The sequence below is a fragment of the Pelagibius sp. Alg239-R121 genome (genome assembly GCF_947331435.1).
Classification (GTDB): Bacteria; Pseudomonadota; Alphaproteobacteria; order Kiloniellales; family Kiloniellaceae; genus Denitrobaculum.
The window spans coordinates 57,672-115,342 of record NZ_CAMZOF010000002.1 but is presented as its reverse complement, the minus strand read 5'-3'; the positions used below and the strand labels follow the sequence as shown (position 1 = coordinate 115,342).

Sequence of the window (57,671 nt, the reverse complement as noted above, 5' to 3'; positions counted from 1 at the left end):
AGTGTCTGCATCGCCTTTTCATCTTCGAAGATGATCTGCTGCGGTCGATTCGTGCCGCGCGCGGTGAAAGCCCCGACAATGTTATGAACCCATGGCACCGTATCGGCTTCCGTTATCCAGCCATCTGCGGTCCGCTCACTACGCCCGACACGGATCCAATCCTCCTGACGTTCATAGATGTAAACTGGTTGTAGCGGCCAGAGATTGTTGACCTTTTTGCCATTGGGTGCATCGAAAAGACTCAGACCAGGCCGTGTCAGCACGCGTTGATATATACTTGTCGTCTCTTCGACGAGCAGCGGCTTCTCTATCTTGACGACGACCGGCAATCCCGTGGGAACAATCTCCACGTCTGCTTGCGCGAGCTGTACATCTGCCTGCAGGATTTTTGACGGCGATGCCAAGCCAACGGCGACACCTGTGAGCAGAAGAGCAAAACTTCTGAACGCCGTTATCATTTTAACCACCCTCACAGTATTTCTTATGGGTCATTTGAGCATTGAGGCCGCGTTGGCCGTCCAAGCTCTCGCAGAGGCGTTTGATCAATGGCACAGCATCGTCAAGTCCTGCGTCCCGTGCCGCACCATAAAGACGCATTGCCGTATTTGGATTACGAGGCTCCATAGGCGAAGTGCCGATCTCTTCAGGATCCAGCCATTTACCCAGTTGGAGCTGTGCGGGGCCATGCCCGTTGGCAACAAGGCGCTCAACCAGAGGCAAGGCGTCTCGAGCCTTGCCGACCCCGATACAGGTTCCGACCATTTCCCAGCGTACGCTCTGCTCGGCTTCTGCAACAGTTTGAACATCGCATTTAACCTCGGCCACAGGCGGTTCCACCTCGTCTTCGCCCAGGAGGAATACTCCGGCTCCGGCCAGGACGGCGGCAACAGCAACGGCAACCAAAACCAGCAATAGGGGCTTTGCCGACTTCTTCTGTTCGGTCTCTTTTTCCCGAGGGGCTGAAACATCTGCAACCGGCGTCGAAACTTCATGATCAGCGGCGCTTCCGGGTGATTTATCCGGCGTTACAGCTGGCGGCAGGTCTTGCGCCACTGAAGCAGCGGTTTCCTCACTCGGGTCGGGGCGGCTGGATTCAGGGATAGGTTGCTCCTGATCAGACCTTGCTGCCTCTGGTTTTTCCGAAGCCGCAGATCTTTGGGGAGGCTCACCTGCATTATCGTATGAGCTTTGGGCACCAGCCCCGGTATTAATTCTCCCTCTCAGCGCTGTCGGCTTTTCGTGCAGTTCAGCGCCCGCGGTCATTATCCCGCGCCTAACCTTGGCTTGGCGAAGCGGCATGATATCGTCGGGCCATCCAAGAGACGCCGAGAGCTTCAGGTCGAGCGCATCGATCGTCAGCTGTTGGAATGGCTCCATCGCATTCACGACATCAGGGCCCAGCGCAACCGCCAAATCATCGCCCTGCGGCACAAGTGCAAAGGGACCGAGCACTTCTTCGTTGGCTACCCAGCCATGGTTGCCAAGGAACATACGGTCTTCAAGGCGCAGAAACCGCAACCGTGTCTCTACCACGGCGCCGGAACCGGGATGCGGAACAACCAGAAGCGCGTGGCCTCCGAGAGGATTGTTCGGGTCGCGAAGGATCCGAATGCTCATTTACAATGCTCCTCAGCCAAGGCTTTCGAGACCTTCGATCATCACTCCTAAGCGGGAATTCTGTTCGATATTGATCATCGCACCATCCTCGCTACGTGCATTGTCCTCAAACAGGCGGTAGAGGGTAAAGGTCCAGTCCTGAAAATAAATGCGGTTTCTCCGGGGCGAAACGTCGGGCAGATCCATAGCGTCGTACCTTGTCGGCTCAGGCTCGAAAACCAGTCGGCTTTCGCCGGTTTTCGTGTTCTTCATCACCGGGCGCTCCTCCGCACTCATGAGGTCCACCCCGAGAGTTGAGACCATCTGATTGATCCGAAGCGCGGAAAGCGCGGCCACGGTCGATGCTCCACACTGTCTTTCGTTCCAGGGTTTCAATTCGGCTGTCATTGCTTCGGCAAGCCGGAGTCTCCGGGCCGCACCCATGAGTTCATTTGCAAGTTCAGCCGCAGAGCTTGGCGAGAGATTGATCTGCACGTCGATGTTTGGCCGCTCCGACAGAGCGCGAATGTGTTCCTGCCAGGCCTCCACCGCAGTTTCCGCCTGAAACTGGGCCTGCGTCATCGTGCGGACTTCGTTGCCGCTCGCCGGTGCTTCCGGGGCATCATCCATGCCGACATCAAAATCGTCGGGCATCCAGTCGAAATCGTCTTCAGGCTCGACGTCACCTGAAACAATCTGCACATTTTCGGGAATTCGCTCAATCCGCCATGTCAGACTGTTTGCAGGTATGCCGAATTCCTCAATGACGCGGCCGAAACGCCGATTGTCGAAAGCCGTACGGAGTTCACGAAGTACCGCTGTCGCCACGGCTCGCCGGGCAGCCAGCCGCTTGGCGATATCGGAATCGCTATAGAGTGGCTTTAGTCGCCGCGCGATCTTATCGCCTAACTCCCGTAAGCGCGCGTCGATCTGCCGCTCTTTTACTTCGCGCGTTGCAACCGGCGTCAGGGAGTCGACAAGATATCTCACGCCACCGTCTTTCAACGTCATGGCCGCTTCCCAGGCAGTGTCCGGATTCGTAAAATGACGCTTGACCAAATCCGAGGACAGGCAACCGGCTTTCAGTTCGGCGATACGCGCAACCTTGTGGTCGTGTACCTCAACCTCGACGCCATCAACGTACTTAATGACGTGTTCGGCTGGAAAATTCGGATTCCGCAGCCAAAAGGTGTTCTCAAATGGTTTGCTTGGCGTCCAATTGAGAGGCCAGCTTTCCTTTAGGCCGCCGAAGGGAGCGATCAATGATGCTTCCAAACGGTTTTCAAAACGCTGGTGCGGGTCGAGCGAACCGGCAGGGTCCGCTAGATGGCGGTCGAACATGGTCAGTACCAAAAACAGCAGCGTGTCGACTTTGGCCCGCTCATCGGCCGTCGCCCCCTGCGTTCTGGCAATCCACTCCTCGACTCCGAGCGAAAGATCCGCTGCTACATTCACGTTACTCGGCGGAACGCAAAGCAGCATCGCCGTCAAATCCTGCTGAGCCACGTAGCGGTCGAACAGAAAGCCGACTTTTCCCCGAAGAAACAACTCCTTGCGGGGCGCCTCGCTACGATCGATGTAACCCGTCAGAGGTCCTTTTGCAGTGCGCCGTTCCCGCACGCCCGGAAAATCGAGCAGGTCCGCTTCTTCGAAGATATCCCAAGGCTGGTCCTTCATCGGCAACACCAGCTCAGCCGTCAGCGCGGCAACTACCTGGCGTGGCAGTGACTGCTCAATACCGCTTTCGGTGCGCAATCTAATGTCGCTGACATCGCCGATACCGTCCAAGCCGAAGAGCGTCGCCACGTCAATGATGCTGGTATTACGCGGCGTTAGGCTCTCGATACCCGCATAGGCTTTTTCAGCATACCCAAGCCTATTCAAGGCCTCTGCAAGTTGTTCATAGAGTTCTGAAAACACCTCGTAGTCACCCCAGAGAAGAGCAAGCAACGGGCGTCTCGCCGCAACATTGAGACGAGGCAGTAACTCCGCTGCATCTTCCCAAAAAGCTGCCAACTCCTGCGCATAGCCGAGTCCGCGAAAGTTGTTCTCAAAGTAGCTCTGAATGTCCCAGACGTCAGCTTCACTTAACCCAGAGCCGGTATCTTGCCCAGCAGCCGCACGCGCAACCTCCAGGCGCCGGGCAATTTCGTCCGCGGCGGGGGGTGGTTCGGAATTATCGCCATCCCGAAAGAACGTGTTTGCAATGATTCGTATTACGTCCGCTTCGCTCAGAATTTTAAGGGTCACCGGATACCCAGGCGGACAAGTCTCGGGGCGCATGGTAAAGCGGGTTACAAGCCCGGTCGCTTCCTTATCTCCCTCTGGATTGATTTCTTCGATGAAGTCCATGCCTTCGCCGACCGCGGCGATCAGACGCCCTTCCGAAGGTTTCGCAAGCACCGATACAAGATAGGATTTTCCTGCCTGGCTGGGCCCGTAGACCCCGATACTCATTGGTCGCTGGGCAGCCTCGGCCAATTGGCGGGCGCGCCGTTCATCTCTACGGAGTTCTTTGGCAAGTAACTTTCGTTCAGTTCCAACGACCTCCGCATTTTCAGGATCCGTAATCCAAGCCAAAGCCGCACGCGCCGTGTCAGCGGCCAGTAAGCATCGCGTCTTCAGGTCTTGTTCCGACATCTTGTCCCCCGTCAATCCTCTCATGTGCTTTACGCGATCGCCATACCATTCACAGCTTAAAGAGGCCGCTATCAAGCCAGTAATCCCGTTCCTGGCCAAGTGTATGAAGCTTGAGTGAAATATCACTCCGTTTTGCAGCATCGCCGGCGCCGTCTTCGACTTCAGCCACCACCAGCCCTTCTTTCAGAGCCTCTGCTCTCAAGGCCTCCGCACTGCTCTCTGTATCGAGATCGAATTCGCGCCGCTCAAGCACGACCTTAAAGGGTTTTGGCCGGCGTGAGGCGTGATCGTTTGCGAAGTCCACCCTATAGATTACGCTCGTCGTCCAACGCTCGTGCGGCAGCTGCCGAAATCCAATGAAAGTTGGAGAATAAAGCAGAATTTCCGCCGAAGTTTCCTGGCGTGCAGCGTCATCAACATCCTCAAAAAGCATCTTATCGGCCCGGATTGCGCCATTATTGTCGAGTTGTCCAATAAACCTGGCTGTCGAACTCATGGTTATGTTGTCGGTATAGACCATGAAGTTCACGATCCGACTCTGCGCAAGAAGGCACAGCATTGCGCCAACCGCAGCGGTCGATTTCGGATCGGTAATGCGATTGCTCACCGGATCACGATACGGATACCACGTACCCACTTCGTACTCGTGCATCGAAACCAGGCGCGAAGGCGGAACAACCATTGTCTCACGAACCATCTCGCGCACGGCAGACAGCCGCGAGGGCCTGCCCGATAAAAGGAGAACATCGCAACCTAGATGCCCGACGATCTCACAGAGATCGCCAATGGGTTTCTGTAATACATTGCGGACGACCCCATCGAGCTCGGAACGCCGCAGCGTGATCTGAACGTTGGCGAGTTCCCAATCTGCAGCTCCCCTGCTCCGGGCAGCCTGCTCAAGGTAACCAAAGAACTCTGAGGTATCGTTTTCACCTAAACCGGTCAGAACTTCATCGGCAGAAAAGCTTGTACTGCCGTCGTCAGACAAAAGATCTGCCCGGTTGAGGCATTCGATACCAAGAGGTGCCAAAACCCGAAGTGCATATTGGCGGCGCTGCTGAGCGACGCGAATGTCCGTGTCACCTGTATTGCCCGCAAACAACTCTTTCAACAGGTTATCCGGATAGGCAACACCAGCCCGTTCGAGATCTTGGGCGATTTGAGGCAGGACTATCCTGCTGACGATTTCACGCAGAAGATCGTCGCCCGCAGTCCGGAATCCCTCGCGAAAATCTTGCCTGGGCAGGATTGCATGATCCCCATTCGCGTAATAGGTCATCACCATGAGATCTGTCGTGCCGCCGCCGATATCGATACAGCCAACCCGAATGGACTGAGCCTCGGCTGCCTCGTCGGGTCTGGCCGGCACCGGCAGCGCGACGGCTTGGGTTTTCTGCTGCCGCCGGCGCCCCAACAGTTCGAAAAAGGCAGCTATCTGCCCTCCGTAGTGCTGGGTGATTTCCGTGTAGAGATACACAAGCTGAGTACAGCTTGCTTCGTCCCAGTCAATTTTTATCTCGGGAACCGTCGTATTGAGTGAAAGCGAGGGGCTCCATTTCAGCACCTTGAACAGGAGCTTTAACGCCCCCTCGGCCCGCGATCGCATGATCGCCTGTTCCTGCATCGGCGTGGCCGTCGGCAAAGTGAGTATGATCGTGCGCAGCCGCCGCGGAATGGCGCTCTGCTTGCGCGTTTCCCGCTGTGCTGGGTCGTTGATCTGCACGAGGGCCTGCAGAAAAATTTCCGCCAGCATCAATCCGAAAGTCGAAGAGCGCGAGAAACGTGGGCGTGAAGCGCCAATGAGTGAGCTTTCTCCCTTATAGCGGAGTTTCTTTTTGACCTCGACCGCAATCTGGTCGAGAACGTCGCCAGCCTCGTTCATCTCGTTCTGCACGGCTCTCGCGACCAGCGGTAACGGTTCGGCAGTCGTTGGCGTAAAGAAATGAAACCGCCAGTCCTGATTACGCGGCTCGTCATCCCACAAGTATCGCTTGGGACTGGAGAGGCCCGAGATCGTTTCAGTGCCCTGTTCATAGTGTGTAAGGCGCATGGCTTCGGGCCCGACCCTGACCAGGCTGGGCCAGAAAAACGACCGGGATCGCGCAGAACGTCCGCGACCGAATCTGGCGTCACAGAACTCAACCCGGCTTTCGAAGGGTCGATTGTATCGGTATAGCGGATTGGAAAGATCTCTGAGCGCAAGTGTATAGCTGTCGTTGAGGTCTATCGCGCTGCCGTCTTGAGATGTCTCAATCAGGATCCCGCAGGTGTGGCTGTTGCCGATATCGAGGACGAGATCGACATCGATCGGTGAATAGCGGTGACGCTCTGTGATCGGATCCCGAGACATCGTATCGATCAAACGAATCTTGGGAAACTGGACCGCCGTATCGATGAGTTTCAGAAAAGCCAGATATCGCGCCCAGTGTTCAAATAGTCTCGGCGGTGGTCCGTCTTCGTCAGGTTCGAGAGCACGTCTTGGGCGCTTCTGCACCGCCTGAAACTGCCCAAGCAGCCATTCGTCAACCCAGGCCTGAAGGTCATGCGGATTGCCGTTAGCGTCCTCTACGACGCGGCTGATAAACCAGGAGGAGTGCTCAGCATCACTAACAAAGCGGAACTGCCGTTCTCCGTCTTCGGTGCTCGGCGCTTGGTAAAAAAGCGGGTCCTGTGTTGCTTCGCAGGTCGTGTCGAGCGCCAGAATCACGCGATGAGTATGTCCCGACTTTTGTTCCGGTTCAGGTAGTTCCTTGACTAAAACGCGTGCCCAGCAGGATGGACCGGCATCAAACTGTTCTCGCCCATCCGGACCTGCGCTTGGACGAATGCGCAAGACCGGCACCGGCGTCCATTTTTCCACAAAGGGCTCAAGGGCTTTTGCGCGATCGACTGAATATTCATCGTCGTCCGGCTGATCCGCCCCAAGCGTAAGCTCATCTCGTGCATCGTCGCCCGTCTTCACGATTAAGGTGCGTTCGTCACCCTCCGCCGAACGGCTGGTCGTGCGCTCAACGAAGTTCATGGTCTTGAATCCAGAAGCCATGAGCTCAAAACCGAAATCGAGGAATTGCACGCCGCTGAACGGTACGAGCGTCGTCTCGTCCTTCCAATTGTGCAGGGTACGCAACGATGGCACGTCCTTCATGTCCGGCCCGTCCTTTCGTAAGGTATTCCGCAAAGACTTATCATTTCGGTATCCTTCGGAATATAACTGTTTGTCCCTGGCGAGGGTTCTTGAAATCAACCGAGGAACAAGATGCCTTACTCTCTTGGCCAACATTACACAGGGTGCGTCGACGCTGCACTTGCCCTCTTGGCGTGCAGGGAAAATTCGAGTTGTCGAGCACGCTCAAACGACCGTCGTCTTCGACCGAGGCTGAAACTGTGCCCTTGCATGTCATTCCATTGGTAAAGCCAAGTTCCTGATCCCCGCCGCCTTCGCCATCAAAGCAGATATTCCAGTTGCTCACTTTTAACGGGCGGTCTTTCCGGCCACCGTCGTAAAGCGTGTAATCGGACTCGAGAGCCCAGCAACCGGCTAGTTTCGAGGTGTCGCGATCGCGAATTGCCTCCTCTATTGTCGGTTCGGCTGGCGCGGGTGGTCCGGAGGGCTCCGGCCGTTCCGCTGTCACGATGCACTGTCGCTCGGCATCGGCAACCGAGCGTTCCAAAGCGGCGATCTCTGCCTCGAGATCTGCCGGCTCATCCGTCTCGGGCTCTATTGGCAGCTCTGCACGCGCACAAAAATTCATGAACCCAAAACCCGCGATACCACACGCAGGGAGAGCCAGGACGAGCAGCCATGCGAGCATCACTGCCAACAACAGCCAGCCAAGCCACCACAACCAAGAGAATGCAGGTGGAGCTGTCGTTGCCACAGGGGCCATTTGCAGAACTGTGACCGGCGGCGTTGTATCCTCGACATCGCTCGTAGAAACGCTGGATGGGGCTGCTGCAATCGATCCGTGTGCAATAAATCGGCTCAGAACGCCGTGGGGCGGCTCGTAAACATCCAGATGATGTGCCCACTGCACGATTACGGGCTGGTCTCCGACTCGGAAAATACACTCGTCGTTGGGCACTTCCACTGCATTGCGTAAAGCAATTGCCAGCGATTGCGCCGCAGGATCACGATCGTCGGCGTACCTTTGCGCCAAGGCGAGGATGTCTTCGATCAGCTTGCCCAGTGCGCTCGTCAATTCAGCTGCTTCAGGCTCTGACAGGGACCGTAAAGCAACCACGTCACCCGGGGCCGAGGTCATCCAGGCAATGCCGCCAGCCTCGTCGGCGGGTTCAGCGAACAGTCTTACATGCCGTTCGGTAAGGTCACGCTCGACAACGCCGGTAATATACTCGAACGAACGCTGTCCGTAATCGCCCAACGGCCGAACATCGTCTATCCTTGTTGTTGCGACACGTCTGTCCACCATTGCCGGTTACTCTTTTGCCGGCGCCGCCGGCGCCTCCTCGTTCGGCTCTTTAGCTGGTTCCGAGTCTTCCGACTGCGCTTCATCACGCGGCACTGGCGGCAGTGTGGAGATTTGCGGCTGGCAGGCTTCTGTTGTTTGATCTGCCCCAGCGCCCGCTTTCGACAAGAAATCCAGCAGTTCTGCCGTATGAAGCGAGAAGTTCAGGAAGCGCTGGGTTGTTTTATCTCTGATTCCGAAGGTGTTTACACCAACCACTCGCCCGCATTGATCAACCAGAGGGCCGCCCGAATTTCCGCTCGAAATATCGGCCGAATGAACAACTGCCAAGGTCCCGTTCGACCCCACGCTTTGCTGCGCGTTTACCGTGCCTTGGGTCATGATCATATCTGGCATGTCCGGTGCGTTCGGATCATACATTTTGCTGCGGGACTGATCGATGGCGAAATAGGCGCCCGGAAATCCGGCGGCAATTACATGCTGAAGCTTGATCGAAGATGTTGAGCCCCAAAGCGGGAAGAACGGTGCATCCGCGCCAGATACCCGCAATAGCGCAAAATCCCGACCAAATTTTACCGTCTGTCCACTTGAAGTCACCAGCTCTGCGCGAAATCCGCGGCCAAGCTGCGCGCTCTTTACATAGATTGATTTTGGACTCCCCAGCTTTGCCTGATCCGATGCTGGGCCAAAAACGACATGATCGTTCGTCACGAACAGATCAGGACCAATGAAGAAACCGGTTCCCGAGCCTGCCGAATTCGCAAAGCTGACAAGCACCATCGCGGTGCGGTCTTCGATATAGCTCAGAAGGTTGGTACTGTCGCCACCGGCCGAGGGCACCGCCACCCGCTCAGGGCGTGGCGGCACGAGGGAATCCGATCCAGCGGCGGACTCCTCCTGCCCATCCGACTCACCGGTCCCGGACGCACCGGCGCGCGCTTTGCCATCCAGCGGCGGGAGAGGCCAATCCGGGAACTCGATGTTTCCGTCGGCCCGGCACACTGCCCCTTCAAGCGCTCGCTTCAACTGGTCCCTGCGCGTCCGAAGCGCATCATTGTTTTCTCGCGCGATTTCTGCGATCTCGGCGTCACTGATAGCTGCCGTGGGCGGATAAAGCAGGACACCGGGAAACGAGAGTAGAAGAAGTGCAACGCCCGTCACCAGCAACAAAACAGCTAAAGGAATCCAGCGCCACCAGGTGCCGCCGCCTCGAGACTGTTCCACCACTGCAACAGTGTGGACCTCCGGAGACTCAGATTCAGCCTCTGTGGCCTGAGCCGCAGCCGCAGCCGCTGCAGGCGCTGCCGCGCTCGCTGTCGCCGCCGATACCGCCGTCGTCGCAGCGAGTGTTTGGTCTTGGGTGTCGTCTGTTTGGGTATCATCTGCCGGCTCTTCAGCCAACTGACCGCCGCCGAACGGACCGGTCATTTCGGCAGCCGAAATCGGAGGCGCAATATCAAGGGGAAGATACCGCCCGATTGTCTCGGCGAAATGTGTTCGCCGGGCGGTCGGCTCGCGCCCGACTTCGCTCGGCATCATGGCCCAATTTACGATCAGCGGCCGATCACCGAGAACCCAAATGTCGGATCTGTCCCGAATATGCAGGGCCGCTCCGATCAACGGTCCCATCTGGGGGTCCTTGAGCGCCTCGGCGACATCCTGCAGCTTTCGCCGTAACAGTGTCTCGACTGGCGCCCGCTCATCCTCATCAAGGCTGTTGAGAGGGCGCGCATCGTCCGGTAAATGCCCATACCACGAGATCACCGCCGGCGCCTCACCATTCCCGCGACGATAAATGGGCTCTGCGAATATGTCTGCGACATCAGGCCCACTCAGGCGGGTCAGTGCAAGGTGCAGAGCCTCATAGTGTTCAACTGCGGGACCGCCAGCAACTTCGATCAGGTCGAGGTCATTTACGTCGGTCTTGGTGACGAAGTATGTACTGCGCGTCACTGATTTACTCCTCGCATCCGGCGCTGAGCGCGCAGAGAGCCCTTATCATCGCCTTCGCCGGGGTGCGCGATCGGCCGGGTGCAACAGCAGCGATTTTTGGTCTCGCTCCCGGTTGATGTTGGATCCTCAGTTTCGGCATAAGCCTTCCCCTTCATAACCCGCCGCTTCGCGAACCGAGCGTGACAGCTCTGCCAGGTCCATGCCTTCGCCGCGCTGCCGATAGAATCCCCCCGTCGCCTCCGCCATACACTGAATCTCGCCGACTGCCGAGAGATCTACGACGTTAATCACCAGCCCGGGTTTCGAACTCTTTGCCTGACGGGCCGCAGCGCAAGGATCGCCACCGCAACTATCCTGTCCATCGGACAGAACCACAATGTTCACGAAGTCATCTGCGCTGTCTCCTCCGCTTAATGAGGCCGCAGCCTTGGTGACCGCGGTGGCAAGTGGCGTTGCGTCCTGGGCTTGGAGGCCGCGAACAGTGCTTACCAAACGTCCCCGATCGCCCGAACCGAACCGCCCATGGGATCGAACGGAACAGGCGTCAAACGATACGAGACCCATTTCAATGTCATCCGGCGCTTTTTGAACGGCGTCGACTGTCACCTTTTTCGCAACCGAAATCCGGGGTTCTCCCGGATAGTTTTCCGCTGCTTTGTTTGCCTTATCCATTTCCGCGGAGAGTCCGGGCAGCTTGAGCATGGAAGCGAAATCTCCACGGCCAACCGCGGCGTTCGCTTCCTGAAAACGGTCGAAGGCTCTCGTAATCCGCTTATCCATTGCTTTTGGAAGGTCGATCGAAAGCGCCATACTGCTGGAGGTATCGAATACGAACACGATTTCGCTGCTTCGTGCCGCCTTCTGGGATGGTGTGCATTGTTCCGGCTTCTCCTCGACAACCTCAGGCTCTTCCTCGACAACCTCAGGTTCTTCCTCGACCGGAGGCTCCGGAGGTGGAGCTTCAGCGACTTTCTCGCATCGCAAACGTGCAACATCTCGCTCGAGAGCAGCAATCTCCGATTCTAACGCTTCACGTTCTCGATTTAATTCTGACGGAAGATGTTCGGCTGCCACACTTCCGGGGCAGGCATTGAAGACCAGTTTCCAGTTTTGCCAGCTTACGCCACATGCCGGAAGCAGAGTATGAAAAACCCCTGCGCTTACGAACAAAAGAAGTAAAACACCTGCAATGACTATGAGGATTTGGCCGGTCGATCCGGATCGCAAGGGCTTGCTCAAATCAGCCCCTCGACTAAACACAACTGCGTGGCTTCGTCTGTTCGCCGCAACATACTCCGGCGATCATCCATGGGAAATCCGGCCTCGGTTATGGAGTGTTGGGCAGGTCTGAATTGCGGAAGCCGTTTTGTGCTGCTCCATGAGTCCATTTTCGGTCTACTGAACGTAATCGCCATTTTGGTGAAATCAGATGCCCTTGAGTGTTATCGATATCGCGGACGAGTTGTAAGTATATAGAAAGCCCCGTCTTGATCCAGTCGATTTAGAGTACAGTGGTTTTTATTCGCGCGAACAGATGAAGAAATGAAAAAAAGCAAATAGCGGAGATACTTTGCCCGCAGAAACAACAGAATTAAACCATACTACGAGCTCTGACTGTGATGCCATCGAATTGCCGTTAGGCGACAGAAATTTTTTCACACGCTACTAAGTTTTGTTATATTTCAGTGCATTATATCCGCATTTTGATGACAGGCTGACCATCTGATTTTTTGAAGCCAAAATATTCAGTCGGAATAGCAATCAACCAATGGCAAGCACCCTAGCCAGTATCATCACGCCAACACCGCCCGGCGCCGCCATGATGACCTTATTGATCGACTAGAAAACAATCCGGTTGTCGATGAGCAAGTTTCAATCATGGCGAGTATTTTGAAAATGGCGGCACAACATCAGCTGTAATCCGGATCCTTTTGTGTGCGGCCCCAAACGATCAGGCTTTGGCAGCCGCTGCTGTTTGCATTCTATCAGTCACTTGCAAAGAACGAATGGCCGAACTTCATGCCTAACAGCATGCCCTTGTTTAGGCGGGAGATGGTCTAGAGACTGATCGTCTTTCTCTGATTCGGTACAAAACGATCGGACTCTAGCCATCATAGAAGATTTTCTCAGGCCAGCGGACTCCCTTGCGCAGGCTGCCGCTGTTTTCTGGCAAAGCCGGCCAGTCCGATTAAGCCAACTGAGAACAGCGATAACGTTCCAGGGGATGGAACAACAGTCGCTCGGGGTCGTCCTGGCGTTGCCGAACCGAACGTAATGTCGTCGAAACCAACTTGGTTCAGCGTTCCGCCAAAGTCGACTGAACGGGCGATACCGTCAAACGCTACACCAATTGGATCCCAGTTACAGAAATCGCCGGTGGGATCACCGGTACAGCCATTGTCCTTCCAATTCAGCGATAGATTTAACGTTGCGAGCAGGTTTCCAGTTCCGTCGATATCGTCGTAGACATTCACGAAGCCTGTATCGAACTGCGTCGTATAAAAGAACGAAAAGCCCGTTGTGAAACCTGCGTCGAAAGTCAGTGTGGCCGTGTTGCCTTGCAGAAAGAACAAAACCGTATCTGGAGACGGTTCATTCGCGAAGTTTCCATTCAATGGAATACCTTTGGTATCGCCATCTTTAATCGCCAGCGAAGCGGAGGAGAAAGAAACGCCGAAGTTTTCGCCTGAGTTGCCCTGACTGTCGACGCCGCCGTTGTAATAATCGCCAACACTGGCCAGATCACCGACTCCCTCAAAATCGAGCACAATTACATTTGCTGATGCTGGCAAGCTAGAAACGCTCAGCAGAGATCCAATAATTAATGGAAAAATTACGCCTTGTTTATAGTTCATTTCAAATACACTCCTGTCTGCACTTGCATTCTTTGGGCGAGGTTTTTGTAATAACGAATGCGCGAGATGGGCGATTTCGAATTACTATCTGATTGCCGCCTCATCGAATGACTGAGCGCGCGTTGCTTTACGATATTCTGATCTGTGTTCGGTCGTTGCCTTGCCGGCGTACCGACTCTCCGGAACACCCTACATAGCCTCTATGCGCCACGCAGTTACGGCACTGTGAGTGAGCTGTAAGCGATCCTTACAGTGTCCTCACATTGTGAAGGATTCACTCGTCAATCCCCGGTATCGTGCCGGCGATGATTATCGACGAACCGCGGGAGCTCTTGATTTTGGTGTGGGAGCGGGGAGGAACCAATGCGACAGGGGATTATGACACTCTTCATCATAATTGAGCCGGCATAGCGAGCCTCTCGGAATACAAGGAGGAGCGATCGCTTCCGATCCTAATCGACTTTTACGACGGTGCGGATAACCGCCCAGTCTTCGGGACTTTGCTGTAACAACTCATCTCGAAACAGCGCTAAATCTCCCTCAGCGACAATGCTGGATGCATCCAGCGAACCCCCGCTGATATTGCGCCGGTAGATTGGTAGATGACTCAAATCAGCCCTGCTCATAACGCAGTAGAGTTTGCTGGTTCCTATAGTTTCCAGTGCAACCGCATATTCACGACGCTCGACGACCTCCTGCCGCGGGATCTGTACGTTTTCGTGAAACCGGGAATCACCATCGATGAGGTTGTCCGTTGATAGAAGCGTTATGACTCCGTCTTCATCCTGCTCCATCAGCACAACAAAAACAGGGTCGCCGTCAAAGTCGTCCGGCACGGCTACGGAAAATATCAAATCCCGGTTCGATCGAACGCGCTTAAATGTAACGCGTGTCCGCGCGACACGCAGTTCAGGTTGCGACAAACCTGGAGTTGATCGAGGTGTTTCGGGAACTTCCGAGATAGTGAGGCTCTCTCCCTTACGCCGGAAAAAATCGAGAAACTCGATGCCATGCGCAAAGAGGTCTATTTTTCGGGCGAGCTCGAGATAGGATTCAAACACACTGCAGGTTGAGGCTTCCCAGCATCGGATCGGCATCTGGAAGCAGTGAGCCAACAGAGCAAAGTCTGCCTTAGGGATGTGTTTATCCTCGCTGGCATGCATGATGCGTTGAAGATAGTTGTTTGTTCTGCCGTGAAGCTGGAAGGGGCCAGGATTGGGCTGCTCCAGCCTTTGCCACTTTGAGCGTCGGCCATCTTCACGGTACTGCAGGTTATGAACGAAGGCTATTTCGGCCTGCGCTGCAAGAATAGCCGGATTGCTGATTTGCAGCACCGACTTAATGCCTGGGTAAAACAAACCGGACACACGGGCGGCTTCCAGGCGTGCTTCAAGACTTACGAGCGGCTCCTTGTGTGCTTCCCAGCGCTCGCCCGACTCGACATAGCTGTGGACGAGATCCGTCTCAATCGCCAACTTGTCTTTCAAATCATCAGGAACGGGAAAGCTCTTCTCGATTTTCACCACTAATTTCCAACCAATAAAAAAGGCTTCGTAAGCCTCTGCTTGCCGGCAAGAGCCTAACCAAAAAAGACGCGAGTGATTTCTGTTGCATGCGATGCTATTTCGTCGCGGGACAACGGTTGGGTACCGCAAGGCCTTGAGCTGAAGTCACTCGCCGGGATTATCGGCGAGTTGGATTGCTCAATGCAAGCGCTCGCTCTGAGGAGCGCGGAAGGACCGGCGGCTCAAGTGGCCGAAAGGCCGCAAATTCAATCGGTCGTCGAGATCGACTTCCGTGTCTGTCGTGAAAGAAGCCCCATGGAGACAACTAACGCTGTCTGGTTGTGGCCGCCGCTCGGGCTCGTGGGATTTAAAGCACCCCTTAGCCAGATATCGATATAGCAGTTATCCACACATAATAATTTCGATTTTGGTCAGCGAGAGTGTGATCCCGTTCAAAGTTTATGCTGCCGCAACGCTGTCGTGGTCAGATTAACGCCCATGGCTACGACAGACTAACATGCTATTCTCAAGCTAGGCTCCGGTCTGAGACTCAGGTGAAATTCGAATTGACACCTGGCGCTCTTCACGAGGTTCTTCTGCCGACATTAGAAAAATGGGATAGCTTACATATGTGGGATAACGCGACGCTGCGCTGCAGATGCACAATCGCTCAGGCTATTGGCGCGAGCATTACGGCGGAGATTGAATTTCCTGATCGTGACTTAGGCGGCCTTCCCATTATCGAAGACGCTCTGAATATTCTTGGCCGGATTCGGAGTAATATGGATCATCCGGCTGCGCATCAGGCGATGGACTGGCTTACGACACGCTTTGCGGCTGTGCAGGACGGCGGTGGCGCATTTTCCAAAAGCGACTTGGCATATACGGATGAGGTGCCACCGGGCTTAGAAGTTATTCATTCGGTATTTGCGTTGCAGCTGCTCTCCGATGCGCCTTCGGGCCCAGTGACGCACGCACTGCAGCAAGCCCTTATCGATCAAACAGAAAAATGTCTGTTGAAGGCTTCGCAAGAAGACAAGGATCACATCCATCGAATTTTGGAAGAGATTGAAGCCGGGCAGTTCGGCCGGTTTGACGAAGTCACTCGTGTTCCAGTCTTGGTGGCGCTCAGCGTTTCGTACATTTCCAAGGCGTCGCCAGCAGACAGCGCGCCGATCAGTTGTGCGATGGAACATCTTGAAGAGGCGAAGACGCTCGCAAAGCTGGGTCAAAGCGCCGCGATCAGCGCTTTGACCCACTTGATACAGGGGAGAGCATTTCTCCGGCGACACGACGGCGACCGGTCGAGCGATCTCGAAAGCGCACTCCACTCTTTTAACTGCGGGCTCGACCTGCCCGACAGCGGCATCAACCCGGTCCGCCGTGCAAGCGCGGCGATGGAACTGGGAACAGTCTACAGCGAAAGAGTTTTGGAAAACCGTGATCGCAATCTCCAAAAGGCTATTGAGTGTTACGAATCTGCTTTGGATGTGTTTGACGAAACGGAAACCCAAACGCAGTGGGCTCACGCGCATATAAATCTTGGAAATGTTTATCAGTGGCTGACGCAGGGAGACCTTACGGAAAACCAGCGGCTGGCTGCGAAAAACTACCACACCGCCTTACGAGTCTTGGATCAGGAAACATCACCGCTTGCCTGGATGGTCGCGACGATGAATCTCGCCTCCCTGATGCTTTGGCAAACTGACGGAGGTCGCTCCAATAATATTGAAACGGCCATCGAACTCTACAATTCGCTTTCCGAGACACTTTCGGGCGATGGCAGCGAATACGATCTGGCCTTTATCGAATTCAATCTTGGTGTCGCCCACGTTGAACGTCTCCAAGAGAACCGTGTGGCCAACCTCGAGGCCGCCACGCGATACATGGAAGCCGCCTTGAATAAGGTGACTCAGGAGGTTTCTCCTCATCAGCACGCTGTTTGGAAGCTGAATCTTGCAGCGACATATCAACACCTTTTCACCTATGACCGGCGCCGGGACCAAGACTTGACGAAGGCGATCGAATTGGGAAAGGAGTGCTTGCTCATCGACGAGCTGAAGACCGACACGCGAAACTTTGCCCGCTTGAACAATAATCTTGGTGTCGCTTACAAGGATTTAGCTACTTACAAGTTCCCCAAACATTGGGATGCCGCTGAAAAGCATCTCGTCGTTGCGAATGAGCTGATGAGCCATTTCGATGCCTCGATCGAGTTCCAGCAACCGCTTGTAGAACTTGCCGATCTTCATCTTAGAAAACACCAATGGGAGGAGGCCGTCAGCTTCTCTACCGCGGCTATTGAGAACATTGAAGCGACATCGTTGAGCGAAGCAACGACCGACGGCGGTCGGCATCACGTATTTGGTCGCATTGCCGAGGTGGCATCGATTGCTGCCTATAGCCAATTGCGCTTAGGACAAGTTGATGCAGCATTGGCGACCTTAGAACACAGCCGTGCCCGCCTCATGGCAGAATCGTTGCGCATCGATCCTCCAGGCACGGTGGCTGAACGTGCTGGTATTGCCGCCCATGCCGGAGCCGAGACCACCGCATCATTCGACCATGAGTGGATGCCAACAAGTCTGCCTGCAAATACAACTTTTGTTGTGATCTTTTCGACAATGGTTGGCGGCGCCGCTGTTTTACTTCACGGTTCCGAAGGAAAAAGATGCAGTACATCGATCTGCTGGCTTGACGAACTTCGGCAAAACCAAGTGGAGGAGCTTCTCAACGGATCAAGCGGCCGCGGCTCGATCCAAGGCTGGATTCCGAGCTATCGCCAAGCCTTCGGTGAAGACTCAAGCGTCGAACTGCAGCTTGTCCGGAGGTGGGCAACGGCTGGTGAAGCAACAACAGATCGCGCCTATCAAGTATGGAATGACACTGTTGGGTCTCAGTCCAAGGAGCTTTGGAGAATTGTTGCCGGTCCGATAGATGAGGCTCTGATTTCACTGGGGCTGGTTGAAGGCGCAAACATTGTTCTTCTCCCGCCGGGTACACTTTCGCTTATGCCGCTACACGCAGCGAGAGGTCGTGTAGGAGAGAAAGAGCAATTGTGTTTCGGCGATTTGTGGTCGGTCAGCTACGCACCCAGCCTGAAAAGTCTATTTACATCAGCGAGGCGTATTTCGGAGCGTGCCGAGTCGGCACAAACCCTCCTGGCGATAGCAGAACCGCAACGAGAATCTAAAGACGTCTCGCCGCTGCCGGGTTCGCAAAGCGAGTTGGGAGTTTTGCGCCGTTATTTCGATGACCGTCAAACCCGTATCCTGTCAGGGTCAGAAGCAACACGAACTGCTGTTTTATCTGCATTGAGCGCAGCGAAGTACATACATGCATCCTGTCACGGCACCTACGATTGGGAGGAACCAAATCAATCGGGGTTGGCTTTGGTCGGTGGTGAACGGCTTACTCTTTCTGATCTTATCGGCGGAACCGAACTTAAAAACAATCGCCTCTTTTTTGCTTCTGCCTGCGAAACCGGCTTCAAGGACCTCGAAAGGGCTCCGGACGAGTTTCTGGGCGTGTCTGCCGGACTGATGCAGGCCGGTGCCCCGAACGTGGTTGGGACCCTGTGGCCTGTATTTGATGATGCCGCGTTCCTGCTGTCCCGCCAATTCTACAAAGCTCTTTTCGAAGAGGATGGCCCGGCCTTTGACAGCCCTGCCAGGGCTCTTCGTGAAGCACAGGCCTGGTTGCGGAACGTGACGTTTGGCTTCCTGGCGGAGGAGTTTGGAACCGTCGAAATCGCTGGAAAGACCATGATTGCCTTACCCTATTCCAGCAAAGCTGCTGTTTTCTCAAGTCGCCTAAATGCCAGCGATAAAGGCAAGATACCGGAAACCGAAGCCAGCTCTTCGTCCTACGAGGTGGAGGAGGACACTGGCGTCGCGAATGCATTGCTGGTCCCGATGGGGGATGAACACGACAAACCCTACGAAAACCCTCACGAATGGGCGGCGTTTTTCGTGTACGGGCCATGATTTTGCGCCACTGCGACTCAACGGGTTAGTGCCGGAAGCGCATTATCTGGGCTCAAACTGCGGCGGGGCGGTGAGCGAAAACCGAACCGGGTTAAACGTGGAACCCGCCTACGATATATGCAATTCATCTCGTATCGGATCAATGCGGTGTTAGGCCTTAATCGAGGGAATTCAAGATGACTCAGCAACTCGGCGATAGTGCGTTTTTGCGCGAAGATTTCTTAGGCCGCAGCGTGGAAATGACATATGGCGGAGCCTTGTCGTTTCTTCGGCGCAAATACACGCACGATATTGCCGGTGCTGACGTCGTTGTCTCGGGTATACCTTTTGACTGTGCGACCACTTTCCGGCCAGGCGCGCGTTTAGGACCGCAGGCCGTGCGCGCTGCGTCGGTCCAATTGGCGGAATTGTTGTCCTTTCCGTTTGGATTCGATCCCTTCGACAAACTTGCAGTGGCCGACTACGGTGATTGCTTTCTCGATTCCGGCTATCCCGAGCAGATCGTGGAGAAGGTTGAAGCTCACGCAGATACTATTCTCGAAAACGGCGCTATGATGCTGACGCTCGGTGGGGACCACTTTGTGACCTATCCGCTGCTGCGCGCACATGCCAAAAAGCATGGTCCTCTATCGTTGATCCACTTTGATGCACACGTCGATACCTGGGATGACGATGGGGAGCGGCTTGATCATGGTTCGATGTTTCTTAGAGCAGTCCGCGAAGGAATCGTGGATCCCACGCGCTCTGTTCAGATTGGCATCCGTACTTTCAACGACAAAACCTTCGGTTTTACGATTTTGGATGCCCCCTGGGTCCACCAGCAAGGTGTTGAAGCGACAGTTGCGGAGATCAAGCGCGTTGTAGGAGCACATAAAGCCTACCTTACGTTTGACATCGACTGCCTGGATCCGAGCTTTGCACCTGGGACAGGAACGCCTGTTGCCGGCGGTCTCTCCAGTGCCCAAGCCCTCTCCATATTGCGGTCCCTCGGCGATCTTGAGTTGATTGCCATGGACGTCGTGGAGGTCGCGCCGGCTTATGACCACGCAGAGATTACGGCAATCGCGGCCGCGACCTTGGCGCACGATTTTCTGTGCTTGATGGCGATTAAGAAGGGGGCGGTGCCTCGGCTACCTGAAGGGGGCGTAGAAGAGCGTTTTTAGGAGGCGAATATCCCTACTCATAATGATCTTGGCCGCCACCTCAAGGGGAGCAGTTACGGGAGGGGGCGATATGACACCCTAAGGGACAATCCCCTTCTTTTTGACCACCTGTATTTTACGGTGATCCGTAATTGCGTCCATCCGAATGGCGAGATATGAGCCAGAAGCTCAGGCGGTGTAACGGGGGCCGTCACCTTGTCCCTTTAAGACTGCTTCGCCCGGGCGAAGAATATTCCTGTAGATAATGATGCCGATAAGCAGTTTGAGCCCAGCCATGGGGTAGTGTCGACCCTCAGTCGTCCGGTCGCGGAATTCATCGTGGCGGCCGGTTCTAAATGCACATTTCACAGCTACATGGGCCTCTCCATTTTTTTTTAAGAGCGGATCCTTGCGGGCCGCAGCATGTTGGCGTCGAGGAGTCAATCAATCAGAAAGACTGTTTGATCGATACGGCCGACACGCCCGGGTCTCGACCTCGGATCAGTCTTGCGAACGACTCATCGTGGAACCCACCGCTTTTGCCGACCGCAGCGCCTACCAAGTCATCGATGTAATCGAAGAAATGGTCTCTGGGACAGAGGCAAACTGGACCGTGCGAAACCCTATCATCGATTTGGGTCAGGCACGCCAGATCGACGCTGTTCTAATTACCGGACCTTCCCGATGGGGCTGCTCAGCCCGGGATCTGCCGGACACACCACATAAGTTGGCGGATTGGAATTTCTCGGTTGATGCCATGAACGGCATAACTTTCGAGCTGGACATACCGCATGGACGCAAGATGGCAACCCTGTTAATGGATACTGCTCAACTTGAACGAGATATGTTGAGTGAACGGGTTAAATCCGGTTTGGCCGCTGCGAGGGCGCGTGGCAAAGCGCTGGGGCGGATGAAAAGCACTCGACCGAAATCAGACAAGCTGTTGCCGAAGATCATTGAGGCCCTAGCTGTGGGAGAAGCTATCGCTGGATCGCACGTGACCTTGGCATCAGCAAAAACACCGTTGCGGATATTGTCAAAAGACGTCGTGAAGAGGATGTGCGGCATCATCGTTGATAAAGCGCAAATAGGGTACAATGAGTTTCATTAAAACAGCTCCAAGACGAGTAGGGCTTGCCTGCCAAAAAGAGAGTCTAGTTTGAGTCAGAAAGATGATACGGCGTTGGCGCGTGCCGTTGCGGTTTGCAGAGCAACGCTTAAGAAAGATCCGATGAATCTGCAGGCATCGTTTGATCTTGGCTTAGCCCTGACGCAGTCGAACCAGATGGTCGAGGGGTTGACGCGCCTGGATCAGGTAGTGAAACGCGTGCCAAATAACCCCCAGCTAAGGCTCGCCTATGCGCAGGCTTTGTTGTTAGGCAAGAAAGTCGATGATGCCTGTATGCATCTCGATGAGACTCTAAGGCTCGCGCCAAACGAACCTCCGGTTCTGTTTAAACTTGCGTCTCTCTATAGATCGGTGGGTAGATTGGACGCTGCGATTGATTGCTTTTCACGCCTAGTGGTCTTGAAGCCCCATGAGCCCTCTGGTTACAGCAATCTCGCAAACGCCATGACGCGAGTAGGACGCTTTAAAGAGGCTTTTCTGCACTACCAGCATGCCATCGCCTTAAATCCACAATCGGCGACGTATCAATTCAATTATGGCAAAGCCCTGGAAGAAGTCGCCGACTACAGTGGTGCTGAAATGGCATATCGCGCAGCCATTGAGCTTCAGTCAGAATTCGTGGAGGCGCATTGGGCTCTGGCTCAACTCTTGTGGCTGCAAGGAGATTTGGAGGCTGCGTGGGAATACTATGATATGCGGTTGTTTCGCCGTGGGTTTGAGCGCCGAACTGAAGTTTTCGCAAAACCAACCTGGGATGGGAGCGATCTAACAGGTAAAACGCTATTGTTTTATGGCGAACAGGGCCATGGCGATGCCATTCAGTTCGTGCGTTATGCTGACATGATCGCCGAACGTGGTGCTCGTGTCATTGTTGAATGCCGGCCAGGGCTTGTCACCTTGTTTCGCAGCCTTGAGACCGTTGATCAGGTCGTGGAGCGAGGCCAACCGTTACCTGCTTTCGACTGCCAACTTTCTATGATGAGCGCGCCTGTCGTGTTCAATACCTCGCGAAAATCTATTCCCGGGAAAACGCCATATCTCTATTCGCGCCCCAAAGATCGTGTAGATCTTCCTGGTGATTCATCCACTTTCAGAGTGGGCCTGGTCTGGGCTGGAAACCCTGACAATCAACCTGCCGACGCGCGTCGGTCTTTTCCGCTTTCCACTTATGACACATTGCTGACTTTGCCAGGCATCGAGTTCTATAGTCTTCAGGTTGGTAAGCCTGCGCAGCAACTGGCGGAAAATGAGTTTGGATCGCGCATTTTTGATCTCGGACCAAAACTGACCGATTTCGCGACCACTGCGGCGGTCGTCGAGCAGCTGGACTTGGTCATTACCACTTGCACGTCGATGCCACATCTCGTTGGGGCACTGGGCAGAGAAGCCTGGTTAGTATTGGGTGCAATACCAGATTTTCGCTGGTTTCTTGAGGGTGAGGACAGTGAATGGTATCCCACAATTCGATTGTTCAGGCAAAAAGAGCGCGGCGACTGGCGACCAGTGATGAACGAAGTCAAATCGGCGTTGGAAGCGCGACTCAAGAATTAGCGTTTGGTGTTTGATCAAGTTCAGGTGTTCGCTCGTTCAGCACCTGGAGTGAGGGTTTCGAGAGACTCTCATTTCAAATCCAGTAGAAAGCCAAGGTGAAATGATGCCTACACAGCAGGCGAAGACAGATCCGAGAATGAATGAGGCGTTTGCAAAATATCGTGCCGGTAAGCGATCTGGTGCAAAAGGCGTGTGTGAAGGGATACTTGCGCAAGATTCCAATCATGGCCCAGCCCGTCACCTGCTGGGGGTTGTATCACTGGAACTTGGCAAGCTTGATGAAGGAGTCGCTCATCTAGAAATCCTGGTTTCACTCTATCCCGATTATCCAGGAGCACAGGCGCTGCTTGCTAAAGCGTTGGCCAACACGGGTCGAACTGAGGACGCCATCGAAGCCCTGAAGGCTGCCATTGCATCGGAACCGGACCAGCACGGTTATCGCATTGCGCTTGCCGGATTTCTGGCTCAGATGGAGGACTTTTCGACCGCACTAGATGTGTTACAACCCGTCCTAGCGCTGAATCCGAACGATCCTTCATTGCTGAACAACATCGGTGGTCTTCTCGCTCGAAATGGTGAGCTCGAAGAGGCTGTCTCTTACTTTGAGCGGGCCGTGCAGGCAAGCGATGTGCACGCAGTTAGTCATTACAATCTTGCAAAGGCCTTGAAAGATGTTGGCAAGCAAGACAAGGCTTTGAAACACTATAAGAGAACTGTTGAGCTGGATCCGGGCTTTGCTACGGCCTGGCGAAATCTTGGTAACCTCTATCTGGATATTGGAGAGGTGGCGCTCGGAGCGAAAGCATATGACCGGGGAACAGCCCTTAAATGGGCACCTGATGCGAAAAGAGCGCCGGACGAAAGCCATCAGAAAACAAGCCGCAGTAAACTGCAGCACGATATCGAGCAACTCGAGTACCTCCTCGCCCACAACAGGCTGAGCTCCGAGTACCAACAGCTGCTTGATGGCTACCGTGCTGTGCTTGAGGGATTGCCAGCGACAGGAGAAAAGAGCGAAGTCGTCGATGTCCCGGAAGAGCATCGCAAATACCTGACGCCATACTTCAATCGCTTGTTTCACCGGCCTTCTGTGCCGGCTCTTAGTGGTCCGGCTGTCAATCCGAACTTTGACGTGGCGGCGGTCGAAGCCGACTATGTCAAAAACGCTCCGGGTATGACCTTTGCCGATGGGTTCCTTACCGAAGAAGCCTTGCGGGAGCTAAGGCGCTTCTGTCTCGAGTCGACAGTTTGGTACAAGCATAGCTTCGCCAAGGGCTATGTCGGCGCCTTCATGGAGGATGGATTTGTCTGCCCGTTGCTCTTACAGATCGCCGATGAGCTCAGAAAAGCCTTCCCGGCGATTTTTGGCGATCACACACTTCGGAAGCTCTGGGCTTTCAAATATGATAGCCGTTTGAGCGGGATTCCTATCCATGCGGATTTTGCCGCGGTTAATGTCAACTTCTGGATTACGCCTGAGGCTGCGAACAAAGATCCCGAGACTGGCGGCTTGGTTGTCTGGGATAAGGAAGCACCATTGAATTGGGATTTTAAAACGTACAATGCAGATGAACAGGCTATGCGCTCGTTTATTGCTGAAAGCGGCGCAAAACCCTACACGATCCCGCATCGTGAAAACCGGATGGTGATGTTTAATTCGGACCTGATCCACGAAACAGGGGAACTGAACTTTGAAGAAGGTTACGAAAACCGCCGGATCAATATCACGATGCTCTATGGTAAGCGCGAAAACTCCACCTAGCACCTTTAGCATCAAGAAAAGCAGCACGGTGCATTGTGAACTGATGTCGTTGTATTCCTTAGAGTGTCATTTCGCCCCCTTCCGCAATTGATCCGTCGCGCGACGGAATGGGTTTCTCAAAACCGCCCCTTGCACTGGTCAGGTGGATCCGATCGGCAGGCTGGATCCGTTTGCTGGCCGATATTTATGACGCCGGCGTGCGTTTATTCGACAAAGCTGTTCATGCCAAACTTAGGTCGAGCTCACCGCTCAGGGATTCTGATCGAGCGAACAGCACGCTCTTAATTCGATCTCTTGTGAGTTGGTGGTGGATCACTGCCAAGCCATCCGCTTGCTCGATATCCTGGGATTCGATCGCCAGAAAAATCTGCCTGTGTTGCCGCGCCGTTTCTTCCAGATGTTTTTTTAAAACGTCTGTCCCTTCGTTCTCCGACGCTTCACTGGGATCGGCAAAGCAGGCCCGCGCCAGGCGAATGGTGCTCAGTAAGGTATTATCGTAGAAATCCGAAAAGTAACGGTTTTTCCCTGCAGCTGAGATGCATTTGTGAAAAGCGTGGTTGGCTTCGGACCGCAGGACACCATTCCCCTCTACGATCGAACGTTCGAACTGCTGCATCTGCGCTTTGATGGAATCCAGGTCCTGGCGTGTGCGGTGTTCGGCAGCGAGACGGTGGACCATGCGGCTGGATATCAGAAGTGCGTCATAGAGTTTCGGCACGTCGTCGAAGTCAAGCGGCGCAACCTTGGCTTTACGGCCATCTCGGACAACCAATCCATCCGCGATCAACTGGATGATCGCTTCTCTGATTGGCGTGCGCGACACACCCATTGTGGTTGCCAGCTCGGCCTCATCCAGCACTTCGCTTGGACGCAGTTCAAGGCGGAGGATCGACTCACGTATGGCACGTGTAACCCTGAAGCCGTCTCTTTCGTTTGAAATTATAGTCATGCCCCACCACTCCTGAAGTCCGAAAGATACAGCCAGTGCAGTGTGTTAGTAAACGGCAAATTCCTGACTTGTCATTTAAGTATATTTTTTGGATACTGAAATGACAAAATAAAATCTATGGCGCAGAACAGAGACCTGCCGCCAGGAGCATCGGAGACTTGATGGCGAATTGGGTAATAGGCGTAGATGTCGGCGGAACGTTTACGGACTTCACGGCGCGTAACACCGAAAGCGGTGAATCCTGCATCCACAAACGGCCGTCGACGCCCGACGATCCCTCCCGCGCGGTTCTCGAAGGTTTGCGAGAGCTCAAGGAAAAGGCAGGTATTCCTGACGATGACATCGAGCGCTTTGCCCATGGAACGACCGTCGCAACCAATGCCTTACTGCAGCGCAAAGGCGCCACTGTCGGAGTTGTGACGACTAAGGGCTTTCGTGATCTGCTGGAAATCGGCCGTCAGGTCCGCCCCCTTATTTACGACCTTCAGATTGACGCACCTGCACCGCTTGCCGAACGCGAAAACCGCCTTGAGGTCAGCGAACGCATCGGCTCCGAGGGGCAAGTCGTCACTGAGTTGACCGATGAAACCCTGAACACATTAATAGGGGAGTTGAAGGCGCTTGAAGCCGTCGACAGCGTCGCGGTTTGCTTTCTTTTCTCATTTCTGAATGGCGCACATGAGAAGAAGGCCGCCACCGCAATCCGTGCGGCTTTGCCGGGTCTTTACGTATCGACTTCTGCCGAAGTGCAGCCTGAGTTCCGCGAGTACGAAAGGTTTTCCACGACGCTGATAAACGCCTTTCTGCAACCTGAAGTCGGCCGCTACATGGACCGGTTGAAGGGCGCTATGTCGAACGCGGCGCCGAAAGCAAAATTCGGTATCTTTCAGTCTAGTGGCGGTTTGATGTCGGTGGAGCGTGCCTCGCGGTATCCCGTGCGCACGGCCTTATCGGGACCTGCAGCGGGTGCGGTTGGCGCCGCGGCGGCGGCCGGGGCTTCGGAAATCGAGAACGTCATAACACTCGATATGGGTGGAACCAGCACTGATGTCTGTCTGATTCAAGGCGGCAAGACGACCATTGCCAGCATGCGCGATATCGCCGGTTTTCGTATTCGTCTTCCCATGGTCGATATCCACACTGTTGGCGCGGGTGGCGGGTCGATCGCGCATATCGGCACCGACGGCTTGATGAAGGTTGGTCCGGAAAGCGCCGGTGCCGTTCCCGGCCCGGCATGCTATGGCAAAGGCGGTACCAAGCCGACGGTCTCCGATGCAAATGTGCTGCTGGGTCGCCTGCCCAGGTCACTCGCCGGCGGCGAGTTGGTCGTCGATCGCTCGAAGGCGGAAGCTGCGGTTACCGGTCTCGCGCAGACGCTGGGTATTTCCCTGACCAAGGCGGCGCTCGGAATTACCGGCATCGTCACGTCGAACATGACACGGGCCATAAGGGCTGTTTCGGTCGAGAAGGGCCATGATCCACGCGATTTCACTCTGATGCCCTTCGGCGGTGCAGGCGGGCTCCATGCTGCGGATGTCGCACGATCTTTGGGGATAAAGAGAGTTCTTGTGCCCTACGCACCCGGCATTCTCTGCGCCGAAGGCTTGATTCAATCAGACCTGCAGGAAAACTACGTGGCAACATGCCGAACGCCACTAGGTGAATCTCTCGCGCAGGTTAGAAAGGCGGCAGCCTCTCTGTCGCAGCAGGCCGAAAAATGGCTCGCGCTGGAAGCTGCAGATGCTGCAGACGGCCGCCAAATCCTATCCTTCGATATGCGATACATCGGACAGAATTACGAACTACCCGTTGAAGTTTCCGAAAGCACCGGCACGCCGGAAGTTCCGGATATCGCGAAGTTACGCGAAGATTTCTTTGCAGTGCACGAACGTACCTACGGCCACGTCGATCGCGAAGCACCTGTTGAAATCGTAAACCTGCGCCTGCGGGTTGTCGCATCTTTGGGCCGGAAGGCGGCAGGTAACACTCAACCGGCGGGGTCCGGCGAAGCGCAGTCCACTCAGGAGGTCTGGTTCTCGGAGGGCAGCCCGATCGATACGCCCATCTACGCCCGCGAGAACCTGCCACAAGGCACGATCCTTCAAGGACCTGCAATTATCACTCAGCTCGACGCGACAACGGTGGTCCCGCCCTGGGCAGATATCAAGATCGACTCTGCGCTGAACATGATTATGGAGGTCAAGAATGTCTAACGCGACTGAACTCGATCCCATTGCGCTTGAAATTAGTTGGAACGGCCTGAAATCGATTGCCGACGAATGCTTCCTGGCGATAATGCGCAGCGCCTTCTCGACCAACATCAAGGAACGCCACGATCATTCTACAGCGATTGCCGACGCGCGCGGACGCCTGATCGTTCAAGCTGAAAACGCGTTGCCGATTCACCTCGCTTCGATGTCGGGACTGATGCGTTTCATTCTGGATCAGTACGGCGACACCATTGCGCCGGGCGATATTTTCATTGGCAACGACCCGCATGTCGCTGGCGGTACGCACCTGCCAGATATCAATCTGGCAATGCCTGTGTTCCACGGTGAAACACTCGTCGGCTTTGTTGCCAATATCGTACACCATGCCGATGTCGGCGGCGCTGCCGTCGGTTCCATGTCCGGCGGGCTCGATGACATCTATAAGGAGGGGCTCAGGATCCCCATCGTGCGGCTCTATGCTCGAGGGGTGGTTCAAGACGATATCATGCGTCTTCTCTTGTTGAACATGCGCCTGCCTGAGGAGCGAAAAGGCGATCTAAACGCACAAATCGCAGCAGTCAAATTGGGTGCCGCTCGTCTTAACGAGGTGCTTGATCAGCAGGGTACAGAATATGTCGCCAAGCTGTTCGATGAAATCGTGACGCGGACCACAAAACGCATGCAGGCCGCCATCGCGCGTTTGCCGGACGGCCGTTACGCCTTTTCAGATGTCATGGACGATGACGGTGCAGGGACTTTCGATATTCGAATAAACCTTGTTATCACGAAGACGGGTGAGCGAATCCTGTTCGACTTTGATGGAACCGATGATCAGGTCCCTGGCAATTTCAATCTCAAGCTCAATGCCACGCAGTCCGCGGTATGCTTTTCGCTGAAGGCACTGCTGGACCCCGATGTGCCGAACAATCAGGGCATCTTCGACGCCATTGAAATCAGGGCGCCGGAAGGATGTTTTGTCAATTGCTCCGCCCCGGCACCCGTGGCACTTCGAGCAAACACCTGCCAGCGTGTGGTTGATATCGTGATAGGTGCGCTGGCAGATACATTGCCCGATCAAGTGGTTGCGGCAGCAAACGGCGCCAATACCAGTGCCGTTTTTGCAGGGAACGACCCGCGAAACGGTCAGCAATACGTTTATCTGGAAACGCTGGGCGGTGGCATGGGAGCCCGCGCCACCAAAGACGGGAAAGACGGCGTACAGGTACACATCACCAATACATCAAACTTGCCAATCGAAGCCATCGAACTCGAATATCCGCTTCGGGTCGAGGAATACGCCTTGGTCGAAGACTCCGGTGGTGCAGGCCGGTTCAGAGGCGGGATGGGGATCCGCCGCTCAATCCGCCCCATCGGTCACACCTGCGAGTTCAACGGTGTCGGTGAGCGTTTCAGAAACCGGCCTTGGGGTCTCTTCGGCGGCAAAGAAGGTGCGCCGGGCAGGTTTCAGCTGCGGCGGGACGACGGTCAAATTGAGAGCTTACTGTCGAAGACGGCGGAGGTTCGCCTGTCGCCCGACACGACCGCAGTGATCGAGACACCAGGCGCCGGTGGATATGGTTTGCCGTCGGAACGTTCCTCTTCAGACATCGCATGCGATCAGAAATCGGGAAAGTTCTCCCCGGCGTTTTTGAAGAAGAATTACCTCTAGTCGACACAATTAATCGACCCGCGGACAGACAAGGGTCATAACGAAAGGGAGTGTGAAATGAACTGGAAGTCAGTTATCTATGCTACGGGGTTCGCTGCGAGCGTTCTTGCCGCACCAGCCATGGCACAGACCGTCAAATGGGATATGGCAAACGAATACGCCGATACCTCCATCCACGGTCAGGCTCAGGCTATCTTTACGGAGACTGCCAAGGAAGCTTCTGGCGGATCGATTGAGATCACCAATCACTTCGGCGGCGCCATCGGATATAAATCCAAAGAGCATTTCGATGCGGTCGGCGATGGCGCTTTGCCGATTGCCAATACCAGCATGGGCCAGGTCGCAGGTATCGAGCCCATCTTCCTGCTTTCCTCGCTGCCGTTTCTCGTCGGCTCCGCCGATGATGCCAAGTTGTTGTGGGATGTCGCCCGGCCGCACTACGAAGCGGTGTTCGCTCGTAATAATCAGGTCTTGCTGTATGCCTCGCCCTGGCCCCCCGCCGGTATCTGGGCGAAAAAACCTGTGACATCCAAGGAAGAGCTCTCGGGCGTTAAGGTTCGGGCCTGGGATGCAAGCGGTACGAGCACGCTTAAGTCTGCAGGTGCCGCGGCGATTCAAATGAGTTGGGCCGACGTCGTGCCGCAGCTCGCGGCAGGCGGTATCGATGCGGTGCTGACCTCGGCTGAGGGAGGAACCAACTCAAAGTTCTGGGAACATCTGAGCCACTTTACGGCTATCAATTATTCGATGTCCCTGAACATGACTCACGTCAATAAAGATTCCTATGATGCCTTGACTGACGACCAGCGTGCAGCGCTGCATGCGGCGGCGGATCGCGCGAGTGAAGCTGCATGGGGGGCATTGGCGGATCGAGTTGCAGGGAACTATTCGGATATGGAAGCCAACAAGATCACCGTAATCCGGGAGGCTCCCAAAGCGTTCCTGGCCGGACTGTCCGAGGCCGGAAAACCGGTCTATGCTGATTGGCTGGAAAAAGTCGGGCCGGTTGGCCAGCAGATTCTGGATGAATACCGCGCTAAACGCGGTTTCTGAAATAGATAGGGAACGGGCGCGGTGATCCGCGCCCGGTTCGCTGGAATTTCGATCGGTAGATGCAGATATGCTTGTCAGAACGTTAAACGCGATCGCGAGCGGCAGCGCGACCGCGGCGATGTGGGTGTCCGCCGGGCTTCTCGTCTATATCGTTATCCACGTAAACATCGAAATCGTGCTGCGCAGTTTTTTCGACACCTCAAGCTTTTCCATGGATGAGTTTGTCGGTTATGCCATCGGTGCGATGACATTTCTTTCCTTGGCGCATACTTTCAAACACCGCAAGCACATCAGAGTCAGCATTCTGCAGTCATTTGTCCGCGGCAAACTGGCGGCCGCCGTTGAACTGCTCTGTATTGCGCTCACCTTCGGTATTACTCTGTTTCTCGCCCGTTTTATCTGGCGGACTCTGGCGCGGGATTTCCAGCGTGGAACCGTGAGTCCCACGCTGACCGAAACGCCGATCTGGCTTATCGATTCTGCAATTTTCCTAGGTTTGGTTTTCTTCCTGATCCAGCTTTTGAGCAGCGCCTGCAGCGTTGTCTGTGACGGAGTTCCCAAGGACCGGGTCCAGGGAAAATAGCGATGGAATCCTTATTCATCGCATTCGTCGTGTTGCTGTTGGTGATGTTTTACCTGGGCTTGGGCGTTTGGGTCTTCGCCGGGTTGCTTTTGGTCAGCACGACGGGCCTGGTATTTCTGATTGATATGCCTCTGCAGCGTATCGGAACGATCATGGCACCTTTGGTCATCCGCAGCGCCACCTCCTGGGAACTCTCTGCCATTCCTATGTTTATCTGGATGGGGGAGATCATGCTGCGGACCGACATTTCCGACCGGCTGTTCCGGGGCCTTTCTCCTCTCACTTATCATCTGCCCGGCCGGCTCCTGCACACGAACATTATCGGTTCGGCCCTGTTTGCAGCCGTCAGCGGGTCGAGTGCCGCGACGACCGCGACCGTCGGAAAAATAACCACGACGGAGTTGGAAAAGCGCAACTACTCCAAGTCGCTGACTTACGGGTCGCTGGCCGGTGCCGGAAGTCTTGGACTGCTTATTCCGCCATCGATCGTGATGATCGTTTATGGGGTCCTTGCCGAGGTATCCATCTCCCGCCTTTTTGCCGCAGGCGTCATTCCAGGCATGATGATTGCGGGACTTTATTCGGGTTACGTTGTTGTGGTCAGCCTGATCAAACCGGAAGTTGCGCCGGCTGATCGTGAGCGGCCCAGTGTAAAAGACACGCTCTTCAGCCTGCTTGATCTGATCCCGATCGGGATTTTGATTTTTATCGTTCTTGGCGCGATTTACAGCGGTATCGCGACGCCATCCGAGGCTGCAGCCGTGGGCGTGACCGCGACCATGCTGCTTTCGTTTCTGACCAGACAGTTGAGCAAAGACGTTTTCTTCGAAAGCCTCGTATCGTCGGTTCACACCAGCTGCATGATTGCCGTCATTCTGATCGCCGCAGCCTTTCTGTCGACTGCAATGGGCTTTCTGCACTTACCGCAGGACGTCGCAAACGCCATCAGCAGCCTGGAGCTTTCCCCCCTCGGCCTTATTCTGATACTCGCAGTTTTCTATGTGCTTCTTGGTATGTTTCTTGAGGGTATCTCCATCACGGTTATGAGCTTGCCGATCACACTCCCCCTGATCCTGGCAGCCGGTTTTGATCCCATCTGGTTTGGCGTGTTTCTCGTGATCATGGTGGAGTTGGCGCAGATAACGCCTCCCATCGGGTTCAACCTTTTCATTATTCAGGGTCTGACCGGTACGCCTATTATGAAGGTGGCAGCCGCATCGGCGCCGTTCTTCGTACTCATGTGCCTCGGGGCTCTGTTATTGACGTTGTTTCCGCAGATTGCTCTGTGGTTGCCGGATCTCCTGTTCAACAAATGACCTATCGGATGATTGGATGGTTCGCATGCAGCGTTTGAAGAACAAGGTCTGCATTGTCACGGGGGCCGCGGCTGGAATCGGGAGGCAGACAGCAACAGCTTTCGCCGAAGCAGGTGCCCTGGTCATTGCGGTCGACCGCGACGGTGAGGGGCTTGTTTCGCTGGCGGCGTCGGTTAACGAGTTGAAGCCAGTTGTTCTGGACATCACCAATGCCGCGGACGTGGGTGATTTTTTCGCCGGGATTGATACCGTCGATACCTTGTTCAATTGCGCAGGTATGGTTTCAGTTGGTTCACTGGAAACATGTTCCGAGGAAGACTGGGAAAGATCAGTCAGTTTGAACATGACATCGATATTCCATATGAGCCGGGCGGCGATTGGTCCGATGCTTAAAGCCGGCGCTGGCAGCATCATCAACATGGCCTCTGTGATTTCTTCGATCGGCGGTGCAAACGACAGGTTTGCGTATGGGGCGACCAAGGCTGCAGTCATCGGGATGACCAAATCCATTGCAAAGGACTATGCGTCGCGGGGAATCCGCTGCAACGCAATCTGCCCATCGGCGGTGGAAACGCCCTCAATGACTGCCCGGATCGAAGCCATGGATGACCCGGACACCGCGCGTAGCATGTTCGCAGAAAGACAGCCCGTCGGACGCATGGCGACACCAAATGAGATCGCCGATCTTGCGGTCTATCTCGCGAGCGACGAATCCCGTTTCATGACCGGAAGTGCAATCGTCATCGACGGCGGCGCAAAACTATGACCGCACCTCGAACTATTGATGCTGCAGTTGTGGGCCTTGGACGATGGGGACGGAACCTCGTAGAGGCTGCTGCGATGGACAGCGAAAACACTCTGCGGTTTTCCCGGGCCGTCACACGGTCACCCGACAAGGCCAAGGATTTTTGTAAAGCACATGGCTTGCTGCTTGGCGCCGATTTCGAAACCTTGTTGGGTGATTCCAGCATTAATGCTGTTGTCATCGCAACGCCGCACAGTCAACACGTTGCGCAAATCAAGGCTGCGGCGGCGGCGGGAAAACATGTTTTCGTCGAAAAGCCGCTGGCGTTGACTCTCGAAGAAGGCTTGGATGTGGCCACTACTTGCGCGCGGCACGGGGTTGACTTGGCCGTTGGCTTTAACCGGCGTTTTCTACCGGCCTATGTTGGGATGGAAAAGCTTTTGGCCGCCGGCGACCTTGGTGTGCCGATGCATGTGGAAGGTAATTTTTCCGGCCCCTTTGGCTATGACTACTCCGATGACATGTGGCGTGGTTCCGCAACTGAAAACCCGGCGGGCGGAATGGCGGCAATGGGCATTCACGTTCTGGACGCGATGATCAGTCTTTTCGGGCCTGTAAAGCAAGTCGCCGCGAAGAGTGCGCGCCGCGTCCTGAAGGCGTCCATTGATGACACGACGACAGTGATGTTGGAGTTTACGTCCGGTGCGACAGGTAGTCTTTCAACGCTCATGGCGACGGCAAGCAATTGGCGTCTGCAGGTCTTCGGCTCTAAGGGCTGGGCCGCAATGCCCGATCAACAATCACTTGAGTTTTCCATTTTGAAGCAAAAAGTGCGACGGAAGCAATTCGAAAGCGTAAACACGCTGGCACGAGAACTGGACTCATTTGCGCGATCGACCCAGGGGCGGGATGCTTTTCCCGTTTCTGTTCGTCAGGCTCTGTGTGGCGTAGCGGCCATGCAGGCGATCACAGAGTCCGCCGAGAAAGATGGGCAAACCGTACTGGTCGCCGATTGCGGTTCATAAAGTTTCTCGGAACCCGGTGTTGCCTTGGCCGCTTGGACCGTCCCACAAATCGCCCATGAGTTATGTGCCTGGTAGTGTCGATGCCGGACGTAATCGCGTTCGGTAGCATTTTACTTTGGGTCATAAGCATGGCTGTGGAAATAGGCCGTCAGCGCTGCTCATCTAGAGTCCGATTGTTGTAATCAAGAATGATCGCATTGTCGTTTTTGTAAACACGCTATTTCTGATTCCCTTCAGAGCCGGCTCCTTGCCGTCGATGGCATCTTGCCGGCTCCTGGGAACATCGGCAGGCCTCAGTGCTGCTCATGATCTTGCGCGAACAGCACGTCGACCATGGTGATTCCTGCCGAACTTTCAGGGACGCGTGACCGGGCCCGTTATCCGATCAGAGAGGTCTCTTGGTTTGTCACCACGCACGACCTCCGCGGCCTCGCACATAAAGTCTGACGGTTCGCTTTCCAACCGACTGTCATGAACAGCGGAAATTGCGGCTGCATGATCTTCATCGAAGTTGGCCAGGAGTGCGTCCGCCCGCGCCAGGAATGGACCCATGCGCGTTTCATCCTGGGTCAAATCACGGAAGAAACCTTTTTCGCTATTCGACAGGAAGATCTTGATCATGCGCTTGAGGTTGACCTTGGGCGTGCTGCAGGTGCCCAGGAAACTCCCTTGGCGCGCCCGCCCCGAGGCTTCATCGGCGGATCCAAATTTCAAGCGGCCAAGTCCTTCGTTCATCATCGACATAAAGATCGACGTCCAGCCATCGTCCAGCCGTTCGACAAGGTTCGGGCGCGGCACGGCAGCGGCCATTCCGCTGCCACTCGCGAGGCGTGCTCTGTTATCAGGCAATTCCATCTCTTCGCCAAACTGCTCGAATTCAAAGCGCTGCTGGAAGGCATCGGCGGCCCCTTCGTGGAAGGCCGAGCAGGAATTGGGAGCTAGATCATGGGTGTCAAAGGTCAGGATCAAATCCCAGGTCAGACAGCCTTCACCATAGAACTTGGTATAGAAGAGACGATGAGCGGCCTCATGTATCAGGGTATCCATGTTGAAATCGTCGGTGTTGCCATCCTTATGAATGTACACGACTTTGGTAATAGGATTGGTGTAGCTGGCTTCGGCGTCACCCGCGAGAAGGGAATTGTGCGGATACTTGGCGATCAATTTCCCTTCGAAGCCGTATTCCGGCCCGAAATCTTCAAGCACATCGATCAGCAATTTGTAGACTGTCCACATCTCAGCATGCCGGTAAACCTGGAAATCAGCACGCTCGTGATTGCCGGAGATACCAGCCCCCCGACCGAAGGTAAGGGTATCGATGTCAACGCGTGATGGCGGCTTTTTGTTGCCCAGGTTTGCGCTGTTCCAGGCCTCGTACCACTTGACCTTTTTGTTTGTTGGGATGGTTGAATGCTCGTGGCGCAATTCCAACTCGTTGTCTTCAAACTTCACCTGGACCTTAAAGTACCGATCCGCGCAGGATTTGCTTTTGGACAGAGAGAATTCGCCATCGCTGTTTGTGCGCACCGTCCCCCATTCGCCCCACGGCAGGGCCGAGCCGGTTTTGCCGGAAATCTTAACTTGAATGTTTCTCAACGGCTGCTTCTGGCCAAACTTTTGCTCCATTTCATCGAGTTGATGTTCGACATTGAACTTACCTGTGATTCGCCAATCACATTTTTTTGCCTGTGCCGGAATCGCGAGTGCGATCAAAACCGCGGCGGAAAAGATGGTTTTATATATATGCATAAAATGACTCCTCATTAATCGGCCACATGGCCAGTCGGGTGTCTCCACCCAACACTTCAATGAAAAAAAGTCTCTCATGGCATCCTGCGTGCCCGCGTTATGCGGTGCGTGAAATCAGCGTGAATCGGATCTGCCGGGGGTTTTTCTGCTCCCGCGGATCAGAGTCTGATCGTTTTTCGCTGAGTCTGTTTAAGGTAATCGCACTATAGAGTGGATCCGGATCGACGAGAATGATCCTGGGCGATTTACAGGCGGAGTGAACCCGCTCTGGCCGTCAGGCTTGGGGATCGGACCGACAGGCAAGTAAACGCTCAAACCTAGGGTTTCCCGCGAGCGGTTCCAGATCCTTATCGAAGGCCATCCACATTGCCAGTCGCTTGCGCACGACGATGGGCATGGAAAATGCGGCTTCCAATGCGGTAAGAGCATCTTCTGGGCGTGACAGAATCATCCACGTTCGCGCACTGTTGTAGTGAATAAGGCAATCCTCAGGCCCAATCGCCAGTGCCCAGTTCGCCCAATCGATTGCCTGTTTTGTGTGGCCGAGGTGGGCAAGCACTGCACTGCCAAATGCCAGGGCGCCGGCGTTGTCGGGATGGATTTCAACTTCGGCCTTCAACCGCATGAGACATCGTCCAAAGGCGAAACGCGCTTTGTCGCCACACCCCAGCGCCAGATATTCCTCAGCCAATAACCCAACCGCCCGAAAGTCATTTGGTCTCAATGCCGCTGAACGCTCAAACAGCCAGGCGGCCTCGTCGCGCTGGCCAAGAAGATGCTTGTTGCGCGCCTGAAAGAAATGCGCCTCGAATAGCGAATCGTCGAGCCGGATCGCGGCATCCAGGTCTATACCAGCTTCGGTGTACTGCCCGGCGGCATAGTGCGCGAGGCCCTTGCCGGCATGAGCTTCGGCGAGGAACGGATCCAGTTTTAACGCTTTGCGGCTGTGCTCCATGCAAGCCTCGAAACAGGATTCCGCGTTTGTGTTGATCAGGCTCATCGCCAGGTAGGATTCGCAAATAGCCAGTTGCGCGTAGGCGAGGGCGTAGCCTGGGTCCAGCTCGATCGCGCGTGTTAACAACATACGCGAAACCCGAAGGCTGAATGAATTCATGCCCCTGAGATAGAACGCGCGGCCTTTGTGGTAAGCCTCATAGGCTTCAAGACATCTGGTGCCGGACAGGCTGCCATCGCCACGACGCTCGGCCGAGAGTTTGACCTTCAGGATTTCTGCAACATCACGCGATAGCTCGTCTTGGAGCGCAAATACGCCTTCATCCCCGCGGTCGTAGCGTTGTGCCCAGATCTGGTGCCCGCTATGCCCATCGATGAGCCGGACCGTCACCCGAAGGCAGTTGTTCTCTCGCCGGACACTGCCTTCAAGAACGTGACTGACCGCAAAGTGCCGCGCCGCCTGCACTGCGCCAATGGCGTGCTCTTTCATCGCGAGGGTGGTGTGACGCGACGCGACAGAGATTCCGACCGCACCGGAAAGGTCGGTGACGATATCTTCCGTCAAGCCATCGATAAAGAAATCATCCACGAGGTCCGGCCCCAAATTGGCAAAGGGCAACACTGCAATCGAGATCTCTTGAGGGTTTGGCGCTTTTGCCGGCACTGGACCCGGCTCGACGATTGCCGGCAACTCTGTCTTACGCCGATTGTACGGCTTACGGATCGCGTTGTAGAGATCGACGGTCGCCTGCTGGGGTTGAATCGCAAACTCATCGTTCAGCCGTTCGCGCAAGGAATCATAGAAGCGTAGTGCCGCGCGGCGTTCGCCATGCTGCGAAAGAAGACGCATCAGGCATCTCGCTGCCGTCTCATTTTCTGTATCGACGGACAAAACCCTTTTTGCGACCTCGAGCGCGCGCTCAGTTCGACCGGCGAGCTCGGCTTGCCTCATAATGCCCATCGCCGCATCTAAATAGAGCCGGTCGAGCCTTGTCCGTTCCGCGAACAACCAGCCATCATATTCCTGCCCGACCGGCGCTTGGCCCTCCAGAAATGGACCCCGTCGCAGCCCTATGGCGGTGTCGACGGACCGAAGAGAGGAATCAGCAAGCATCCCGGTGAACTCCGCCACATCAACCCTGACCTGACCGGCATTGAACCAGATCGCATCGCGATCGGCGCAGATTACGTCCATTCCTGTGGGATCGAGCAGCCGTCGTGTCTTTAGAAGTGTTTGCTTTAAGCTGTCGCGCGCGTGTCGTTCACTACTGTTTTCCCAGAGCATTCCGGCAAGGCTGTCTCGTGAGAGGCTCAGCCCGGGTGCCGCAGCGAGAGCTGAGAGGAATGCGCCATCCTTAACACCCTTCAGCTGTATCGATGCGCCCTGCGACCATACCTGCAACGATCCAAACAGTAGGATTTCGACGGGTGCAGGATCACTGGCGGCCCAAGCATGACCTGGATTGGCGGATCTATCGCGGTGATCGGCACTTTGCTTCATAGCGAGTATCCAAATGGTCCGGTAACACCAACTATCTTGCGCAGCCTCCAAAGAGATGACGGAACAGATTTGACTTTCCGTCGTTGCTCAAAGGCCCAAGCAAAACAAACGTTGGGCTGCGTTCTTACACAATATCGAGGACGCAGTGCGGGACATTGAATTGAGATGCCCTCAAAATACGCAGCGCATGAAATTCGAAAGGAGTGGCTATAAGTCAGTATATAAGTCGCAGTATGAACTTGGGAAGCATGGGTAACGTGAGACAATGTTGTGTCAGAGGAATGCCACTATAAGACCGCTTGTCCATTGTTCAGTCGATGCCAGGGCAAAATGGCCTGAGTCCCGAAATCGAGCTCGGCGGTGTCTAAGAATGAGAAAGCGCGACTGATGCGCCGTTCGACACCCCCTGTTTTATGCCATGAGACCGCTCGGTCTTATCGGCAGAGCGATTGAGTTTACAGCGTGGATGGCTGCGCCAGCCGAAGGGGTAGGATTGCAAGAGCTTTCGTTGGCGGAAAGCCGTGGCATTTTATTTTATGCCCCGTTTAAGTTGAGAGATGTGGTTAATATTCAATTTTGATTGTTATTTCCTGTCCTGCTTCGTATCACTGGATGAGTGTTCGCAGGTTGCCGTCCAGACAGGCAACATCAGATGCGAATAGATTTAAAGCGATTGTCTTTTGGTGATCCGGTACTACGCAGGAAATTATTTTAGTCAGTGACATTGGTTATCGATCTATTCAAAGGCAAAGCCGGGCTGGCGAAGACCTATTGGCTGTGGGGTGTTTTGGGCGGTTTGGTCGTCACCATCGCCTCGACTGCAATCTCTCATTACATCGCGGCGTATTTCGAGAGTGATTTGCTGTATCAGAACGCTCTATACGGTTTGACCGTATTTGAGCTGGTTTGGGGAATATTTGTCGCGATCGCCATTATCAATGCCGCGGCCTACAAGCGAAAGCGCGGTTTCTGGGGATGGCTTGCAAGCCTGTTAGCCGTCATCGGCATCTTTCGTTCGTTCCAGCTTGCGGCAGTGACTTTCGGGTTGATTCTGCCTTCATGGCACGACATTGCGACCGGCATCCGGTTTGAGAATTTTACCCTGCCGATGGAGATCGACGAAGAGACAACGTTGGTGAGAATGTCGACGAATCTATCCGATAAGTCTTTGACTTATCATTTGGATATCGACCTCCCCACGTTGGACGATAACAGCTTCGATGCGGAATACGTCAAGTGGACGATGCTCGTCGCCTGTGTCGATCTGAAAAGCTATCTGGAAGGGCCTGTCAGGAAAGTTGTCTACGAATACAAGGCCAACGACGGCACCATACGGCGGGCGGAGTTGCTGCAGGAGGATTGCGGATTCTAAATTAGCCCAAGGCTCAGCGGGAAATTTGCTAACGGCTTGAAGAATCGTCGATTTTCTCCACCCGTGAATAGGTCATGCCCTTGGTCGTCGCAAAAAAAGAACGGTCCAGCGCTTGGATGTGGATCGCCAGGACCTCTTCACGAAAATCCTCGGCAAGCTGGGTCGTCCAGGCGAAAAAGCCTGCTGTAGGGCTTTGGGCGTCACTGTTATACATCGTTAAGTAAACCTTGGAGTACGATCGTTCATGATCGAACCGATCAAGAGCGTATTCGCGCTGTTAGTTCAAAAATAGAGACTGATGCAAGTTTTTCTCTGTTTCCGAGCAAATGATCAGGCTCTTGCGCCGACATCGACGCTCAAAAATTGAGCAATAACAATAGAATGAATCTGTGCGGTTGTCGTGCCCCATGTGGGTGAGATTTGAGAGCGATGGCTTATTTCATTCGGCTTTTGCTTTAGAAACTCAGCATCTGGTCGGTGTTTTGCACTTTCAAACTGGTTGGCGCGTCTGCCACCCTAACCTTACGACCCCATTGATCTCGCACGTGAATTCGCACAACCCGCGGATACTTTTTTAATCAATCTGACGTATGAATAGCGGTGGTTATCACTTAAGATCGGTCGGGCTGTGGCAAATTTCGGGCATGGCTTGGCTGGACGCTTTCCGATCCGGCATCAACTATTTGATATAAAAAGTTAATGACTAAGGTTTTTTCTGCCAGCGGCGACCGCATAATGATTATCGCCGGAACCCGGCCTGAGTTGATCAAGGTCGCTCCAGTCGCGTGCCAGCTCGGCCGCTACGACGAGGTCCGTGTCACCATTGTTTCGACGGCTCAGCAGGCCGATTTGCTTCCGGCATTTCTCGGGCTTCTCGATACCGAAGTCGATTATCACCTGGGCGTAATGTCCGCTGGACAATCGCTGAATGCCTTGCTTTCCAAGACAATTGCCGCGCTGGACCTGGTGATTGCGGAGGTGCAGCCCAATCTGATCGTCGTACAGGGAGATACGACCAGTGCTCTTGCGGGCGCCCTGGCTGGACGGATGCGCGCCATTCCTGTCGCCCACATCGAGGCAGGTCTGCGCACCGGCGACCCGGCAAATCCATTCCCTGAAGAGACAAATCGACGTCTGATTTCCCACGTCGCTTCGCTGCATTGCGCACCGACGCGGCGCAATCGTGCGGAACTGGTACGCGAGGGAATTGCGCCTCAGGATATCATTGTAACCGGCAATCCGGTGGTCTCATCGTTACAAAACGCGATCCAAAAGTCACAATCGTCTCCTGATCTCGACGTCTTGCTGGAAAACCTTAAAGGCCTGAAACCGGTCGTCCTGACGACCCATAGGCGTGAAAGCTTCGGCACGACACTTGATCGAAACCTGCGAACCTTGCGCGCCTTCATCATGGAGCGTCCCGATACGGCACTGGTCGTCCCCGTGCATCCCAATCCAATGGTCAAGGAGACCGTGCAGCGTATCCTTTCCGATAGTGAGAGGGTTAGCTTGATTGAACCGCTGGACTATCCTTCTTTTGTGCGGCTGCTGCAGGCCGCCTGGCTGATCGTTTCGGATTCCGGTGGAGTGCAGGAGGAAGTCGCCAGTCTGGGTAAACCTTTGCTGGTGCTGCGCAGCGTGACCGAACGTCCGGAGGCTATCGATGCCGGCGTTGCCAAACTGGCCGGTGAGGGGCCTGGACAGCTCGAGGAGTTGCTGGGCGATTGCGACGCTTTGAATAAGTGGATCGCATCTATCAAGCCCATTGCGAATCCCTTTGGCGACGCGCAAAGCTCTGCACGTATCGCTCAGGCATTCGTGGACTTTCTAACCGGTCAGGTGCAGCAGACGAGGGCCGTGCAGTGACCCTGGAGACCAAGCTGAACCGCAAACATATTCTGACGGTCGTGGTCGAGGACTATTTCCAGGTCGGGGCTTTCAGTCATCTTATCCCCAGTGGCTACTGGGGTCGTTTCGAAACCAACCTGAAGCGTAACACCGAGCGCACGCTGGAACTTCTGGCCGAGACCGGCAGCCAGGCGACTTTCTTCAGCTGCGGCTGGATCGCCGACAATCATCCCCAGATTTTGCGCCGGATCGTTGAAGAAGGTCACGAGATCGCCTGCCAGAACTATTTTCACCACCGGATCGGCGAACTATCTCAGCAGGATTTCGCAAAAGACGTCCGCCGGTCGCGGGCGGCGGTGGAAGATGCAACCGGGCAGGCTGTCGAGGGCTTTCGAATCGGGCGTGGCTGGATTGGCCCGCAAGATACCTGGGCTTTGGATGCCCTTGCAGACGCCGGTTTCTCGTACGATTCAAGCCTGCGCGCTCCCGGCGCCGCACAGGGCGTGGTTCACAAGCACCGGGGGCCTCTGGGCGCGGTGACCGAGGTGCCCGCGTCGCGCCTTTCGATCCTGGGACAGCCGCTGTTGATGAGCGGCGGCAACTACATGCGGCAGTTGCCCGACTGGCTCATTCGGCCCGGTGTTGAAAAATGGATCGAAGGCAACCAGGATCCGCTGGTGCTTTACTTTCACAGTTGGGAATTGGAACCTGACCAGCCGAAGATTTCAGCGGCAAGTTTCGTTCAGCAGCTGCGGCACTACCGCAACCTCGAGGCTATGCCCGACAAGATCCGTTATTATCTCGAGCGCTACGATTTCACTTCGATTGCCGAACACCTGGGTCTGACGCTTGAAGCGGCGTCACCGCGTCCGAGCGCCGAACGCCCGGCGGAGGCAGAGCAGTGGGTGCCGGAGATTGGGAATGGCGATGGCAATATCCCACTCACTCTGGTTATTCCCTGCTACAACGAATCCGAGACGCTGCCTTATCTAGAGAAAACACTGGCGCGCTTCGCAGCACAGGGCGACGGCCTGTTCGACCTGCACTACGTTCTGGTTGATGACGGCAGCAGCGATGATACCTGGAAACTTCTGCAGGAGTATTTTGGGGATCGCGAACGCTTCCGTCTGGTCCGGCATGAGGTAAATAAGGGCATTGCTGCTGCCCTGGTCACCGGCTTCGGTCAGGTGCGAACCGAGTTTCTTGCAGCGTTGGATGCGGACTGCACTTTCTCGCCGGACCAGCTTTTCGAGATGATGTCGATGATGGAGGAGGATGTCGATGTGGTCGCGGCGTCGCCGGCGCATGCGCAGGGTGCAATGCTTGCTGTTCCAGCCTGGCGTTCTCTGTTGTCCCGGGGTTCAGCCTTTATGTACCGCTGTGTACTGCGTCATAAGTTGACCAGCTACACCAGCTGTTTCCGCCTGTACCGGCAGCGTGCCATCGAAGACATCACAGTCTACGACCCAGGCTTTTGCGGCGTGACCGAAATCCTAGGGCGCATGGATCTGGCCAACCGCAAGATTGTCGAATATCCGGCGGTACTGGAGACGCGTTTGCTGGGGCAATCCAAAATCAAGATTTTCCGCACCATCGCAGGTCACCTGCGGCTGGCGTTCCGTTTGGCGAGCCTGCGCTGGCTCGGCCGGCCTATGCCGGAGCCGGTCACCGCTGAGCTTCAAACCTCCTATGCCGACAACAGTGATGGACGCTAGGACGCCTGCGCCCGCAGCGGCACCGCGCCACTGGGCGATTGTCGGTGGGGGGATGCTCGGTCTGACCTTGGCGTACCGGCTCAGTCAGGCCGGCGAAAAGGTCACTGTGCTGGAGGCGGCGCCGTCATTGGGAGGTCTGGCTTCGGCCTGGCAGGTTGGCGATGTAACCTGGGATCGCTATTACCATGTCACCATGCTTTCGGACGCGCGGCTGCGGGCGTTGCTGGAGGAACTGGGGCTGGAACAGGATGTGCGCTGGAGCGTCACTAAGACGAACTTCTATACCGGCAGCTCGATGCATGCGCTCAATAATTCGATCGATTATATCCGCCTGCCGGTGCTGGGCCTGATTGACAAGGCGCGACTGGCAGCGACGATCATCTACGGTTCACGCATCGAGAATGGCCGGCCGCTTGAGCAGCTGAGTGCTGAAGCCTGGCTGACCCGGCTTTCAGGAAAGACGACCTACCAGAACCTTTGGCGGCCTTTGCTGCGTTCGAAACTCGGAAACAACTACGCAAAAGCCTCGGCGGCCTATATCTGGTCGGTAATCCGGCGCTTTTATGCGGCCCGGCGCGGCGGCTTGAAAACCGAGATGTTCGGTTATGTGCCTGGTGGCTACCGTCGAATTCTGGCGACCCTCGCAGAGAAGCTCCAAGCCGGTGGTGTCACTCTTGAAACCGGCATGCCAGTCACCGCCGTAACGTCTTCGGGCAATGGATTCCAGGTGACGGCGGGCGAAGACGTCCGTCACTTCGACCGGGTCGTCAACACCTGTGCTTCACCGATCGCGACAAAGGTCTGCGCCGGTCTCAACGACAGGGAAAGGCTGCAGCACGAGGATATTCTCTATCAGGGGATCGTGTGTGCCTCGCTTCTGTTGGACCGTTCTCTTGGTGGCGCCTATCTGACCTATATCACCGACGAGACTATTCCCTTTACGACGGTCATTGAGATGTCAACCTTGATAGATCGCGTCGAGACCGGTGGCCGGCATCTGGTCTATCTGCCTAAGTATCTGCCACTGGATGATCCGTTGCTTGGCGCTTCCGACGAAGAGGTTGAAGCCGCTTTCGTCCCCGCGTTACTGCGCATGTTCCCCGGCTTGGCGCGCGAAAACATCAAGTCATTTAAGGTGACGAGAACCCGCCATGTTCTTGCGGTCTCGACTCTGAACTACAGCGAAAAGCTCCCGCCGATGGCGACATCGATCCCAGGATTGTATATCGTCAACTCAGCGCAAATCGTAAACGGTTCCCTCTCGGTGGATGAAAGCGTCAATCTTGCCAATGAGGCCTCGGCCTTTTTGATCGCGACGGAACAGGTTCCGACCGGAACTGCCGCGAAATGAACCGGATTACAAAGAAGGCCTCTATGTTGCCCCCGGCGACTCTGTCGCTCGATCTTGACAATCTCTGGTGCTACCAGCGCAGCTTTGGCTTGGAGGCCTGGCGGGATTACCCTTCGTTTTTGAACCTGGCTTTGCCTCGGATTCTCGACTTTCTGGATCGGGCAGACTTAAGAGCGACATTTTTCGTGATTGGCCGCGATGCTTCGGAACCGGCAAACAGGGACTTGCTTTCGGAGATTGTCAGGCGAGGCCACGAAGTCGGCAATCATTCCTACGATCACGAACTCTCCTTGCATTCCCAATCGCGCGACCTCATCAAAGACGAAATCCAGCGTGCCGAGCAGGCCATTGCCGAAGCGACTGGGCAGAGCCCACGTGGATTTCGCGGACCGGCATTTGGACTTTCATCAGTGCTGCTCGAAGTTCTTGCAGAGCTTGGATATGACTACGATGCTTCGACCTGTCCGAATAGTCTGGGACTGCTGGCGCGCCTTTGGCACCGCCGTAAGGCGTCGAAGGTTGGTAACGACGCAGGGGTTTTGGATAGCCTCTACGGAAGCATGAGAGAGGCACGGCAGCCTTTGAGGCCTTATTGCTGGTCCCTTTCCAATGGTGCGATCATAGAAACGCCGGTGACCACCTTGCCGTTATTGCGTCTGCCCTATCACGGTACCTACCTGAACTATGTGGCGGATGTTTCTCCCGCCTTGGCGCGCGGCTATTTCCGAAGTGCGCTGGCTCTCTGCAAACTCCGCAACGTTCCGCCGTCGTTTCTTCTGCACGCCAGCGATTTTCTCGGCGGAGACGATGCGGCCGCCCTCGATTATCTGCCGGGCATGAAGCGGCCGGGTGAGGACAAAAACGCCTTCATGACCGATATTCTGGGGAACTTTCGCCGGGCATTCGAGGTCCAGACGATCGGTGCCTTCGTCGATGACGTAAAGTCTCATCGCCAACTCCCAAAACTCGAACCGGTTTTTGGAGTATGAACGAGGCGCCGGTATTGAGTTCGGAACAGCGTGAAGCGAACACGCCAGCCTGGGTTACGACCTTAGCGAAGGGCGGTTGGCGTTCCAGCCTTCTCTTATTTCTATTGCTCACAGGCTTCTATCTGGTGACGGCGGCCGGGAACGCCGGCGAAACCGACGATGTCTATGCCTTCGCCTACCGTGCGGAAAATTTTTCGGCAGGTTACCTCTCGGATCCGCGGCTCATGCTCTATCACCTGTCCATGCGGCTATTGTTCGTCGCGACGGGCTCGCTCGGTCTGGACATCTCTGCTCTTATCCTGATGCGGGGGTTTTCGGCGGTCTGTGCTGCAGCGTCGTTGTTGTTGCTGATGCGCATTGCAGTCTTGGATCTCAAGCTGTCGGCAACAACCGCAATCCTGACTGCCGTCATCCTGGGCAGTTGCTATGGCTTCTGGCGTTACGCAGCTGAAGCCGAAGTCTATATCCCGGCCATCCTCCTGATTCTGCTGGTTTTTCACGGCTTATCCCGAAGCCTCGAAGGGGTTGGGGCGGCGTTGGCGGTCATCTCGGCCTTTGCTGGATGGGGTCTATTGGCCGGCCTCTCGGTTCTATTTTATCAACCCAGTGTTGTTCCGCTGTTCTTCGCCTTTCCCGTTCTGTTGTTGTACCGGACACGGATTCTGCATCTGAGTTTCTATTTGGCGGCGGGAGGCGCGGTCGTGGCCGGCGGCTATCTAATTGGGTTCTTGGTTTTCTGGCCGGAGCCTCTGGGCGTTGACACTTTTAAGGTCTTCCTTTCCCAGCGCGCCGACGAATTCATCGTGCCGCCCTTTTCGCTTCGAACCGTATTCGTCTCCATGATCCGCTCGGCCTTTGCGTTGGGGCATGACTTCGCCTCGGTCAATTGGATTTTCGCTTTCGATCCTATTGTCAAACTCGTGCAGCAGGCTTTTTCCAGCAACGTCATTACCGAGGAAGTTTTCCTAGCCAAGCGCGCGGGCGCCTTGGTCTATCTTCCCATCATTACACTGTCTGCTCTGACCGCGATTTCCCTCGGTGTTCTAAAAGCGATTTGGCGGCCGTCGATTGCGTTTCTAAAACGACGCCCGTTTCTTGTTGTCCTGCTTTGGGCTGCAATCAACGGTGCGATCATCGGGCGGCTTAATCCGGCGGGACTGGAAGCCTGGATCATGGTCTTCCCACCGTTGGTCATCCTGTTCGCTGTGGGCGTTATCGAACCCTGCATTAAACGTGGAAACATAAGCATCGTGATTGCCTTTGCGGCCGCGTTGTTCCTCCACAATGCTGTCGGCGGTATGGCCCTGGTGTGGGATCCCGCGAACGAATACGACCGTGCCACTGGATCCTGGGTGATCGCGGAGGCTCAGCCGCAGGATCTGGTCATCGTTTCCGGCAATGCCGGATTGGTGGAGGCGATGCGATATCTCTCGCCGGCAAAAGTCGCGTTGATTGGGGCGTTCCAAGCGCCCGGTGTTTCCCAGAGCTTGCTGGAGGGTGATACCAGGGGGTTGTTCACGCGAACGCGTGGGCGCGACTTTGACGATTTTCTTCTCCGCGACTTGATCCAAGAAACCTGGAACACAGGCGGGCGTTTAATTTTTTTCGACGGTTTCTTTAAGCTGCCGAAAGGAGTCAAGCTGGAAGACTGGCCGGAATTCAATGAGGTGAAGGCGCTGCGAGACAGGCTTCAGAAAGTCTACGATGCGCCCGATGTCGGTGCGACATATTTGTTAGCCGCACCGATCAAGTGATGGCGCCAGGAACAGTCCATTGAATGGCGGGGTGAAATCCGGGAAGACCTGGCGGCTGCTTCTCCTCGGCATCGCAGTTGGAGGTTTCGCCGCGTGGCTGGTTTTCGCAAATACAGACGTCGATGGCGTTCTGGATATCCTGCAGCACAAAACCGACTACCTCCTGGCCGGGGCTGCGCTTCTTACTTACAGCCTGTTCTTTTTTGGCAAAGCTCTGCGCTGGCGTTATCTTCTCGGGCCGATCGTCGATGTCCCGCCGATTAAATTGACGCCCTATGTTCTGATCGGTTACGCCGGCAACGTGCTGTTGCCATTTCAGGCCGGCGAGGCGGCCCGCGGGCTTCTTTTGTCCAAACATCACGGGGTCAAGGCGGCTGCAGCTCTTTCGGGTATCGCTCTCGAAAAACTCTTGGACTTTTTTGCATTGCTCCTGCTCCTGGTTTGGGCACTCTGGTCGCTCGATGTTGCGTCGCCCGTTGCCGAGAAGGTGGCGGTCTCGCTGGCCGGTCTCCTGACGCTGGGGGCGCTGGCATTGGCGGCGATCCTGATCCGGCCCGCGGCGACGGCGGCAATGATCGATTGGGTTCTGTCCTATTGCCCGCAAGCCGTTGCGTCGCGGCTGGGCACCATGATCCACGATGCCCTCGATGGGTTGGCTGCATTGCGACAGGGAACTCTCATCGCGAAGTTGCTGGCCACGAGCTTGGCGAGCTGGGGTGTCATGTTGATCACCTTGTGTTTGAGCCTCCAAGCCGTCCAGCTTGAGGTCCCGGTCGCCGTCGCCATTGTCGTGCTGATGCTCGCTGCTGTGGGCCTCGCTTTACCCACGAGCCCTGGATTTATAGGTACGCTTCAAGCGGCTTTTGTTCTTGGGATGGTCCCGTTTGGCGTCGACCAGGAGGCTGCGGTTGCCGCGTCCTTGCTTTATCAATTTCTGACGACGGTGCCCCCTCTGATCGCAGGGGGAATTTGTCTGGCGCGTCTCTGATCAGAAAATGCTCTATTGGCAGGGGTCAACGATACCCGAACTGCCTGGGCAGGTACAAAACCAGCTCCGGCAACAGGGTGATGAGCAGGAGAGCCACCAATAACGCACAGAAAAACGGTACAATCTCGCGGATCATTGCGCGTAGAGGAATGCCGGTCGTTGCGTTGATTACAAAGAGCAGGATGCCGTAGGGAGGCGTTATCAGGCCGATCATGGTGTTCACCACGACCACGACACCGAAGTGGACCAGATCAATCCCCAACTCCCGACAAGCCGGAATAAAGAGCGGCACGATCACCAGCAGAATAGTGGTGGCATCCAGGATGCACCCCAGTCCCAGCAATAAAAGGTTGATCAGCAGCAAGAACGCAATCGGCGATAACTCTATGGATTTCAGCATCACGGCGACGGTGGCCGGGATGTTTTCGCTTGCGACGATGAAGTTGAAGATCAGCGCCCCGCCGATTACCAGCCCGACCGCCGCGGAAGAGCGCGCGCTGTCGGAAAGGATTCCGTAAAGCGAGCGCATTGAGAGAGTGCGGTAGAAAACGGCTGCCAGAATGAAGGCGTAGGCCGCGGCAACGGCTGCGGCCTCGGTGGGCGTGGTGGCGCCGCCATAGATTCCGAACAGCAGGATTACCGGCATCATCAGCGCGGGAAATGCCTGAAGTGTCAGTCTGGGCATTGCGCGCAGGGGCGTCGGGGTTTCGACAGCGAAGTTCTTGCGCCTGGCGATGGCCGCGATAATGACCATGAGGGCGAGCCCCATCAGCAGGCCCGGCAGGATACCGCCCAGGAAGAGATAGCCGATGGAGGTGTCGGAGACGAGCGCATACATCACCATGGGGATCGAGGGCGGAATGATCGGTCCGATGGTTGCCGAGGCGGCAGTGATTGCCGCCGCGAAACCCCGACTGTAGCGGCCTTCCTTGGTCATCATCTGGATGATGATCTTGCCGATCCCTGCGGCATCGGCGATGGCCGAGCCCGACATGCCGGAAAAGATCAGGCTTGCCACCACATTGACGTAGCCGAGTCCGCCGCGAAAACGCCCGACCAGGGCGATACAAAACCGTAAAAGCCGGTCGCTGATCGTGCCGGCATTCATGACGTTTGCCGCCGCGATGAACAGCGGTACCGCCAGCAGGATGAAGCTGGTGTAAAGGCCCTGAAGAATTTGTTCCGAGGCGAGCCCCAGATCCTGCCCGGTCAAGCCAAGATAGACGATCGCCGCCACGATCATCGCAATGGCGATCGGCGCACCGATGGCGGAGAGCCCGAAGAGTGTGGCCAGGCACAGCAGGAATCCTGCGCTCATGCCTCACCATCCGGCTCTCTGGGTTTAGAGGCGCCATCGAACTCTTGACCGCGCACGGCCGCGTAGGCACGCAGGAGATAGCGGGCGATGACCGCGACCGCGAAGATCAGATAGACTGAGAAAACAAAATCGAAGCGGATGCCAAGCAGGGAGGTCTTTTCGATCTTCATAAAGGCAATGAAGTCTGCAGTTGCCGGCAGCGAAACAGCGAGGGCGGCCACGATCGCAAAGGCGGCGAAAAGCGCAAAGACACGCCGCACCCTTGGCCCGACGCTGGAGTAGAGGATATCGAACTTAACGTGATCCTTGTCTTCCAGCAGAAAAGCCGAGCCCCAGAAGACGGTCCAGAGCCAGGCGAGCAGACAGGCTTCGAGCGTCCAACCAAGCGGGTGGTTGATTACATAGCGGCTGAATATCTGCAGGACGAAGGAAAGAAACATGGCGGTGAGAAGACCCACCGCCACGTTATCCGCGCGTGCATGCAGCCAAAGCCGAACGGCTTTCATGCCTCGCTTAACCTGCTACTTCACAGCGTTGATGCGCTCGAGCAGTCCCTTCGGCCAATCCTTGGAGAAATCAGATTCCAGATACATTTTCTGAGCCCGATCACGGAAGGACGCTACGTCGGGGGTGTAGACCTTCAGGCCTTCTCCCTTGAAGAAGTCCACCAGTTGGGCTTCGTTGGCGAGAATGGTTTTCGAAATTTCTGCAGACGCCTTTTGTGCCGAGTCCATTACGGTCTTCTGCTGATCGGCTGAGAGGCTGTCCCAGGTCTTTTTGCTGAAGGCGAGAAAATTCATGTCCGCCAGATGACCGGTTAGAACGATCTGCTTGGTCACCTCGTAGAACTTCTTATCTTTGTCGGTCGGAAGAGGATTGTCCTGGCCGTCGATCGCGCCCGTCTGCAGCCCGGTGTAAACTTCGGTGAAGGCCATGGGGGTCGGGTTCGCGCCCAGGGCCTTGCCCAGGAACTGCCAGGCGTCGGTACCGGGCATGCGCAGTTTCACGCCGTCCAGATCGGCCGGGGTCTTGATTTCCTTTTCGATGCGCAGGTTGAGCTGGCGGGTCCCGAAATACATAACAGAGAGCAGTTTTACGCCAAGCTTGTCTTCAACGAGCTGGTACATCTCCTTGCCGATCTCGCCCTCGAACACCTTGCGTTGGTGTTCCGCGTCGCGCATCAGGTAGCCGGCGGTAAAGATCGACCATTCCGGTATCAGCTTCGCCAGTTCCTGCGCCGAAGTGATCGACATTTCCAGATTGCCGCGGGCGATTGCGACCAATTCTGTACCCTGCTTGAAGAGCGTGTCGTTGTAGTGTGGCTCGTAAGTAGCGAATTCGCTGACGCCGTCTGCGAAAGTCGTTGCCAAACCCTGGGACCGGAAATCGGTTTCGGTCGCCGGCGTGGACATGCGTAGCTGAATTTTGTCTGCCGCAAAGGCAGAAAAACCGGTGGAAGCCGAGACGAGCGTTACGGCAGCGAACGCAGCGGACAGGGCGCCGGTGCGCACAAGCGGTTTCAACAGTTTCATCTTGTTCCTCCCGAATTTATTTTTCGCGGCCTGCGTTGCTGCGGCCTGGAAATCTAACGCAAGAAATCCAACAACTGACTGAACCTGATTCTGATCGTTTTTCTATGAAACAGTTAAAAACGTGAATCAGCCTCTACATCACATTGTTTGAGAGCACATCACGTTCTCGCGTCTTGCCGTCAAGAACCGACACGCTCTGGGAAAAGCCTGCCACGATAAATCTCTGCTTGCAACGCAAAATCCGCAGAGTAACATGTTAGTTCGTTGTAAGTTATTGTGTGAGCGCTATGAACGAGAGATTTGGCCTTTCGGTTGCCTTGGCGACACCTTTCCAACCGTCAGGTGAGATCGCGGATGCGGCCTTGCTGGCACATGCCCGTACCTGCCTGGAGGGCGGCTGTGACAGCGTTACGCTGTTCGGGACGACCGGTGAGGGGGCGTCGATTGCCTGGGAAGAACGCTGCCGGCTTCTGGGAGGCTTCAACGAGGCGGGCATCACCGGTGACCGGCTTGTCTCGGGGATCAGTGCGACAGCGGTAATGGATGCCGTGGCGCAAATTAAAGCCGCACAGTCTATAGGCTGCAAGCGGGTGCTCCTGCCGCCACCCTACTATTTCAAACAACCCGAAGACGAAGGGGTCATTGCCTGGTATCGGGCAGTGTTTGAGCAGCTCGATCGAGGGTCCGTGGAGATTATTCTCTACAATATTCCTTCTTTGACGGGTGTTGCCTTGAGCGTGGATCTGATCGCGCGTCTGCGCGATGCGTTGGGCGGCAGCATTATTGCAGTAAAGGATTCAACCAGCGACTGGGATTACACGCAGACCTTGCTGGCGACCCACAACGACATTTCAATTCTGGTCGGTGAAGAGCGTCACTTGGCGGCAGCGGTGCGCAAGGGCGGAGCAGGTGCGATCTGTGGCATGGCCAATCTCGATCCTGGCTCCCTTCGCCGAATGGCTTGGGATGGTGTTGAGCAACCCTATATCAACGATCTTGTCGAATTGCTTTCAAAGCATCCGCTCATCCCTGCGATTAAAACCGCGATCGCGCAGCAAAGCGACGAAGCTGCCTGGTCGTGCGTTCGTGCGCCGCTTTTGAAGATCGAAGAAGAAGTCGCTGCACAGTTGCAGCAGGAACTGGATCTGCTGAAGAGTCGCAAGGCCGCGTGAAACCGGGACACTGCCGATGGCATCACAGCGAATAATCGAGGTTGGGCTATGGCAGTAGAAAAAATGCGTGATCAGGCTTATCAGTCCTTCACGCGGCACCTTCTTGCCAGCCATGTACGGCCAGGACAGTTCGTCTCGCAGCGCGAATTGGTCGAACTGACTGGTATGACCCTGGCCGCCATCCGGGAGCTGGTACCGCGCTTGGAGGCAGAAGGCCTGATCACCACTGTGCCGCAACGTGGCATGCAGATCGCCGCCATCGACTTCAACCTTGTACGCGACGCCTATCAGTTCCGAATCATTCTCGAGAAAGAGGCCGTCGCGCACTGCACCCGGACGGCCAGTGACGCACAGCTCGAGGAAATCAGGCTGCGGCATCAGGAGGTTTTGGACGAGGCATTGGAATTCGGTATTTCCACCGAACTCGAAGCCAAGGCGCAGACAGTGGACTGGGGATTCCATGACCTGTTGGTTGATTCTTTAAAAAACGAGATCGCAACCAAGGCCTATCGTGTGAACTCTTTGAAGATCCGCTTGATCCGTCAGGAACTGACGCGCATCGAAGGCTATGTGGTTCCGGTGATGAAAGAACACCTGAACGTGGTCGAAGCCATGCAGGCAAGAGATGAGCAAGGCGCCATGGACACGCTTGTCTATCATATCGACCGTGCACGACAGCGGGCGATGGGGCTCTCGTAACCTTCTTCTTTCCCCTGTAGTCGATACTCTGCAATCTGGCCTGGGCTCGGTGAGGAATGGCACCGGCCAGGCCGAGGGGCTGCAGGCGCCCGATATCATTTCTAGTATCTGAATTTTATTTCATGAAGCGGACAGCTTGCTGAAAGCCGTGGTCCTTTAATCACGTCTGCACGCGCAATGTGCGCGGCATAAATGGCGGACCGTCAGGTTGCCAAGGCGACCTCAGTTAGAATTCATGAAAGGGTTTTTATGCGGCTTCAACAGCTGGCCAGCGCCATTGCGCTTTTGGTTTTTGGGCCTTTCTCCGTAGCAGCGCAGGACGAAGGCGCGCGCGACAGCAACTGGACTTTCGAACTTGGTGCCGGGGCCGGGATCGGGCCTGATTACGAAGGCTCTGACGATTACGAGTTTACCGCGCTGCCGATTATCGATGTCTCCTGGAAGGACAGAATCCGCCTGACCACAAAAGGAGGCCCCGGATTGATTGGGACACCCTATCGTGACGACAGTTTCTCTGTCGACATCGGCTTGTTTTACGACGGCGGGCGCGATCAGGATGACAACGATGCGCTCAGAGGGCTCGGGGATCTGGACGTCGGCGCTGTCGCGATGGCCCGGCTGGGTTACGCGTTCGGGCCGCTCGAAGCGGGGCTCGAAATGACCCGGGACCTGACGGGCGACCGCGATGGTATGACCGCAACGGCAGAACTGGAATATGGGGTGGCGCTGTTTGATGACCAGCTCCACCTCGGCGTTACTCCCTATATCACCTGGGCGAACGGCGATTACATGGACAACACATTTGGGATCTCCGCCTCCCAATCGGCGTCCTCGCTGCGCGGTCTTACGCAATACAACGCGGGCTCCGGCCTGAAAGACGCAGGTCTCAGCGTCAATCTGGGGTACCAAATCACAGACAATATCAGTGCCTTCGGCGGTGCCGAGTACAGTCGTCTATTGGGCAACGCCGCCGACAGTCCGCTGGTCGCCGACGAAGGAAGTGCGAACCAGTTTGGGGCGTTCCTGGGCCTGAGCTATCGCTGGTGATGCGCCGCTCAGACTGTTCAGTTCGGAACACGGTTTTTGGAGCCTGTTAGGCTTCGATGAGCTGGCATTCCGGTCGTTTTTTTAGGGTGATCGGGAATTTATTTCTTCCATGGGTGTTGTCTCCCTGTCAGCACACTGACACGGCCAACCAAAATGACAGGTTGGTTTCCCCAACTCACCAGGACGGTCTCTTTGACGCGCAAGATCTGCTTTGCGCGAACGGGAGAACTGTACCTCGCAGACCAAGAGAAGGAGCCAAAAATGACCACCATTACCAACAACCCGGAGGAATTCGTTGACTTGTTCGTGGACGCCAATCTGGGCGTCTTCGGGAAGGTCTTCCCGAAAAACGACTTCGCTCTGCTCAACAACAACGACAAGGTTTCGTCGGCTGTCTCGGCGCTCCTAAGTGCCGTCACATTCCCGACCCTGAACATCGTTTTCTCGGCAGCAGGCCGCCTGCGCGAGCGTAACCGGAAAAACCTGAAGGACGACATCCGCCTCGATGAAATGGAGATGCGTGTCCGGATCGTGCCGCTTGACGAGAACGGCGAAGAGATCATCCAGGCCGATGATGAGGTCGCCCCGGTGCGTGTCCTCGGTATCGACCCTTTCAAGACCAAGGCTGTCAAAGTGATCGAGTCCGAGGATGGCAGTGTCATCTCGCCGGAGGCTGCAGGCGGTGCTGCCTTTCAGCCGGATCTGGTCGGCATCGCTTCGACCCTGGCCAAGGCCGCCGGCGGGGCTCTTGGTTTTCCCGTTGCAGGGGAAATTGTCGGAGGGGCTGCCTCTCTGTTGAGCAGTTTCGGTCCGAAACTGGGTTTGGATTTCGGCCTCTCCGGCGAAGACGAACCAAAGGTGCGCCTTCCGATTGTTGAAAAGTCCACCATTGCTTCGCGCACCGAATTTGCATGGTACCTGCGCTCGCTCGCTGCGGACAACCTGCGGCCAGAACAAAACGAGGTGCTATTGGCCGACGGCACGCACTTCGGTTCCGCATTCCTGCAACTGCGGCGCGACGTCGTGACATTGCGGGCGGAGATGGAGCTTGCGACGGACTGGCGTAAGGCAGCTCTGCCTAACCTCTTTCAGGTAGAGGCGATCGACATTCCCGTCTTTCATCCCCCGGTACCCAAGACACCGGCGCTGACCAACTTTACGTCGGTGGAATCAATTCAACTGATGGTGCCGACAAGGGACGTACAGGATTTCCTAGGCATTACCGCCCAGGAGGTCGAGACCTTGATCGACAACGAAAGCCTTCGCGCATTTGGTCAGAACCGCGCGACTGTGACACGTGCGTCATTGGTCGAGTTGATCGGCGCATAACAAAAAAATGCATTTTGTTTGTCTGAGCGTGTCCCGATGCTGTCGGGGCACGTTTCTTTTTTGCGTTCGTGCTCGTCGCGCTGCGGCGACCAGCCTCTGACGATAAGGAATGGAGGCTGGTCCACGGTTTTCCGGAGTTCAGTGAAAATCGATCAGGATCTATACGTGACGGCCGTTGATCTTCTCGGCTGCTTTGACTGAAAGGTCCTCGATGCGCCACACGCGCTTCTTTAATCTTGCGGCATCGCCCGCGGTCAAGCTTGAGCTCTCGATGGCAAGAACCAGGGCGTTGCAATCTTTTTCGATATTTTCCAGAACGTCTCCCGTGTCCGATAGTATGCGAAGCAATCGCACACGCGGATCTGACACCTCTTCTTCCTGTTCGAACTCATCGAAAAAATTGTGGTGTCTGTCTGGTCGTGAAGCAGTCTTTGTGGATTCGAATTGGGCTTCTGGCATCTTCCGTTTTTACTCGAGCGACCGCTTAACGATCCTCGTCCCTCAGGTCGGGCGTCTGCAAGGCATTGCAGGTGCCATGTGTTTTTCTGGACTCTTTATAGACGAGGGGGTGTGATTTCGGCGTAGCAAGCCGGTGGTTTTTTTGTCACTGACTTCAATTAGTTACGGATAAAGGTCAGTCTTTCGGTGTGAATTTGGTTGAGCGCTGGGACAGCATGATTGCGAGGTGGGCAAATAGGAAGGGCGCCCGGATAGACCTGACGCCCTTTTCTTGTGTAGGAACCTTTGCCCCTCTTGGCTCTGACGATCCGTTTGCGATGCTTCGGATCCGCCAGTGCCTTGGCGGCAGAGTTCGGCCTTCGCGGCCATGGTGGTTGTTTCATCTCGTTTGCTCCAACGGGTTTAAGCTACAGACCGGGATGTTCATTCAACCCGCCCTGTGTGTCTCAGGTTATGAGCCCCAGACTGTGCGCCCCAGGCCGCGGGTTTTATCATATCCGGGGCGAACTTGTGGCTTTTTCTTACAAGCCTTAACGCAGGTCGCAAAATCGTCGTGTTCTGCCATATCTTTGCCACAGCTTTTCCGTCTTTCCGCCTTAGGGTCGTATCAGGTTACGGTCTTTCAATCCTTGGGGGATAAGGCGATGACATATATACGACCTCTCGGTGGGGTTCTGATTGCCGGTCTGCTGGCGGCCGGACTGGCGGGTTGTGCGAGCGACGACGAGACCGCTGCGACGGCCTCTTCTGCGGGACCGTCATACGCTCCGGCGACCAGTATCGTCCGCTACAAGGGCACGAACGAATATTCCACGGCATATGGTGGCGAGCGGTACCCGAGTTTGCAGCATCAGGGTTTCCAGCAGGTGGAGCAGCAACCGCTTTCCACCTTCAGTGTCGACGTAGACACGGCGGCCTACTCGCATATCAGACGGATCTTGAAGAACCGGCAGATGCCGCCGCGCGACGTCGTGCGGATTGAGGAGATGGTGAACTACTTCGACTACGACTATCCCCGGCCGCAGGATCAGGATGAGCCTTTCGCGATCTCCACAACGGTGATGCCCAATCCATGGAACGCGGAGACCCAACTGCTGCACGTCGGTCTGCAGGGCTATACCGTGCCGCGCCGGCAGCGTCCGCCGGTTAATCTCGTGTTTCTAATCGATGTTTCTGGATCCATGAATGGCGAGGACCGCCTTGGCCTGGCCAAACGCTCCCTGAAGGGTCTGACCAAGGGGTTGAGGGAAGATGACCGCATCGCGATCGTGACCTTCAGCAGTGGATCGCGCACCGTGCTCGATCCGACTTCTGCCAAGGATAAACACCGTATTGAGGCCGCGATCGACAAGCTTGATGCAGGTGGCGGCACCGGTGGCGAGAAAGGGCTGGAGCATGCCTACTCCGTCGCTGACCACCAGTTTAGTTCCGATGCGGTTAACCGCGTGATCCTGATCAGTGACGGCGACTTTAATGTCGGCGCCAGCGATCCGGTGGCGATGCGTAAGCTGATTACCAAGAAACGTAAGAGTGGGGTTTATCTGACGGTCCTCACGGTCGGCGACGGCAATGTGAACGACCATATCGCCCAGGCCCTGGCCCAGGCCGGCAACGGTACAGCCGCGCATTTAGACAGCCTGACGGAGGCGCGCAAGGTGTTGGGTGACGAGGTGACCGCTAACCTCATTCCGATTGCCGAGGACGTGAAGGTTCAGATCGAGTTCAACCCCGACATCGTGGGGGCCTACCGTCTGATCGGTTATGAAACGCGGGCCTTGAACCGCCGTGACTTTCGCAA

At 55.5% G+C, this 57,671-nt stretch carries 42 protein-coding genes (2 of these 42 cut by a window edge); 24 read left to right on the top strand and 18 right to left on the bottom strand.

The window, feature by feature from the left end; translation table 11 throughout:
* The 9 genes from QMZ18_RS07755 to QMZ18_RS07715 form a co-directional block, all read right to left on the bottom strand.
* On the bottom strand, window positions 1–458 hold the 5' portion of the coding sequence (locus QMZ18_RS07755; protein WP_282605705.1) for a vWA domain-containing protein. Its footprint begins 1,537 nt before the window's first position; the window shows 458 of its 1,995 coding nt (coding positions 1–458); its start codon is at window positions 456–458; its stop codon lies beyond the left edge, outside the window.
* Window position 459: 1 nt separating this feature from the next.
* On the bottom strand, window positions 460–1,617 hold the full coding sequence (locus tag QMZ18_RS07750) for a hypothetical protein (RefSeq protein WP_282605704.1): 1,158 nt from the start codon (window positions 1,615–1,617) through the stop codon (window positions 460–462).
* A 12-nt stretch (window positions 1,618–1,629) separates the two neighbouring features.
* Window positions 1,630–4,236: a virulence factor SrfC family protein gene (locus tag QMZ18_RS07745; protein ID WP_282605703.1), complete on the bottom strand. Its 2,607-nt coding sequence runs from the start codon at window positions 4,234–4,236 to the stop codon at window positions 1,630–1,632.
* 49 nt (window positions 4,237–4,285) lie between these two features.
* Window positions 4,286–7,381, bottom strand: coding sequence for a virulence factor SrfB (locus tag QMZ18_RS07740; protein WP_282605702.1), 3,096 nt, complete (start codon window positions 7,379–7,381; stop codon window positions 4,286–4,288).
* Between the two features lie 40 nt (window positions 7,382–7,421).
* Window positions 7,422–8,666, bottom strand: coding sequence for a hypothetical protein (locus QMZ18_RS07735; protein WP_282605701.1), 1,245 nt, complete (start codon window positions 8,664–8,666; stop codon window positions 7,422–7,424).
* A 6-nt stretch (window positions 8,667–8,672) separates the two neighbouring features.
* On the bottom strand, window positions 8,673–10,616 hold the full coding sequence (locus QMZ18_RS07730) for a serine protease (protein WP_282605700.1): 1,944 nt from the start codon (window positions 10,614–10,616) through the stop codon (window positions 8,673–8,675).
* Window positions 10,617–10,742: 126 nt separating this feature from the next.
* Window positions 10,743–11,600, bottom strand: coding sequence for a hypothetical protein (locus tag QMZ18_RS07725; RefSeq protein ID WP_282605699.1), 858 nt, complete (start codon window positions 11,598–11,600; stop codon window positions 10,743–10,745).
* 1,142 nt (window positions 11,601–12,742) lie between these two features.
* Entirely contained in the window at window positions 12,743–13,471 is a 729-nt protein-coding gene (locus tag QMZ18_RS07720) for a hypothetical protein (RefSeq protein ID WP_282605698.1), read from the bottom strand.
* Between the two features lie 452 nt (window positions 13,472–13,923).
* Entirely contained in the window at window positions 13,924–15,126 is a 1,203-nt protein-coding gene (locus QMZ18_RS07715; RefSeq protein ID WP_282605697.1) for a hypothetical protein, read from the bottom strand.
* Window positions 15,127–15,530: 404 nt separating this feature from the next.
* Here QMZ18_RS07715 and QMZ18_RS07710 point away from each other — a divergent pair, with 404 nt between their 5' ends.
* From QMZ18_RS07710 to QMZ18_RS07685, 5 genes are all read left to right on the top strand, one after another.
* Window positions 15,531–18,962 (top strand): CHAT domain-containing protein, encoded by a 3,432-nt coding sequence (locus QMZ18_RS07710; RefSeq protein WP_282605696.1) that lies wholly within the window; start codon window positions 15,531–15,533, stop codon window positions 18,960–18,962.
* A 176-nt stretch (window positions 18,963–19,138) separates the two neighbouring features.
* Window positions 19,139–20,125 carry an agmatinase gene (gene speB / locus QMZ18_RS07705; RefSeq protein WP_282605695.1) on the top strand — a complete coding sequence of 329 codons (987 nt, stop codon included), beginning with the start codon at window positions 19,139–19,141 and terminating at the stop codon, window positions 20,123–20,125.
* Between the two features lie 502 nt (window positions 20,126–20,627).
* Window positions 20,628–21,215, top strand: a complete 588-nt coding sequence (locus QMZ18_RS37025; RefSeq protein WP_367575943.1) for a recombinase family protein — start codon at window positions 20,628–20,630, stop codon at window positions 21,213–21,215.
* Window positions 21,216–21,263: 48 nt separating this feature from the next.
* Window positions 21,264–22,784, top strand: coding sequence for a tetratricopeptide repeat protein (locus QMZ18_RS07690; protein ID WP_282605694.1), 1,521 nt, complete (start codon window positions 21,264–21,266; stop codon window positions 22,782–22,784).
* A 136-nt stretch (window positions 22,785–22,920) separates the two neighbouring features.
* Window positions 22,921–24,546 (top strand): tetratricopeptide repeat protein, encoded by a 1,626-nt coding sequence (locus tag QMZ18_RS07685; protein ID WP_282605693.1) that lies wholly within the window; start codon window positions 22,921–22,923, stop codon window positions 24,544–24,546.
* A 220-nt stretch (window positions 24,547–24,766) separates the two neighbouring features.
* Here the strand turns inward: QMZ18_RS07685 and QMZ18_RS07680 are convergent, their stop codons facing one another.
* Entirely contained in the window at window positions 24,767–25,495 is a 729-nt protein-coding gene (locus QMZ18_RS07680; protein WP_282605692.1) for a GntR family transcriptional regulator, read from the bottom strand.
* 161 nt (window positions 25,496–25,656) lie between these two features.
* Between QMZ18_RS07680 and QMZ18_RS07675 the strand changes: the two genes are divergently transcribed.
* From QMZ18_RS07675 to QMZ18_RS07645, 7 genes are all read left to right on the top strand, one after another.
* Complete coding sequence (locus QMZ18_RS07675) at window positions 25,657–27,708, top strand: hydantoinase/oxoprolinase family protein (protein WP_282605691.1); 2,052 nt, start codon at window positions 25,657–25,659, stop codon at window positions 27,706–27,708.
* Complete coding sequence (locus QMZ18_RS07670; RefSeq protein ID WP_282605690.1) at window positions 27,701–29,374, top strand: hydantoinase B/oxoprolinase family protein; 1,674 nt, start codon at window positions 27,701–27,703, stop codon at window positions 29,372–29,374. Before QMZ18_RS07675 ends, QMZ18_RS07670 begins: the two co-directional genes overlap by 8 nt.
* Window positions 29,375–29,431: 57 nt before the next feature.
* Window positions 29,432–30,427: a TRAP transporter substrate-binding protein gene (locus QMZ18_RS07665; protein WP_282605689.1), complete on the top strand. Its 996-nt coding sequence runs from the start codon at window positions 29,432–29,434 to the stop codon at window positions 30,425–30,427.
* 67 nt (window positions 30,428–30,494) lie between these two features.
* Window positions 30,495–31,010: a TRAP transporter small permease subunit gene (locus tag QMZ18_RS07660; RefSeq protein WP_282605688.1), complete on the top strand. Its 516-nt coding sequence runs from the start codon at window positions 30,495–30,497 to the stop codon at window positions 31,008–31,010.
* Window positions 31,011–31,012: 2 nt separating this feature from the next.
* A complete protein-coding gene (locus QMZ18_RS07655) occupies window positions 31,013–32,326 on the top strand; it encodes a TRAP transporter large permease (RefSeq protein ID WP_282605687.1) in 1,314 nt (437 codons plus the stop codon).
* A 25-nt stretch (window positions 32,327–32,351) separates the two neighbouring features.
* Window positions 32,352–33,092, top strand: a complete 741-nt coding sequence (locus tag QMZ18_RS07650; protein ID WP_282605686.1) for an SDR family oxidoreductase — start codon at window positions 32,352–32,354, stop codon at window positions 33,090–33,092.
* Entirely contained in the window at window positions 33,089–34,096 is a 1,008-nt protein-coding gene (locus QMZ18_RS07645; RefSeq protein ID WP_282605685.1) for a Gfo/Idh/MocA family protein, read from the top strand. The genes QMZ18_RS07650 and QMZ18_RS07645 overlap by 4 nt, the downstream gene beginning before the upstream one ends.
* Window positions 34,097–34,450: 354 nt before the next feature.
* On the opposite strand, the gene QMZ18_RS07640 is transcribed toward QMZ18_RS07645, so the two are convergent.
* Together QMZ18_RS07640 and QMZ18_RS07635 are read right to left on the bottom strand one after the other, a co-directional pair.
* On the bottom strand, window positions 34,451–35,845 hold the full coding sequence (locus QMZ18_RS07640; protein ID WP_282605684.1) for a hypothetical protein: 1,395 nt from the start codon (window positions 35,843–35,845) through the stop codon (window positions 34,451–34,453).
* A gap of 274 nt (window positions 35,846–36,119) precedes the next feature.
* Entirely contained in the window at window positions 36,120–38,300 is a 2,181-nt protein-coding gene (locus QMZ18_RS07635; protein WP_282605683.1) for a BTAD domain-containing putative transcriptional regulator, read from the bottom strand.
* A 718-nt stretch (window positions 38,301–39,018) separates the two neighbouring features.
* Between QMZ18_RS07635 and QMZ18_RS07630 the strand changes: the two genes are divergently transcribed.
* Window positions 39,019–39,672: a hypothetical protein gene (locus tag QMZ18_RS07630; RefSeq protein ID WP_282605682.1), complete on the top strand. Its 654-nt coding sequence runs from the start codon at window positions 39,019–39,021 to the stop codon at window positions 39,670–39,672.
* A gap of 28 nt (window positions 39,673–39,700) precedes the next feature.
* Here QMZ18_RS07630 and QMZ18_RS07625 read toward each other — a convergent pair whose 3' ends face one another.
* A complete protein-coding gene (locus QMZ18_RS07625) occupies window positions 39,701–39,886 on the bottom strand; it encodes a hypothetical protein (protein WP_282605681.1) in 186 nt (61 codons plus the stop codon).
* A gap of 485 nt (window positions 39,887–40,371) precedes the next feature.
* Here QMZ18_RS07625 and wecB point away from each other — a divergent pair, with 485 nt between their 5' ends.
* From wecB to QMZ18_RS07595, 6 genes are read left to right on the top strand one after another with little or no spacing between them, the layout of a single operon-like run.
* On the top strand, window positions 40,372–41,538 hold the full coding sequence (gene wecB, locus QMZ18_RS07620; RefSeq protein WP_282605680.1) for a non-hydrolyzing UDP-N-acetylglucosamine 2-epimerase: 1,167 nt from the start codon (window positions 40,372–40,374) through the stop codon (window positions 41,536–41,538).
* Window positions 41,535–43,235 carry a glycosyltransferase gene (locus QMZ18_RS07615; protein WP_282605679.1) on the top strand — a complete coding sequence of 567 codons (1,701 nt, stop codon included), beginning with the start codon at window positions 41,535–41,537 and terminating at the stop codon, window positions 43,233–43,235. The genes wecB and QMZ18_RS07615 overlap by 4 nt, the downstream gene beginning before the upstream one ends.
* The gene (locus QMZ18_RS07610) at window positions 43,225–44,586 is read left to right on the top strand and encodes an NAD(P)/FAD-dependent oxidoreductase (RefSeq protein ID WP_282605678.1); all 1,362 of its coding nucleotides are present in this window, start codon (window positions 43,225–43,227) and stop codon (window positions 44,584–44,586) included. The genes QMZ18_RS07615 and QMZ18_RS07610 overlap by 11 nt, the downstream gene beginning before the upstream one ends.
* Window positions 44,583–45,575 (top strand): polysaccharide deacetylase family protein, encoded by a 993-nt coding sequence (locus QMZ18_RS07605; RefSeq protein WP_282605677.1) that lies wholly within the window; start codon window positions 44,583–44,585, stop codon window positions 45,573–45,575. The genes QMZ18_RS07610 and QMZ18_RS07605 overlap by 4 nt, the downstream gene beginning before the upstream one ends.
* Window positions 45,572–47,329, top strand: a complete 1,758-nt coding sequence (locus tag QMZ18_RS07600; RefSeq protein ID WP_282605676.1) for a hypothetical protein — start codon at window positions 45,572–45,574, stop codon at window positions 47,327–47,329. Before QMZ18_RS07605 ends, QMZ18_RS07600 begins: the two co-directional genes overlap by 4 nt.
* Window positions 47,330–47,348: 19 nt before the next feature.
* A complete protein-coding gene (locus QMZ18_RS07595) occupies window positions 47,349–48,317 on the top strand; it encodes a lysylphosphatidylglycerol synthase transmembrane domain-containing protein (protein ID WP_282605675.1) in 969 nt (322 codons plus the stop codon).
* Window positions 48,318–48,342: 25 nt separating this feature from the next.
* Here QMZ18_RS07595 and QMZ18_RS07590 read toward each other — a convergent pair whose 3' ends face one another.
* Genes QMZ18_RS07590 through QMZ18_RS07580 form a run of 3 tightly spaced genes read right to left on the bottom strand, consistent with a single transcriptional unit; the run spans window position 48,343 to window position 51,167 of the window.
* Window positions 48,343–49,635 carry a TRAP transporter large permease gene (locus tag QMZ18_RS07590; RefSeq protein ID WP_282605674.1) on the bottom strand — a complete coding sequence of 431 codons (1,293 nt, stop codon included), beginning with the start codon at window positions 49,633–49,635 and terminating at the stop codon, window positions 48,343–48,345.
* Complete coding sequence (locus QMZ18_RS07585; protein WP_282605673.1) at window positions 49,632–50,141, bottom strand: TRAP transporter small permease; 510 nt, start codon at window positions 50,139–50,141, stop codon at window positions 49,632–49,634. The genes QMZ18_RS07590 and QMZ18_RS07585 overlap by 4 nt, the downstream gene beginning before the upstream one ends.
* Window positions 50,142–50,156: 15 nt before the next feature.
* A complete protein-coding gene (locus tag QMZ18_RS07580; protein ID WP_282605672.1) occupies window positions 50,157–51,167 on the bottom strand; it encodes a sialic acid TRAP transporter substrate-binding protein SiaP in 1,011 nt (336 codons plus the stop codon).
* 287 nt (window positions 51,168–51,454) lie between these two features.
* On the opposite strand from QMZ18_RS07580, the gene QMZ18_RS07575 reads away from it, so the two are divergent.
* From QMZ18_RS07575 to QMZ18_RS07560, 4 genes are all read left to right on the top strand, one after another.
* A complete protein-coding gene (locus tag QMZ18_RS07575) occupies window positions 51,455–52,339 on the top strand; it encodes a dihydrodipicolinate synthase family protein (protein ID WP_282605671.1) in 885 nt (294 codons plus the stop codon).
* A 48-nt stretch (window positions 52,340–52,387) separates the two neighbouring features.
* Entirely contained in the window at window positions 52,388–53,038 is a 651-nt protein-coding gene (locus QMZ18_RS07570) for a GntR family transcriptional regulator (RefSeq protein ID WP_282605670.1), read from the top strand.
* 249 nt (window positions 53,039–53,287) lie between these two features.
* The gene (locus tag QMZ18_RS07565; RefSeq protein WP_282605669.1) at window positions 53,288–54,085 is read left to right on the top strand and encodes a MipA/OmpV family protein; all 798 of its coding nucleotides are present in this window, start codon (window positions 53,288–53,290) and stop codon (window positions 54,083–54,085) included.
* 261 nt (window positions 54,086–54,346) lie between these two features.
* Complete coding sequence (locus QMZ18_RS07560) at window positions 54,347–55,414, top strand: hypothetical protein (protein ID WP_282605668.1); 1,068 nt, start codon at window positions 54,347–54,349, stop codon at window positions 55,412–55,414.
* Between the two features lie 159 nt (window positions 55,415–55,573).
* Here QMZ18_RS07560 and QMZ18_RS07555 read toward each other — a convergent pair whose 3' ends face one another.
* Window positions 55,574–55,783: a hypothetical protein gene (locus QMZ18_RS07555; RefSeq protein WP_282605667.1), complete on the bottom strand. Its 210-nt coding sequence runs from the start codon at window positions 55,781–55,783 to the stop codon at window positions 55,574–55,576.
* A gap of 248 nt (window positions 55,784–56,031) precedes the next feature.
* Entirely contained in the window at window positions 56,032–56,256 is a 225-nt protein-coding gene (gene arfA / locus QMZ18_RS37020) for an alternative ribosome rescue factor ArfA (protein WP_367575942.1), read from the bottom strand.
* 261 nt (window positions 56,257–56,517) lie between these two features.
* Between arfA and QMZ18_RS07550 the strand changes: the two genes are divergently transcribed.
* Window positions 56,518–57,671 carry the 5' portion of a von Willebrand factor type A domain-containing protein gene (locus tag QMZ18_RS07550; protein WP_282605666.1) on the top strand. It continues 463 nt past the right edge of the window, so 1,154 of the gene's 1,617 nt are visible here — the first part of the coding sequence; the start codon lies at window positions 56,518–56,520; its stop codon lies beyond the right edge, outside the window.

Bases quoted from the DNA above. Each gene is read 5' to 3' on its own strand.
- QMZ18_RS07670 (WP_282605690.1), top strand. From the start codon at position 27,701: ATGTCTAACGCGACTGAACTCGATCCCATTGCGCTTGAAATTAGTTGG.
- QMZ18_RS07720 (WP_282605698.1), bottom strand. From the start codon at position 13,471: ATGAACTATAAACAAGGCGTAATTTTTCCATTAATTATTGGATCTCTG.
- QMZ18_RS07575 (WP_282605671.1), top strand. From the start codon at position 51,455: ATGAACGAGAGATTTGGCCTTTCGGTTGCCTTGGCGACACCTTTCCAA.
- QMZ18_RS07735 (WP_282605701.1), bottom strand. From the start codon at position 8,666: ATGGTGGACAGACGTGTCGCAACAACAAGGATAGACGATGTTCGGCCG.
- wecB (WP_282605680.1), top strand. From the start codon at position 40,372: ATGACTAAGGTTTTTTCTGCCAGCGGCGACCGCATAATGATTATCGCC.
- QMZ18_RS07685 (WP_282605693.1), top strand. From the start codon at position 22,921: ATGAATGAGGCGTTTGCAAAATATCGTGCCGGTAAGCGATCTGGTGCA.
- QMZ18_RS07580 (WP_282605672.1), bottom strand. From the start codon at position 51,167: ATGAAACTGTTGAAACCGCTTGTGCGCACCGGCGCCCTGTCCGCTGCG.
- QMZ18_RS07645 (WP_282605685.1), top strand. From the start codon at position 33,089: ATGACCGCACCTCGAACTATTGATGCTGCAGTTGTGGGCCTTGGACGA.
- QMZ18_RS07560 (WP_282605668.1), top strand. From the start codon at position 54,347: ATGACCACCATTACCAACAACCCGGAGGAATTCGTTGACTTGTTCGTG.
- QMZ18_RS07570 (WP_282605670.1), top strand. From the start codon at position 52,388: ATGGCAGTAGAAAAAATGCGTGATCAGGCTTATCAGTCCTTCACGCGG.
- QMZ18_RS07750 (WP_282605704.1), bottom strand. From the start codon at position 1,617: ATGAGCATTCGGATCCTTCGCGACCCGAACAATCCTCTCGGAGGCCAC.
- QMZ18_RS07600 (WP_282605676.1), top strand. From the start codon at position 45,572: ATGAACGAGGCGCCGGTATTGAGTTCGGAACAGCGTGAAGCGAACACG.
- QMZ18_RS07655 (WP_282605687.1), top strand. From the start codon at position 31,013: ATGGAATCCTTATTCATCGCATTCGTCGTGTTGCTGTTGGTGATGTTT.
- QMZ18_RS07640 (WP_282605684.1), bottom strand. From the start codon at position 35,845: ATGCATATATATAAAACCATCTTTTCCGCCGCGGTTTTGATCGCACTC.
- QMZ18_RS07650 (WP_282605686.1), top strand. From the start codon at position 32,352: ATGCAGCGTTTGAAGAACAAGGTCTGCATTGTCACGGGGGCCGCGGCT.
- QMZ18_RS07610 (WP_282605678.1), top strand. From the start codon at position 43,225: ATGGACGCTAGGACGCCTGCGCCCGCAGCGGCACCGCGCCACTGGGCG.
- QMZ18_RS07740 (WP_282605702.1), bottom strand. From the start codon at position 7,381: ATGAAGGACGTGCCATCGTTGCGTACCCTGCACAATTGGAAGGACGAG.
- speB (WP_282605695.1), top strand. From the start codon at position 19,139: ATGACTCAGCAACTCGGCGATAGTGCGTTTTTGCGCGAAGATTTCTTA.
- QMZ18_RS07565 (WP_282605669.1), top strand. From the start codon at position 53,288: ATGCGGCTTCAACAGCTGGCCAGCGCCATTGCGCTTTTGGTTTTTGGG.
- QMZ18_RS07635 (WP_282605683.1), bottom strand. From the start codon at position 38,300: ATGAAGCAAAGTGCCGATCACCGCGATAGATCCGCCAATCCAGGTCAT.
- QMZ18_RS07675 (WP_282605691.1), top strand. From the start codon at position 25,657: ATGGCGAATTGGGTAATAGGCGTAGATGTCGGCGGAACGTTTACGGAC.
- QMZ18_RS07585 (WP_282605673.1), bottom strand. From the start codon at position 50,141: ATGAAAGCCGTTCGGCTTTGGCTGCATGCACGCGCGGATAACGTGGCG.
- QMZ18_RS07665 (WP_282605689.1), top strand. From the start codon at position 29,432: ATGAACTGGAAGTCAGTTATCTATGCTACGGGGTTCGCTGCGAGCGTT.
- QMZ18_RS07625 (WP_282605681.1), bottom strand. From the start codon at position 39,886: ATGTATAACAGTGACGCCCAAAGCCCTACAGCAGGCTTTTTCGCCTGG.
- arfA (WP_367575942.1), bottom strand. From the start codon at position 56,256: ATGAAACAACCACCATGGCCGCGAAGGCCGAACTCTGCCGCCAAGGCA.
- QMZ18_RS07605 (WP_282605677.1), top strand. From the start codon at position 44,583: ATGAACCGGATTACAAAGAAGGCCTCTATGTTGCCCCCGGCGACTCTG.
- QMZ18_RS07745 (WP_282605703.1), bottom strand. From the start codon at position 4,236: ATGTCGGAACAAGACCTGAAGACGCGATGCTTACTGGCCGCTGACACG.
- QMZ18_RS07680 (WP_282605692.1), bottom strand. From the start codon at position 25,495: ATGACTATAATTTCAAACGAAAGAGACGGCTTCAGGGTTACACGTGCC.
- QMZ18_RS07660 (WP_282605688.1), top strand. From the start codon at position 30,495: ATGCTTGTCAGAACGTTAAACGCGATCGCGAGCGGCAGCGCGACCGCG.
- QMZ18_RS07590 (WP_282605674.1), bottom strand. From the start codon at position 49,635: ATGAGCGCAGGATTCCTGCTGTGCCTGGCCACACTCTTCGGGCTCTCC.